Annotated in this window: 48 protein-coding genes (2 of these 48 cut by a window edge); 31 read left to right on the top strand and 17 right to left on the bottom strand. The window is 58.1% G+C overall.

Annotated features, from left to right (window positions below; all coding sequences use genetic code 11):
- Positions 1 to 118, top strand: the final stretch of a protein-coding gene (gene livJ / locus KK102_RS19900) for a branched chain amino acid ABC transporter substrate-binding protein LivJ (RefSeq protein WP_139157911.1). It extends 983 nt beyond the left edge of the window; the window shows 118 of its 1,101 coding nt (coding positions 984-1,101); its start codon lies off the left edge, out of view; the stop codon is at positions 116 to 118.
- Positions 119 to 312: 194 nt separating this feature from the next.
- On the opposite strand, the gene panM is transcribed toward livJ, so the two are convergent.
- Positions 313 to 696 carry an aspartate 1-decarboxylase autocleavage activator PanM gene (gene panM, locus KK102_RS19895; RefSeq protein WP_126545874.1) on the bottom strand — a complete coding sequence of 128 codons (384 nt, stop codon included), beginning with the start codon at positions 694 to 696 and terminating at the stop codon, positions 313 to 315.
- 424 nt (positions 697 to 1,120) lie between these two features.
- Here panM and livK point away from each other — a divergent pair, with 424 nt between their 5' ends.
- The 10 genes from livK to ugpQ all read left to right on the top strand — a co-directional run bounded on the left by livK (position 1,121) and on the right by ugpQ (position 11,223).
- The gene (gene livK, locus KK102_RS19890) at positions 1,121 to 2,230 is read left to right on the top strand and encodes a high-affinity branched-chain amino acid ABC transporter substrate-binding protein LivK (protein WP_216358282.1); all 1,110 of its coding nucleotides are present in this window, start codon (positions 1,121 to 1,123) and stop codon (positions 2,228 to 2,230) included.
- A 46-nt stretch (positions 2,231 to 2,276) separates the two neighbouring features.
- A complete protein-coding gene (livH, locus tag KK102_RS19885; RefSeq protein WP_028015147.1) occupies positions 2,277 to 3,203 on the top strand; it encodes a high-affinity branched-chain amino acid ABC transporter permease LivH in 927 nt (308 codons plus the stop codon).
- Complete coding sequence (gene livM / locus KK102_RS19880; protein WP_126545872.1) at positions 3,200 to 4,477, top strand: branched chain amino acid ABC transporter permease LivM; 1,278 nt, start codon at positions 3,200 to 3,202, stop codon at positions 4,475 to 4,477. Before livH ends, livM begins: the two co-directional genes overlap by 4 nt.
- Positions 4,474 to 5,241, top strand: coding sequence for a high-affinity branched-chain amino acid ABC transporter ATP-binding protein LivG (gene livG / locus KK102_RS19875; RefSeq protein ID WP_008500101.1), 768 nt, complete (start codon positions 4,474 to 4,476; stop codon positions 5,239 to 5,241). The genes livM and livG overlap by 4 nt, the downstream gene beginning before the upstream one ends.
- A 1-nt stretch (position 5,242) precedes the next feature.
- On the top strand, positions 5,243 to 5,956 hold the full coding sequence (livF, locus tag KK102_RS19870) for a high-affinity branched-chain amino acid ABC transporter ATP-binding protein LivF (RefSeq protein ID WP_006812273.1): 714 nt from the start codon (positions 5,243 to 5,245) through the stop codon (positions 5,954 to 5,956).
- Between the two features lie 247 nt (positions 5,957 to 6,203).
- Positions 6,204 to 7,520 carry a sn-glycerol-3-phosphate ABC transporter substrate-binding protein UgpB gene (ugpB, locus tag KK102_RS19865; protein WP_216358281.1) on the top strand — a complete coding sequence of 439 codons (1,317 nt, stop codon included), beginning with the start codon at positions 6,204 to 6,206 and terminating at the stop codon, positions 7,518 to 7,520.
- A 158-nt stretch (positions 7,521 to 7,678) separates the two neighbouring features.
- A complete protein-coding gene (gene ugpA / locus KK102_RS19860) occupies positions 7,679 to 8,566 on the top strand; it encodes a sn-glycerol-3-phosphate ABC transporter permease UgpA (protein WP_032650577.1) in 888 nt (295 codons plus the stop codon).
- Positions 8,563 to 9,408, top strand: a complete 846-nt coding sequence (gene ugpE, locus KK102_RS19855; RefSeq protein ID WP_013099125.1) for a sn-glycerol-3-phosphate ABC transporter permease UgpE — start codon at positions 8,563 to 8,565, stop codon at positions 9,406 to 9,408. Before ugpA ends, ugpE begins: the two co-directional genes overlap by 4 nt.
- Position 9,409: 1 nt before the next feature.
- A complete protein-coding gene (locus KK102_RS19850) occupies positions 9,410 to 10,480 on the top strand; it encodes a sn-glycerol-3-phosphate import ATP-binding protein UgpC (protein WP_216358280.1) in 1,071 nt (356 codons plus the stop codon).
- On the top strand, positions 10,477 to 11,223 hold the full coding sequence (gene ugpQ / locus KK102_RS19845; RefSeq protein WP_216358279.1) for a glycerophosphodiester phosphodiesterase: 747 nt from the start codon (positions 10,477 to 10,479) through the stop codon (positions 11,221 to 11,223). The genes KK102_RS19850 and ugpQ overlap by 4 nt, the downstream gene beginning before the upstream one ends.
- Here ugpQ and KK102_RS19840 read toward each other — a convergent pair.
- Positions 11,207 to 11,584: a DUF2756 family protein gene (locus tag KK102_RS19840; RefSeq protein ID WP_126545867.1), complete on the bottom strand. Its 378-nt coding sequence runs from the start codon at positions 11,582 to 11,584 to the stop codon at positions 11,207 to 11,209. The genes ugpQ and KK102_RS19840 overlap by 17 nt on opposite strands.
- A 123-nt stretch (positions 11,585 to 11,707) precedes the next feature.
- Between KK102_RS19840 and ggt the strand changes: the two genes are divergently transcribed.
- Positions 11,708 to 13,453, top strand: a complete 1,746-nt coding sequence (ggt, locus tag KK102_RS19835; protein ID WP_216358278.1) for a gamma-glutamyltransferase — start codon at positions 11,708 to 11,710, stop codon at positions 13,451 to 13,453.
- A gap of 86 nt (positions 13,454 to 13,539) precedes the next feature.
- Here the strand turns inward: ggt and yhhY are convergent, their stop codons facing one another.
- Together yhhY and KK102_RS19825 are read right to left on the bottom strand one after the other, a co-directional pair.
- On the bottom strand, positions 13,540 to 14,028 hold the full coding sequence (gene yhhY, locus KK102_RS19830) for an N-acetyltransferase (protein WP_216358277.1): 489 nt from the start codon (positions 14,026 to 14,028) through the stop codon (positions 13,540 to 13,542).
- A 220-nt stretch (positions 14,029 to 14,248) separates the two neighbouring features.
- Entirely contained in the window at positions 14,249 to 14,893 is a 645-nt protein-coding gene (locus KK102_RS19825) for a bactofilin family protein (protein ID WP_126545946.1), read from the bottom strand.
- A 157-nt stretch (positions 14,894 to 15,050) separates the two neighbouring features.
- Between KK102_RS19825 and KK102_RS19820 the strand changes: the two genes are divergently transcribed.
- From KK102_RS19820 to gntU, 5 genes are all read left to right on the top strand, one after another.
- Complete coding sequence (locus KK102_RS19820; RefSeq protein ID WP_216358276.1) at positions 15,051 to 16,088, top strand: oxidoreductase; 1,038 nt, start codon at positions 15,051 to 15,053, stop codon at positions 16,086 to 16,088.
- Positions 16,089 to 16,211: 123 nt separating this feature from the next.
- The gene (locus KK102_RS19815) at positions 16,212 to 16,907 is read left to right on the top strand and encodes a pirin family protein (protein ID WP_126545865.1); all 696 of its coding nucleotides are present in this window, start codon (positions 16,212 to 16,214) and stop codon (positions 16,905 to 16,907) included.
- 91 nt (positions 16,908 to 16,998) lie between these two features.
- Entirely contained in the window at positions 16,999 to 17,994 is a 996-nt protein-coding gene (gntR, locus tag KK102_RS19810) for a gluconate operon transcriptional repressor GntR (RefSeq protein WP_021242747.1), read from the top strand.
- Positions 17,995 to 18,120: 126 nt separating this feature from the next.
- Positions 18,121 to 18,648, top strand: coding sequence for a gluconokinase (gntK, locus tag KK102_RS19805; RefSeq protein ID WP_010436461.1), 528 nt, complete (start codon positions 18,121 to 18,123; stop codon positions 18,646 to 18,648).
- Positions 18,649 to 18,651: 3 nt separating this feature from the next.
- The gene (gene gntU, locus KK102_RS19800) at positions 18,652 to 19,992 is read left to right on the top strand and encodes a gluconate transporter (protein WP_010436459.1); all 1,341 of its coding nucleotides are present in this window, start codon (positions 18,652 to 18,654) and stop codon (positions 19,990 to 19,992) included.
- Between the two features lie 98 nt (positions 19,993 to 20,090).
- Here gntU and KK102_RS19795 read toward each other — a convergent pair whose 3' ends face one another.
- Together KK102_RS19795 and yhgN are read right to left on the bottom strand one after the other, a co-directional pair.
- Positions 20,091 to 20,537 carry a hypothetical protein gene (locus KK102_RS19795; protein WP_216358275.1) on the bottom strand — a complete coding sequence of 149 codons (447 nt, stop codon included), beginning with the start codon at positions 20,535 to 20,537 and terminating at the stop codon, positions 20,091 to 20,093.
- A gap of 397 nt (positions 20,538 to 20,934) precedes the next feature.
- Positions 20,935 to 21,528 carry an NAAT family transporter YhgN gene (yhgN, locus tag KK102_RS19790; RefSeq protein ID WP_003861574.1) on the bottom strand — a complete coding sequence of 198 codons (594 nt, stop codon included), beginning with the start codon at positions 21,526 to 21,528 and terminating at the stop codon, positions 20,935 to 20,937.
- A 177-nt stretch (positions 21,529 to 21,705) separates the two neighbouring features.
- Between yhgN and asd the strand changes: the two genes are divergently transcribed.
- From asd to glgP, 6 genes are all read left to right on the top strand, one after another.
- Positions 21,706 to 22,809, top strand: coding sequence for an aspartate-semialdehyde dehydrogenase (asd, locus tag KK102_RS19785; RefSeq protein WP_033146834.1), 1,104 nt, complete (start codon positions 21,706 to 21,708; stop codon positions 22,807 to 22,809).
- A gap of 249 nt (positions 22,810 to 23,058) precedes the next feature.
- A complete protein-coding gene (gene glgB, locus KK102_RS19780; RefSeq protein WP_216358274.1) occupies positions 23,059 to 25,245 on the top strand; it encodes a 1,4-alpha-glucan branching enzyme in 2,187 nt (728 codons plus the stop codon).
- A complete protein-coding gene (glgX, locus tag KK102_RS19775; protein ID WP_216358273.1) occupies positions 25,242 to 27,215 on the top strand; it encodes a glycogen debranching protein GlgX in 1,974 nt (657 codons plus the stop codon). Before glgB ends, glgX begins: the two co-directional genes overlap by 4 nt.
- A gap of 17 nt (positions 27,216 to 27,232) precedes the next feature.
- Positions 27,233 to 28,528, top strand: a complete 1,296-nt coding sequence (gene glgC, locus KK102_RS19770) for a glucose-1-phosphate adenylyltransferase (RefSeq protein ID WP_063144256.1) — start codon at positions 27,233 to 27,235, stop codon at positions 28,526 to 28,528.
- Complete coding sequence (glgA, locus tag KK102_RS19765) at positions 28,528 to 29,961, top strand: glycogen synthase GlgA (protein WP_089598546.1); 1,434 nt, start codon at positions 28,528 to 28,530, stop codon at positions 29,959 to 29,961. The genes glgC and glgA overlap by 1 nt, the downstream gene beginning before the upstream one ends.
- A gap of 18 nt (positions 29,962 to 29,979) precedes the next feature.
- Entirely contained in the window at positions 29,980 to 32,427 is a 2,448-nt protein-coding gene (gene glgP / locus KK102_RS19760; RefSeq protein ID WP_126545860.1) for a glycogen phosphorylase, read from the top strand.
- Positions 32,428 to 32,515: 88 nt separating this feature from the next.
- On the opposite strand, the gene glpD is transcribed toward glgP, so the two are convergent.
- Positions 32,516 to 34,024 carry a glycerol-3-phosphate dehydrogenase gene (gene glpD, locus KK102_RS19755; RefSeq protein WP_126545859.1) on the bottom strand — a complete coding sequence of 503 codons (1,509 nt, stop codon included), beginning with the start codon at positions 34,022 to 34,024 and terminating at the stop codon, positions 32,516 to 32,518.
- A gap of 307 nt (positions 34,025 to 34,331) precedes the next feature.
- On the opposite strand from glpD, the gene glpE reads away from it, so the two are divergent.
- Genes glpE through KK102_RS19740 form a run of 3 tightly spaced genes read left to right on the top strand, consistent with a single transcriptional unit; the run spans position 34,332 to position 36,317 of the window.
- The gene (gene glpE, locus KK102_RS19750; protein WP_008503062.1) at positions 34,332 to 34,664 is read left to right on the top strand and encodes a thiosulfate sulfurtransferase GlpE; all 333 of its coding nucleotides are present in this window, start codon (positions 34,332 to 34,334) and stop codon (positions 34,662 to 34,664) included.
- A gap of 47 nt (positions 34,665 to 34,711) precedes the next feature.
- Positions 34,712 to 35,542, top strand: coding sequence for a rhomboid family intramembrane serine protease GlpG (gene glpG / locus KK102_RS19745; protein WP_126545858.1), 831 nt, complete (start codon positions 34,712 to 34,714; stop codon positions 35,540 to 35,542).
- Between the two features lie 16 nt (positions 35,543 to 35,558).
- Entirely contained in the window at positions 35,559 to 36,317 is a 759-nt protein-coding gene (locus KK102_RS19740) for a DeoR/GlpR family transcriptional regulator (RefSeq protein WP_008503060.1), read from the top strand.
- A gap of 81 nt (positions 36,318 to 36,398) precedes the next feature.
- On the opposite strand, the gene malT is transcribed toward KK102_RS19740, so the two are convergent.
- Positions 36,399 to 39,104: an HTH-type transcriptional regulator MalT gene (gene malT / locus KK102_RS19735; protein WP_126545857.1), complete on the bottom strand. Its 2,706-nt coding sequence runs from the start codon at positions 39,102 to 39,104 to the stop codon at positions 36,399 to 36,401.
- A 574-nt stretch (positions 39,105 to 39,678) separates the two neighbouring features.
- On the opposite strand from malT, the gene malP reads away from it, so the two are divergent.
- Positions 39,679 to 42,072: a maltodextrin phosphorylase gene (malP, locus tag KK102_RS19730; RefSeq protein WP_216358272.1), complete on the top strand. Its 2,394-nt coding sequence runs from the start codon at positions 39,679 to 39,681 to the stop codon at positions 42,070 to 42,072.
- Positions 42,073 to 42,081: 9 nt separating this feature from the next.
- Entirely contained in the window at positions 42,082 to 44,163 is a 2,082-nt protein-coding gene (gene malQ, locus KK102_RS19725) for a 4-alpha-glucanotransferase (protein WP_216358271.1), read from the top strand.
- A gap of 86 nt (positions 44,164 to 44,249) precedes the next feature.
- Here the strand turns inward: malQ and gntT are convergent, their stop codons facing one another.
- From gntT to gntX, 3 genes are all read right to left on the bottom strand, one after another.
- Positions 44,250 to 45,566, bottom strand: coding sequence for a gluconate transporter (gene gntT, locus KK102_RS19720; RefSeq protein ID WP_216358270.1), 1,317 nt, complete (start codon positions 45,564 to 45,566; stop codon positions 44,250 to 44,252).
- A gap of 303 nt (positions 45,567 to 45,869) precedes the next feature.
- Complete coding sequence (gene nfuA, locus KK102_RS19715; RefSeq protein ID WP_010436427.1) at positions 45,870 to 46,445, bottom strand: Fe-S biogenesis protein NfuA; 576 nt, start codon at positions 46,443 to 46,445, stop codon at positions 45,870 to 45,872.
- Between the two features lie 61 nt (positions 46,446 to 46,506).
- Positions 46,507 to 47,190, bottom strand: a complete 684-nt coding sequence (gene gntX, locus KK102_RS19710; RefSeq protein ID WP_216358269.1) for a DNA utilization protein GntX — start codon at positions 47,188 to 47,190, stop codon at positions 46,507 to 46,509.
- Between the two features lie 36 nt (positions 47,191 to 47,226).
- Here gntX and bioH point away from each other — a divergent pair, with 36 nt between their 5' ends.
- Complete coding sequence (gene bioH, locus KK102_RS19705; protein WP_126545853.1) at positions 47,227 to 48,009, top strand: pimeloyl-ACP methyl ester esterase BioH; 783 nt, start codon at positions 47,227 to 47,229, stop codon at positions 48,007 to 48,009.
- On the opposite strand, the gene feoC is transcribed toward bioH, so the two are convergent.
- From feoC to greB, 5 genes are all read right to left on the bottom strand, one after another.
- The gene (gene feoC, locus KK102_RS19700; protein WP_108417712.1) at positions 47,981 to 48,220 is read right to left on the bottom strand and encodes a [Fe-S]-dependent transcriptional repressor FeoC; all 240 of its coding nucleotides are present in this window, start codon (positions 48,218 to 48,220) and stop codon (positions 47,981 to 47,983) included. The two genes, bioH and feoC, sit on opposite strands and share 29 nt — an antisense overlap.
- Before the next feature lie 11 nt (positions 48,221 to 48,231).
- Positions 48,232 to 50,550, bottom strand: coding sequence for a Fe(2+) transporter permease subunit FeoB (feoB, locus tag KK102_RS19695; RefSeq protein ID WP_216358268.1), 2,319 nt, complete (start codon positions 50,548 to 50,550; stop codon positions 48,232 to 48,234).
- A gap of 29 nt (positions 50,551 to 50,579) precedes the next feature.
- On the bottom strand, positions 50,580 to 50,807 hold the full coding sequence (feoA, locus tag KK102_RS19690) for a ferrous iron transporter A (RefSeq protein ID WP_010436417.1): 228 nt from the start codon (positions 50,805 to 50,807) through the stop codon (positions 50,580 to 50,582).
- A gap of 353 nt (positions 50,808 to 51,160) precedes the next feature.
- Complete coding sequence (locus KK102_RS19685) at positions 51,161 to 53,491, bottom strand: Tex family protein (RefSeq protein ID WP_216358267.1); 2,331 nt, start codon at positions 53,489 to 53,491, stop codon at positions 51,161 to 51,163.
- 86 nt (positions 53,492 to 53,577) lie between these two features.
- Positions 53,578 to 54,051 carry a transcription elongation factor GreB gene (gene greB / locus KK102_RS19680; RefSeq protein ID WP_010436410.1) on the bottom strand — a complete coding sequence of 158 codons (474 nt, stop codon included), beginning with the start codon at positions 54,049 to 54,051 and terminating at the stop codon, positions 53,578 to 53,580.
- A gap of 228 nt (positions 54,052 to 54,279) precedes the next feature.
- Between greB and ompR the strand changes: the two genes are divergently transcribed.
- Together ompR and envZ are read left to right on the top strand one after the other, a co-directional pair.
- Positions 54,280 to 54,999, top strand: a complete 720-nt coding sequence (ompR, locus tag KK102_RS19675) for an osmolarity response regulator transcription factor OmpR (protein ID WP_001157751.1) — start codon at positions 54,280 to 54,282, stop codon at positions 54,997 to 54,999.
- Complete coding sequence (envZ, locus tag KK102_RS19670; RefSeq protein ID WP_023309494.1) at positions 54,996 to 56,342, top strand: two-component system sensor histidine kinase EnvZ; 1,347 nt, start codon at positions 54,996 to 54,998, stop codon at positions 56,340 to 56,342. Before ompR ends, envZ begins: the two co-directional genes overlap by 4 nt.
- A 158-nt stretch (positions 56,343 to 56,500) precedes the next feature.
- Here the strand turns inward: envZ and pckA are convergent, their stop codons facing one another.
- Positions 56,501 to 57,671: the 3' portion of a phosphoenolpyruvate carboxykinase (ATP) gene (gene pckA / locus KK102_RS19665; protein ID WP_216358266.1), read on the bottom strand. Its footprint extends 446 nt past the window's final position; 1,171 of the gene's 1,617 nt are visible here — the last part of the coding sequence; its start codon lies off the right edge, out of view; it ends in the stop codon at positions 56,501 to 56,503.

The raw sequence follows: 57,671 nt of genomic DNA, 5'->3' as shown, positions 1-57,671 counted from the left end.
GAACTCCGTGGAAACCGTCATGGGGCCGCTGTCATGGGATGAGAAGGGCGATCTGAAGGGCTTCGAGTTCGGCGTGTTTGACTGGCATGCTAACGGGACTGCTACTGACGCAAAATAAACGCAAATGGCAACCGTAAGGTTGCCATTTTAGTGTTTGCACCCTCTCCCCGTGGGAGAGGGCCGGGGTGAGGGTATCAGACCGCACAAATCAGGCCGCACTGCCCCCTCTTTTGCCCGGTGGCGCTTCGCTTACCGGGCCTACAATGAGCACCTCGTAGGCCGGGTAAGGCGCAGCCGCCACCCGGCTTTCTTTTAGCGCTTCTCCCACCCGTTAGCCTGCGCCGTAAACCCTAATGCCTGCATAAACGCCGCCATCACGCCGCGGTCTTCCACGCCTACGTCGGCCATCCACCAGGAGGTCACGCTCGGGTTTTCACGAATGACTTCTTCAATTAAATACTGTCCGACCCCGCGACGGCGGGTGACGTCGCGCACGCGCAGGGAATCCAGCGCCCCTTCTGTGCCGCTCAGCGTCACGCGAACGGCGGCCAGCAGACGCTCGTTAAAGCGCGCGGCATAAATACGGTGATTGTCGTCGACGGCCAGCGACGAAGGGGAATATTCCGGCCAGATCTTGCCCAGGTCGATATGATCCTGGTCGCTAAAGGTCACCAGACGCACGATAGTCAGTTTCATTAGCTACTTGTCCAAATCAGATTGAGTAGGGCCAGTGTACTCAATTTATTTGCTCAGGTGCTTTCTCTTTTTATTCCCAATTACCAGGCGATTAGTTTTTTGGCAACGCATTGCGCAGTTCGAAAACATATGGATCGAAAATTAAGCAGAATTTTAACCTGAAAGGCAGTGATTTATTCGGCGCTTTGTGCCGTTATTTTATGCTGCAAACTGCACTTTTATTTGTTTATCTCTGCCTGATTTCAGAATATTATCTTTGCTTAATCGCCTGAAAAATAGAGATATTAGTCTGGTTTTTGACAAAAAACCGCGCTAAACCATTAAAGGCACTGGTAAAAATAGCGTTGTTCATTAAAAGTACAGAATGCTTTTTAACCATAATAAAACAAAATATATACACGACATCACGAATGGGGATTCAGAGATGAAAAGGAACGCGAAAGCAATAATCGCGGGAATGGTCGCACTGGCAATTTCGCAGGCGGCTATGGCGGACGACATAAAAGTGGCTGTGGTCGGCGCGATGTCCGGTCCTGTTGCCCAGTGGGGTGATATGGAGTTCAACGGCGCACGTCAGGCCATCAAAGACATCAACGCCAAAGGCGGCATCAAGGGCGACAAGCTGGTGGGCGTGGAATATGACGACGCCTGCGATCCAAAACAGGCCGTCGCGGTCGCCAACAAAATCGTCAACGACGGTATCCAGTACGTCATCGGCCACCTGTGCTCATCGTCCACGCAGCCCGCGTCTGATATTTATGAAGACGAAGGCATCCTGATGATTACCCCGGGCGCAACTAACCCGGAGCTGACCCAGCGCGGCTACCAGCACATTATGCGTACCGCCGGTCTGGACTCCTCTCAGGGGCCCACCGCCGCCAAATACATCCTCGACACCGTCAAGCCACAGCGCATTGCCATTATTCATGACAAGCAGCAGTACGGTGAAGGCCTGGCGCGCTCCGTGCAGGACGGCCTGAAAAAAGGCGGCGCGAACATCGTCTTCTTCGACGGCATTACCGCCGGTGAGAAAGATTTCTCTGCGCTGATCGCCCGTCTGCAAAAAGAGAATATCGACTTCGTTTACTTCGGCGGCTACTACCCGGAAATGGGCCAGATGCTGCGCCAGGCGCGCGCCACCGGCCTGAAAACCCAGTTTATGGGGCCAGAGGGCGTGGGCAACGCCTCCCTGTCGAACATCGCGGGCGATTCTGCTGAAGGCATGCTGGTCACGATGCCAAAACGCTATGACCAGGATCCGGCTAACAAGGCTATCGTGGATGCGCTCAAGGCGCAGAAGAAAGATCCGAGCGGTCCGTACGTCTGGATCACCTACGCGGCCGTGCAGTCTCTGGCCACCGCGCTGGAGCGTACCGGCAGCAAAGAGCCGCTGGATCTGGTGAAGGATTTAAAAGCACACGGGGCGAACACCGTGATTGGGCCGCTGAACTGGGACGAGAAAGGCGATCTGAAGGGATTTGAATTTGGTGTCTTTAAGTGGCACGCCGACGGTTCGTCCTCGGCCGCCAAATAACTATCCCACCGCCCGGACCGCCGGGCGGGTATAAAAAGGTTTGCATATGTCCGAGCAGTTTCTCTATTTCCTGCAGCAGATGTTTAACGGCGTCACGCTGGGAAGCACCTACGCGCTGATCGCCATCGGCTACACGATGGTTTACGGTATTATCGGCATGATCAACTTCGCGCACGGCGAGGTCTACATGATCGGTAGCTACGTCTCCTTTATGATCATTGCCGCCCTGATGATGATGGGCATCGACAGCAGCTGGCTGCTGGTCGCCGCCGGGTTTGTCGGCGCGATTGTGATTGCCAGCGCCTACGGCTGGAGCATCGAACGCGTGGCCTACCGGCCGGTGCGCAGCTCCAAGCGCCTGATTGCGCTGATCTCCGCCATCGGGATGTCGATCTTCCTGCAAAACTACGTCAGCCTGACCGAAGGCTCGCGCGACGTGGCGCTGCCGAGCCTGTTTAACGGCCAGTGGATAGTGGGGGCCAGCGAGAACTTCTCTGCCTCTATCACCACCATGCAGCTGGTTATCTGGGTCGTGACCTTTGTTGCGATGTTGGCCCTGACGCTGTTCATCCGCTACTCGCGTATGGGACGCGCCTGCCGCGCGTGCGCAGAAGACCTGAAGATGGCGAGCCTGCTCGGCATCAACACCGACCGCGTGATTGCCCTGACCTTCGTGATCGGCGCAGCGATGGCGGCGGTTGCAGGGGTCCTGCTCGGCCAGTTCTACGGCGTAATCAACCCGTACATCGGCTTTATGGCCGGGATGAAAGCCTTCACCGCGGCGGTACTGGGCGGTATCGGCAGCATTCCGGGCGCGATGATCGGCGGCCTGATCCTGGGCGTGGCGGAAGCGCTCTCCTCGGCGTACCTGAGTACGGAATATAAAGACGTGGTGTCGTTCGCCCTGCTGATTCTGGTTCTGCTGGTGATGCCTACCGGTATTCTGGGTCGTCCGGAGGTAGAGAAAGTATGAAACCGATGCATTTTGCAATGGCGCTGCTCTCTGCCGCCATGTTCTTCGTGCTGGCGGGCGTCTTCATGGGCGTCCAGTTAGAGCTGGACGGCACTAAGCTGGTGGTGGACACCGCCGCTGATATTCGCTGGCAGTGGGTGTTTATCGGCACCGCCGTGGTGTTCCTGTTCCAGCTGCTGCGCCCGCTGTTCCAGAAGTCGCTGAAAAACGTCTCCGGGCCGAAATTCGTGCTGCCCGCTATCGACGGTTCTACCGTGAAGCAGAAGCTGTTCCTCGTGGCGCTGCTGGTCGCCGCCGTGGCGTGGCCGTTTGTGGTGTCGCGCGGGACCGTGGATATCGCTACCCTGACCATGATCTACGTAATTCTGGGTCTCGGTCTGAACGTGGTGGTGGGGCTCTCCGGCCTGCTGGTACTGGGCTACGGCGGCTTCTACGCCATCGGCGCCTACACCTTCGCGCTGCTGAACCACTATTACGGCCTCGGCTTCTGGACCTGCCTGCCGCTGGCGGGGCTGGTCTCTGCCGCCGCGGGCTTCCTGCTCGGCTTCCCGGTGCTGCGCCTGCGCGGCGACTACCTGGCGATTGTGACCCTGGGCTTCGGCGAAATCGTCCGTATCCTGCTGCTCAACAACACCGAAGTGACCGGCGGCCCGAACGGCATCAGCCAGATCCCGAAACCGACCTTCTTCGGCCTGGAGTTCAGCCGTACCGCCCGCGAAGGCGGCTGGGACACCTTCAGCAACTTCTTCGGCGTGAAGTATGACCCGTCCGACCGCGTAATCTGGCTCTATCTGGTGGCGCTGCTGCTGGTGGTGATTACCCTGTTCGTGATCAACCGTCTGCTGCGCATGCCGTTGGGCCGCGCGTGGGAAGCGCTGCGTGAAGATGAAATCGCCTGCCGCTCGCTGGGCCTGAACCCGACCCGCATCAAGCTGACCGCGTTCACCATCAGCGCCGCGTTTGCCGGTTTCGCCGGAACGTTGTTTGCCGCGCGTCAGGGCTTCGTTAGCCCGGAATCCTTCACCTTTGCCGAATCGGCCTTCGTGCTGGCGATTGTGGTGCTCGGCGGGATGGGCTCGCAGTTCGCCGTTATCCTCGCGGCCATCCTGCTGGTGGTCTCGCGCGAGCTGATGCGCGACTTTAACGAATACAGCATGCTGATGCTGGGTGGTTTGATGGTGCTGATGATGATCTGGCGTCCGCAGGGTCTGCTGCCGATGACCCGTCCACAGCTGAAGCTGAAGAACGGGCAAGCGAAAGGAGAGCAGGCATGAGCCAGCCATTATTATCCGTTAACGGTCTGATGATGCGTTTTGGCGGCCTGCTGGCGGTCAACAACGTGAATCTGGATCTGCACAAGAAAGAGATTGTCTCCCTGATTGGCCCGAACGGCGCGGGGAAAACCACGGTCTTCAACTGCCTGACCGGCTTCTACAAGCCGACGGGCGGCACCATCATGCTGCGCGACCAGCACCTGGAAGGGCTGCCGGGCCAGCAGATTGCCCGCATGGGCGTGGTGCGTACCTTCCAGCACGTGCGTCTGTTCCGCGAGATGACGGTGATTGAGAACCTGCTGGTGGCACAGCATCAGCAGCTGAAAACCGGGCTGTTCTCCGGCCTGCTGAAAACCCCGGCCTTCCGCCGCGCGCAGGATGAAGCGCTTGACCGCGCCGCCACCTGGCTCGACCGAATTGGCCTGCTGCAGCACGCCAACCGTCAGGCGAGCAACCTGGCCTACGGCGACCAGCGTCGTCTGGAGATTGTGCGCTGCATGGTGACCCAGCCGGAGATCCTGATGCTCGACGAACCGGCGGCAGGGCTCAACCCGAAAGAGACCAAAGAGCTGGACGAGCTGATTGCCGAACTGCGCGATCACCACGACACCACCATTCTGCTGATTGAGCATGACATGAAGCTGGTGATGGGCATTTCGGACCGTATCTACGTGGTAAACCAGGGCACGCCGCTGGCAAACGGCACGCCGGAAGAGATCCGCAACAACCCGGACGTGATCCGCGCATACCTGGGTGAGGCATAAGATGGAAAAAGCGATGTTAACGTTCGACAAGGTCAACGCGCACTACGGCAAGATACAGGCGCTGCACGACGTCAGCCTGCATATCAATCAGGGTGAAATCGTCACCCTGATTGGCGCCAACGGGGCGGGTAAAACCACGCTGCTCGGCACCCTGTGCGGCGACCCGCGCGCCACCAGCGGGCGGATTGTGTTCGATGGCAAAGACATTACCGACTGGCAGACCGCCAAAATCATGCGTGAAGCGGTGGCGATCGTTCCGGAAGGGCGTCGCGTGTTTTCCCGCATGACGGTGGAAGAGAACCTGGCGATGGGCGGCTTCTTTGCTCACCGCGATGAATACCAGACCCGCATCAAGTGGGTCTATGAGCTCTTCCCGCGCCTGTGGGAGCGCCGCATCCAGCGTGCGGGCACCATGTCCGGCGGCGAGCAGCAGATGCTGGCGATTGGCCGCGCGCTGATGAGCCAGCCGCGCCTGCTGCTGCTGGACGAGCCGTCGCTCGGTCTTGCGCCGATCATCATCCAGCAGATTTTCGACACCATCGAGCAGCTGCGTAAAGAGGGGATGACGATCTTCCTCGTTGAGCAGAACGCCAACCAGGCGCTGAAGCTGGCTGACCGTGGCTACGTGCTGGAGAACGGCCGCGTAGTGCTGGAAGACACCGGCGACGCGCTGCTGGCGAACGAAGCGGTGCGGAGCGCTTACCTGGGCGGCTAAGCCGTCTGTATTGCCCGGTGGCGCTTACGCTTACCGGGCCTACGGTATCGAGTAGGCCGGGTAAGGCGTAGCCGCCACCCGGCTTTTTTAACCACTACACCCCTTCACACAACCATCATCCCCCTGACGCCTGGCTGTCACTTATCTGTAAACAAACAGTTATTTTTCTGTAATTCGAGCATGTCATGTTACCTCGCGAGCATAAAACGCGTGATATCGCGCATCCGGCACAATAAGAGAGATGACAATGACATCGTTACGACACACAGCTTTGGGTCTGGCACTGGGTCTGGCTTTTGCGACGAACGCACTGGCTGTGACGACCATTCCGTTCTGGCATTCCATGGAAGGGGAGTTGGGTAAAGAAGTTGACTCCCTGGCGCAGCGTTTCAACGACACCCACCCGGATTACAAAATTGTGCCGGTGTACAAAGGTAACTACGAGCAGAGCCTGAGCGCGGGCATCGCCGCCTTCCGTACCGGCAACGCGCCAGCCCTGTTACAGGTTTATGAAGTGGGTACCGCCACCATGATGGCCTCCAAAGCCATCAAGCCGGTCTATGAAGTGTTCAAAGAAGCGGGCATCAACTTCGACGAATCCCAGTTCGTGCCGACCGTAGCGGGTTACTACACCGATTCCAAAACCGGCCACCTGCTGTCCCAGCCGTTTAACAGCTCCACGCCGGTGCTCTACTACAACAAAGACGCCTTCAAAAAAGCCGGTTTAGACCCGGAGCAGCCACCAAAAACCTGGCAGGACCTGGCGGAGTACACCGCGAAGCTGAAAGCGGCGGGGATGAAGTGCGGCTACGCCAGCGGCTGGCAGGGTTGGATCCAGATTGAAAACTTCAGCGCCTGGCACGGCCTGCCGGTGGCGACCAAAAACAACGGCTTCGACGGCACCGATGCGGTGCTGGAGTTCAACAAGCCGGAGCAGGTGAAGCACATTGCGCTGCTGGAAGAACTCAACAAGAAGGGCGACTTCAGCTACTTCGGGCGTAAAGACGAATCCACCGAGAAGTTCTACAGCGGCGACTGCGCCATTACCACCGCATCGTCCGGCTCGCTGGCGGATATCCGTCACTACGCCAAATTTAACTACGGCGTGGGCATGATGCCGTACGACGCCGACGTGAAGGGCGCGCCGCAGAATGCCATCATCGGCGGAGCGAGCCTGTGGGTCATGCAGGGCAAAGACAACGGCACCTACAAAGGCGTAGCCGAATTCCTCGACTTCCTGGCGAAGCCGGAAAACGCAGCCGAATGGCACCAGAAGACCGGCTACCTGCCGATCACCAAAGCCGCGTACGACCTGACCCGCGAGCAGGGCTTCTACAGCAAGAACCCAGGGGCGGACATCGCGACGCGCCAGATGCTGAACAAGCCGCCGTTGCCGTTCACCAAAGGTCTTCGTCTGGGCAACATGCCGCAGATCCGCACCATCGTGGATGAGGAGCTGGAAAGCGTGTGGACCGGGAAGAAAACGCCACAGCAGGCGCTGGATTCAGCGGTAGAGCGCGGGAATCAGCTGCTGCGCCGCTTTGAGCAGTCGACGAAATCGTAATCTGTGATTCGCCCGGTGGCGCTTCGCTTACCGGGCCTACGGGGGATCGTGCGGGCTGATGCCCTCACCCCAACCCTCTCCCACGGGGAGAGGGAGAAATATTTGTAGGCCGGGTAAGGCGTAGCCGCCACCCGGCATTGTTCAGGAACCCAATCTCCATGTCATCATCCCGTCCGGTGTTTCGCTCCCGCTGGCTGCCGTACCTGTTGGTCGCGCCTCAGCTGGTCATCACCGTTATCTTCTTTATCTGGCCTGCGGGCGAAGCGCTGTGGTACTCGGTACAAAGCGTCGATCCGTTCGGGCTTTCCAGCCAGTTTGTCGGTCTGGACAACTTCACCGCGCTGTTCCATGACAGCTACTACCTGGACGCCTTCTGGACGACGATGAAGTTCAGCGCGCTGGTGACCGTGAGCGGTCTTGTTGCCTCGCTGTTCTTCGCCGCGCTGGTGGACTACGTGGTGCGCGGCAGCCGTATTTATCAGACCCTGATGCTGCTGCCTTATGCCGTGGCGCCCGCCGTCGCCGCCGTGCTGTGGATTTTCCTGTTTAACCCGGGCCGGGGGTTGATTACCCATTTCCTGGCAGAGTTCGGCTACGACTGGAACCACGCCCAGAATAGCGGTCAGGCGATGTTCCTGGTGGTGTTCGCCTCGGTGTGGAAGCAGATCAGCTACAACTTCCTGTTCTTCTTTGCCGCACTGCAGTCCATTCCCCGTTCGCTGGTGGAAGCCGCCGCGATTGACGGCGCAGGGCCGATTCGTCGCTTCTTCAGGCTGTCGCTGCCGCTGATCGCCCCGGTGAGCTTCTTCCTGCTGGTGGTTAACCTCGTGTACGCCTTCTTCGACACCTTCCCGGTGATCGATGCGGCCACCGCAGGCGGCCCGGTGCAGGCGACGACCACGCTTATCTACAAGATCTACCGCGAAGGCTTCGCGGGGCTGGATCTCTCCGCTTCTGCCGCGCAGTCGGTGGTGCTGATGTTCCTCGTCATCATCCTCACGGTGGTGCAGTTCCGCTATGTCGAAAGTAAGGTGCGCTACCAATGATTGAGAACCGTCGCGGGCTGACGATTTTCAGCCACACCATGCTGATTCTGGGGATTATCGTCATCCTGTTTCCGCTGTACGTGGCCTTTGTCGCCGCCACGCTGGACACCAAAGCGGTGTTCGACACGCCGATGACGCTGATCCCAGGCACGCATCTTTTCGAGAACATGAAGACCATCTGGACCCAGGGCGTGGGTGCCAACAGCGCGCCGTTCTGGCTGATGATGCTCAACAGCTTCATCATGGCGTTCGGCATTACGGTCGGCAAAATTACGGTGTCGATGCTGTCGGCCTTCGCCATCGTCTGGTTCCGCTTTCCGCTGCGCAACCTGTTTTTCTGGATGATTTTTATCACCCTGATGCTGCCGGTGGAAGTGCGTATCTTCCCGACGGTGGAGGTGATTGCCAACCTGAAGATGCTCGACAGCTACGCGGGCTTGACCCTGCCGCTGATGGCCTCGGCGACCGCCACCTTCCTGTTCCGCCAGTTCTTTATGACCCTGCCGGACGAGCTGATTGAAGCGGCGCGCATCGACGGCGCGTCGCCGATGCGCTTCTTCCGCGATATCGTGCTGCCGCTGTCGAAAACTAACCTTGCGGCGCTTTTTGTGATCACCTTTATCTACGGCTGGAACCAGTACCTGTGGCCGCTGCTGATTATTCAGGACGTCAACCTCGGCACCGCCGTGGCGGGCATCAAAGGCATGATCGCCACCGGCGAAGGCACCACCCTCTGGAACCAGGTGATGGCGGCGATGCTGCTGACCCTTATCCCACCCGTAGTCATTGTTTTAGCCATGCAGCGTGCGTTTGTCCGTGGCCTGGTCGATAGCGAGAAATAAGATGGCAGGTTTAAAACTTCAGGCAGTAACCAAAAGCTGGGACGGTAAAACCCAGGTGATTCAGCCGCTGACGCTCGACGTGGCGGATGGGGAATTTATCGTGATGGTCGGCCCGTCCGGCTGCGGAAAATCCACGCTGCTGCGCATGGTGGCGGGGCTGGAGCGCGTGACGTCCGGGGATATCTGGATTGACCGCCAGCGCGTCACCGAGATGGAGCCGAAAGACAGAGGCATCGCGATGGTCTTCCAGAACTACGCTCTCTATCCGCACATGAGCGTGGAAGAGAACATGGCCTGGGGGCTGAAAATCCGCGGCATGGGCAAAGGCCATATCGAGGAGCGCGTGAAAGAAGCCGCCCGTATTCTGGAGCTGGACGGCCTGCTCAAGCGCCGCCCGCGCGAACTCTCCGGCGGCCAACGCCAGCGCGTGGCGATGGGGCGCGCCATCGTGCGCGATCCGGCGGTATTCCTCTTCGACGAGCCGCTCTCTAACCTCGACGCCAAGCTGCGCGTGCAGATGCGTCTTGAGCTGCAGCAGCTGCACCGTCGTCTGAAAACCACGTCACTGTACGTTACCCACGATCAGGTTGAGGCCATGACCCTCGCTCAGCGCGTGATGGTGATGAACAAAGGCGTTGCCGAGCAGATTGGCACCCCGGTGGAGGTGTATGAGAAACCGGCTACCCGCTTTGTGGCGAGCTTTATCGGCAGCCCGGCAATGAACCTGCTGGAAGGACGGATCAGCAGTGCGGGCACCCACTTTGAACTGGAAAGCGGGATGGCATTGCCGATCAACTGGTACTATCGTGGCTACGCCGGGCGTAAGATGACGCTCGGTATCCGCCCGGAGCATATCGGTTTAACCTCTCAGGCGGACGGCGGCGTGCCGCTGGTGATGGACACGCTGGAGATGTTGGGTGCAGATAACCTGGCGCACGGACGCTGGGGTGAGCAAAAAATAGTGGTGCGTTTAGCGCATCAGGAACGCCCGAAAGCAGGCAGTACGCTGTGGCTGCACCTGCCGGAAAATCACCTGCACTTCTTTGACGGTGAAACAGGACAACGAGTATGAGCAACTGGCCTTATCCCCACGTCGTCGCCCACCGCGGCGGCGGTAAGCTGGCGCCGGAAAATACCCTGGCGGCGATTGACGTTGGCGCGCGCTACGGCCACACGATGATCGAGTTCGACGCCAAGCTGTCGAAAGACGGCGAAATTTTCCTGCTGCATGACGATAACCTCGAACGCACCAGCAACGGCTGGGGCGTGGCGGGTGAACTGCCGTGGCGCGATCTGCTGAAGGTAGATGCCGGAAGCTGGTACAGCGGCGAATTCAAAGGCGAACCGCTGCCGCTGCTGGCGGAAGTGGCGGATCGCTGTCGCCAGCACGGCATGATGGCCAATATCGAAATCAAACCGACCACCGGCACCGGGCCGCTGACGGGCAAAGTCATCGCGCTGGCCGCGCGTGAGCTGTGGGAAGGGATGACGGCACCGTTGCTGTCGTCGTTTGAGATCGACGCGCTGGAAGCGGCACAGGCGGCCGTGCCGGAGCTGCCGCGTGGGCTGCTGCTGGACGAGTGGCGCGAGGACTGGCACGAGCTGACGACACGCTTAGCGTGCGTTTCAATTCATCTCAATCACAAGCTGCTGGATGAGGCGCGGGTGAAGATGTTGAAAGCGGCGGGTCTGCATATTCTGGTGTATACCGTTAACAAACCCCAGCGTGCAGCCGAAATGCTGCGCTGGGGCGTTGACAGCATTTGTACCGATGCGATTGACCGCATCGGCCCGAACTTTAGTTCTGCGGATTAAGCATACTGCCGTTCGACTGCGGCGGCAGCATATGCTGCTGGCCGCTGTTCAGGGTTGAACCCCCGCCTAACATCCCGCCGTTTTTATTCGGCAGCGGCTGCTCGCGCACCTGACCCTGCTGGACGCGCTGGGTGTTGGCGTTCATCTGGTTTTGCAGGCTCTGCTGCTGCATCTGGGTTTGCGTTTTCAACTGTTGATTAAGCATCCCTTTCTGCTGCTGTTGCTGGCTCATCATCTCCGTTTGCATCCGCTGCTGGCTGGGAATGACGTAACCCTGCTGGTTAGGGTTGTTCATCGTATTAAGTGGCTGTGCGAGCGCGGCAAAGGGAAGCAGTGCCGTAAGAATCATCAAGCGTTTCATTGTCATCTCCTCCTTTTGAGGTTTCTCTTAAGTTTACCCCGATTTCACCATGACGATGATTTTTTAGGAGTTGTGAACCAGGCTTAAGCGGGGAGTATGGACCCTATCACCTGGAGAACAATAATGATGAAACCAACGTTTTTGCGCTGGGTAGCGATCGCCGCGCTGATGGCAGGCGGCACATTTAGCGTGGCGGCCAACCCGCCCGCGGCGCCTCCCGTCTCCTACGGCGTGGAGGAAGACGTTTTCCATCCCGTGCGGGCGACGCATGGCATGGTGGCCTCGGTTGACGCGCTGGCAACCCAGGTGGGCGTCGATATTCTCAAGCAGGGCGGTAACGCGGTGGATGCGGCGGTTGCGGTCGGGTACGCGCTGGCGGTCACGCATCCGCAGGCGGGTAACCTCGGCGGCGGCGGGTTTATGATGCTGCGTACCAAAGACGGGAAAACCACCGCCATCGACTTCCGTGAGATGGCACCGAATCAGGCCTCCCGCGACATGTTCCTTGACGAGCAGGGCAACCCGGACAGCAAGAAATCCCTGACCTCGCACCTCGCGTCCGGCACGCCGGGTACCGTTGCGGGCTTCTCGCTGGCGCTGGAAAAATACGGCACGATGCCGCTGAATAAGGTGGTACAGCCTGCTATCAAGCTGGCGCGGGAGGGCTTTGTGGTGAATGACGCGCTGGCAGACGACCTCAAAACCTACGGCAGCGAAGTGATTCCGAATCACGAAAACAGTAAGGCCATCTTCTGGAAAGACGGCGAGCCGCTGAAGAAGGGCGATAAGCTGGTGCAGAAGAACCTGGCGACCAGCCTGGAGCGGATTGCGGAACACGGCCCGGATGCCTTCTATAAAGGCGCGATTGCTGACCAGATTGCCGATGAAATGCAAAAGAACGGGGGCTTAATCACCAAGGCGGATCTGGCGGAATACAAGGCGGTGGAGCGCGAGCCGATTAGCGGCACCTATCGCGGCTACGAGGTCTTCTCCATGCCGCCGCCGTCGTCCGGGGGCATTCACATCGTGCAGATCCTCAACATTCTTGAAAACTTCGATATGCACAAGTTTGGCTTCGGCAGCGCGGACGCCATGCAGGTGATGGCGGAAGCGGAAAAACGCGCCTACGCCGACCGCTCGGAGTACCTCGGCGATCCGGACTTCGTGAAGGTGCCGTGGCAGGCGCTGACCAACAAAGCCTATGCCAAATCCCTGGCCGACCAGATCGACATCAACAAGGCGAAGCCGTCGAGCGAGATCCGCCCCGGCAAGCTGGCGCCGTATGAAAGCAATCAGACCACCCACTTCTCGGTGGTGGATAAAGACGGTAACGCTGTGGCGGTGACCTATACGCTCAACACCACCTTCGGCACCGGGATTGTGGCGGGCAACAGCGGCATTCTGCTGAACAACGAGATGGATGACTTCTCCGCCAAGCCGGGCGTGCCGAACGTTTACGGGCTGGTAGGCGGTGATGCAAACGCCGTCGGGCCGAAGAAGCGCCCGCTGTCGTCCATGTCGCCCACCATCGTGGTGAAAGACGGTAAGACCTGGCTGGTAACCGGCAGCCCGGGCGGGAGTCGAATTATTACCACCGTGCTGCAGATGGTGGTGAACAGCATCGACTTTGGGATGAACGTCGCCGAAGCGACCAACGCCCCGCGTTTCCACCACCAGTGGCTGCCGGACGAGCTGCGCGTCGAGAAGGGCTTTAGCCCGGACACCATTAAGCTGCTTGAACAGCGCGGTCAAAAGGTCGCGGTCAAAGAGGCGATGGGCAGCACCCAGAGCATTATGGTCGGACCGGACGGGGCGCTGTTTGGCGCGTCAGACCCGCGTTCGGTGGATGATTTGACGGCGGGGTATTGATATATTGCCCGGTGGCGCTGCGCTTACCGGGCCTACAACTGCACGAACGTAGGCCGGGTAAGGCGAAGCCGCCACCCGGCAAATAACTACTTCATTCTCGCCATATAATACGCATCCACATACTCGCCGTTGCGCAGGGCAAATTTCCTGCCGGTGCCTTCGATTTCAAAACCAAACTTCCGGTACAGCGCCAGTGCAGCGGGGTTATCGGCAAACACCGTTAATTCAATCCGTTCGATGCGCATCCAGTTATCGCACAGGTTGATCATCTCGCGCATGAGCGCGCTCCCCACGCCGCGCCCCTGTGCATGCGCCGCAACGCTGATACCAAAGGTTGCCACGTGGCTGCGTCGCGGGCTGGCTTCTGCCTGCAGCGCCAGGTCACCGACGATGTTTTCATCGATACAGGCGACCAGACGTTTTTGGCCAGGTTTAGGACTCAGGCGTTCCTGCCACATCTCAAGGGAAGGATGAGGTAGCTGTAGCGTGTCGTGATACACCCCGGGATGCATATAGTTCTGGCGTAAGGCTTCGGCATCTTTCAGTTCTGCGTGGCGTATCACTATCTCACTCATTCCTTGTTCCTCAGTCAGTTAACTCTCCCTTCCAACATCAATGACTTTAAAATTTGAGTCAACCGCTATTTTTTGCAAAAAGGAGTGGACAAGTGCGAATGAGAATGATTATTATTGCTCTGCATTCAGGAAGACCGCTACGGGAACCTGAAAGCACGACATTGCTCACATTGCTTCCAGTATTACTTTAGCCAGCGTTTCGCTGGCTTTTTTTTGCTTATTATTTGGCAAGCTCGCACGCTTCAGGAGCGTCAGCGGTGCTGTCCTTGATCAGGCCAACGACGTTATTCTTTTCGATTGCGGCAGGCAGCATCTCCGCAATACCGGAAAACATCCCCCCTTTTTTGACGGCCAGCGCCCGGTAGGAAAGCGTTCCCGTTACCTCACCGTTTTCGCAGATTTCAATGGCATCGCTGTGGCATTCGCCAATCACGGCCCCGTCAATAATCAGCTCGCGGCAGGTGATATTTCCCTCAACCCGTCCCCCGCGCATGATTTTGATCAGACTCTGTTCAGAGGCAATATTGCCGATGAGCTCACCGTGCACATAGACGTGACCCGTCGAAACGATATTGCCTTCAACGCGGACGTCGTTGGCAATCACCGTGGTGCCGTGCTTCTCGGTGGCGGTAGGTTCTTTTTCCATCACAGGAGCCGGGGGAAGGGCAGTTGGAACCTTGATTTCATTAATTTTATTCTTTTTAAACATAACATTACCCAGGTTGATAAGCAGGGGAAGAGTGAAAGCCAATAAAGAGAATGCTGCGAAGAGCCATGCGAGTTGACGGGCGGCGAAACACCAGGCGGCAAGCGAAAGCAACCAGAAGAGAAGCGCACTGTTTAAGGCGAGATATTTCCTTTCCATAGAAATGGGCGCGACTCCATTCGCGAGCATAGATTTGACCTTCACCTTATCGTGGTTTTTAGCGGCAGGGTCAAGGCAAGTGCCGCCATTTTAGGATTCTTTTGGGCAAGTTTATCGCTATAGTGAAAACAGAAACCTGATCAAAAAGGACGGAACCATGACCCTGAACTGTGCGTTTATCGGCTTTGGTAAAAGCACCACCCGCTATCACCTACCCTATGTTCTCAACCGTAAAGACAGCTGGCACGTCGCCCATATCTACCGCCGCCGCGCGAAGCCGGAAGAGCAGTCCCCGCAGTATTCCCACATCCACTTCACCAGCGATCTCGATGAGGTGCTTCACGATCCGCAGGTGAATCTGATCATTGTCTGCACCCACGCCGACAGCCACTTCGACTACGCGAAGCGCGCGCTGGAAGCGGGCAAAAACGTGCTGGTGGAAAAGCCCTTCACCCCGACCATCGCCGAAGCGAAGGAGCTGTTCGCGCTGGCGAAGAGCAAAGGACTGACCGTTACGCCGTATCAGAACCGTCGCTTCGACAGCTGCTTCCTGACGGCGAAAAAGGCGATTGAGAGCGGAAAGCTCGGCGACATCGTGGAAATTGAAAGCCACTTCGACTACTACCGTCCGGTCGCGGAAACCCAGCCCGGCCTGCCGCAGGACGGCTCGTTCTATGGCCTGGGCGTGCATACCATGGACCAGATCATCTCCCTGTTTGGGCGGCCGGACCACGTGGCGTACGACATCCGCAGCCTGCGCAACAAAGCCAATCCGGATGACACCTTCGAAGCGCAGCTGTTCTACGGCGACCTGAAAGCCATCGTCAAAACCAGCCATCTGGTGAAAATCGACTATCCCAGGTTTATCGTTCACGGCACCAAAGGCTCGTTTATCAAGTACGGCATCGACCAGCAGGAGACCAGCCTGAAGGCCAACATCATGCCGGGCGAACCGGGCTTTGCGGCGGATGATTCCGTGGGCGTGCTGGAGTATGTGAAGGCAGATGGCACAACAGTAAAAGAAGAACTCAAGCCGGAACCAGGCGACTATGGCCGCGTCTACGATGCGCTGTATGAAACGCTCACCACGGGTACGCCGAATTACGTCAAGGAATCTGACGTTCTGAACAACCTGGAAATCCTTGAACGGGCCTTTGAGCAGGCTTCTCCTGCCACGGTAACCCTCGCAAAATAAGCAAAAATGGCTCCTCTGCGCTTGTTCATAATTTTTGAACAGAGGAGTCAATTTTCACCCTCTATGATCCCAGGCGGTTTGCGTCCACACTTACTCCATCGAAACGAACTGAGGGTGAAAACAATGATCTACTTACGCAAAGCAAACGAACGTGGTCACGCGAATCATGGCTGGCTGGACTCATGGCATTCATTCTCGTTTGCCGACTACTACGACCCGAACTTCATGGGCTTCTCCGCACTGCGCGTGATTAACGACGACGTGATTGATGCAGGCCAGGGCTTCGGCACCCACCCGCACAAAGACATGGAAATCCTGACCTATGTGCTTGAAGGTGCCGTGGCGCACAAAGACAGCATGGGTAACGAAGAGCAGGTTCCGGCGGGCGAGTTCCAGATTATGAGCGCGGGTACCGGGGTGCGTCACTCCGAGTACAACCCGAGCAAAACGGACAAACTGCACCTGTATCAAATCTGGATCATTCCGGAAGAGACCGGCATCGCGCCGCGCTACGAGCAGCGCCGCTTCGACGCCAAACAGGGTAAACAGCTGGTGCTGTCCCCGGATGCGCGTGAAGGTTCCCTGAAAGTGCATCAGGATATGGAGCTGTACCGCTGGGCGCTGGCAAAAGACGAACAGTCCGTGCATCAGATTGCCGCCAACCGCCGCGTCTGGATCCAGGTGGTGAAAGGTGACGTGTCCATCAACGGCACCAAAGCCACAACCGCCGATGGTCTGGCCATCTGGGACGAGCAGGCGCTCTCCGTGCATGCCGACAGCGAAAGTGAAATCCTGCTGTTTGACCTGCCGCCGGTATAAATAATTACTCAACCTTCCCTTTAAACGGGGAAGGTTGAGCTTTGTCCGTGATAAACTGAGAAAATCTCTCACTTCAAGATTTCTCAGGACGATGAAAAAGAAACGCCCCGTACTTCAGGATGTCGCCGATCGCGTCGGTGTGACCAAAATGACGGTCAGCCGTTTTTTACGTAACCCGGAGCAGGTTTCCGTGGCGTTGCGTGGCAAGATTGCCGCTGCCCTTGATGAACTGGGTTACATCCCCAACCGCGCGCCCGATATTCTCTCCAATGCGACCAGCCGTGCGGTGGGCGTCCTGCTTCCTTCCCTGACCAACCAGGTTTTCGCCGAAGTATTACGTGGTATCGAAAGCGTGACCGATGCCTTTGGCTATCAGACCATGCTCGCGCACTACGGGTACAAGCCGGAACTGGAAGAGGAACGTCTTGAATCGATGCTTTCCTGGAACATCGACGGCCTGATTTTAACGGAACGTACCCACACCGCCCGCACGCTCAAAATGATCGAAGTGGCCGGTATCCCGGTGGTGGAGCTGATGGACAGCCAGTCGCCGTGCCTCGACATCGCCGTGGGGTTTGATAACTTCGAAGCGGCGCGTCAGATGACGGCGGCCATCATCGCCCGCGGGCATCGCCACATCGCCTATCTGGGGGCGCGTCTTGATGAACGTACTATCATCAAACAGAAGGGATACGAGCAGGCGATGCTCGACGCGAACTTAACACCGTACAGCGTGATGGTGGAGCAGTCCTCTTCCTATACGTCGGGGATTGAGCTGATGCGTCAGGCGCGACGCGAGTATCCGCAACTGGACGGTATTTTCTGTACCAACGATGACCTTGCGGTCGGCGCGGCGTTTGAGTGTCAGCGTCTGGGGCTGAAGATCCCTGATGATATGGCGATCGCCGGTTTCCACGGCCACGATATTGGCCAGGTGATGGAGCCGCGTCTGGCGAGCGTCCTGACCCCGCGTGAACGTATGGGCCGTATTGGCGCAGAACGCCTGCTGGCGCGCATTCGTGGCGAGACGGTGACCCCGAAAATGTTAGATTTAGGTTTCACCTTGTCACCGGGTGGATCTATTTGAACTGACAAATTTGAAGTAGCTCACACTTATTCACTTCGCGCACGTTTGGATATTGCTTCTCTTTTGCCCCGGCAGGACAATGTTACCGATAACTGTTACCCGTAACAATTGACTGAGGGACACCCTTTGAGCACGACTAATCACGATCACCACGTCTACGTCCTGATGGGCGTTTCCGGTAGCGGGAAATCAGCCGTAGCCAGCGAAGTGGCGCATCAACTCCAGGCTGCGTTCCTTGATGGCGACTTCCTCCATCCGCGCAGCAACATCATGAAAATGGCCTCCGGCGAGCCGCTGAACGACGACGACCGCAAACCGTGGCTGCAGGCGCTGAACGACGCCGCATTCGCGATGCAGCGCACCAATAAAGTCTCCCTGATCGTCTGCTCCGCGCTGAAAAAAACCTACCGCGATCTGCTGCGCGACGGCAACCCGAACCTCTCCTTCATCTACCTGAAAGGGGATTTCGAGGTGATTGAAAGCCGTCTGAAGGCGCGTAAAGGTCACTTCTTCAAAACCCAGATGCTGGTCACGCAGTTCGAAGCGCTGCAGGAGCCGGGTGCGGATGAGCAGGACGTCTTAGTGGTTGATATCGATCAGTCACTGGAAGGTGTTGTCGCCAGCACCATCGAGGTCATTAATAAAAGGCAGTAAGTTTTGAGTACATTAACGCTAGTTTTGACAGCAGTGGGTTCCGTTTTGCTGCTGCTGTTTTTAGTGATGAAGGCGCGTATGCATGCCTTCGTTGCTTTGATGGTGGTTTCTATTGGTGCAGGTCTCTTTTCCGGTATGCCGCTCGACAAGATCGCCGCGACGATGGAAAAAGGGATGGGCGGTACGCTGGGCTTCCTGGCGATTGTGGTGGCCCTTGGCGCGATGTTTGGCAAGATTTTGCACGAGACGGGCGCGGTCGACCAGATTGCCGTCAAGATGCTGAAATCCTTCGGCCACAGCCGCGCGCACTACGCGATTGGCCTGGCCGGTCTGATTTGCGCGCTGCCGCTGTTCTTCGAAGTGGCCGTTGTGCTGCTGATAAGCGTCGCATTCTCGATGGCGCGCCATACCGGTACGAACCTCGTGAAGCTGGTCATTCCGCTGTTTGCGGGCGTGGCGGCGGCCGCGGCGTTTCTGCTGCCGGGGCCTGCGCCGATGCTGCTGGCGTCTCAGATGCACGCTGACTTTGGCTGGATGATCCTGATTGGCCTGTGCGCGGCAATCCCGGGGATGATTATCGCCGGACCACTGTGGGGCAACTTCATCAGCCGCTACGTTGAGCTGCATATCCCGGATGACATCACCGAGCCGCACCTGGGCGAGGGCAAAATGCCGTCCTTCGGCTTCAGCCTGTCGCTGATCCTGCTCCCGCTGGTTCTCGTGGGTCTGAAAACCATCGCTGCGCGCTTTGTGCCGGTGGGGTCCAGCGCCTATGAATGGTTTGAGTTCATCGGTCACCCGTTCACGGCGATCCTGGTGGCCTGCCTGGTGGCGATTTACGGTCTGGCGATGCGTCAGGGAATGCCAAAAGACCGCGTGATGGAGATTTGCGGTGCCGCGCTGCAGCCTGCGGGTATCATCCTGCTGGTGATCGGTGCCGGTGGCGTATTCAAGCAGGTGCTGGTGGATTCCGGCGTGGGCCCGGCTCTGGGCGAAGCGCTGACCGGGATGGGCCTGCCGATTGCGGTCACCTGCTTTGTGCTGGCCGCGGCGGTGCGTATCATTCAGGGCTCCGCGACGGTTGCGTGTTTAACCGCCGTGGGCCTGGTGATGCCGGTGATTGAACAGCTGAACTACTCCGGTGCGCAGATGGCGGCGCTGTCTATCTGTATCGCGGGCGGTTCGATTGTGGTATCCCACGTGAACGACGCGGGCTTCTGGCTGTTCGGTAAGTTTACCGGTGCCACCGAAGCGCAAACCCTGAAAACCTGGACGCTGATGGAAACCATCCTCGGCACGACGGGTGCGATTGTCGGGATGATTGCGTTTACGCTGCTGAGCTAATCCCGGTTTTCTCCCTCTCCCCGTGGGAGAGGGCTGGGGTGAGGGCATCAGGCCGCAGAGGCCGTAGGCCGGGTAAGCGCAATCGCCACCCGGCTTTTTTACAGCAGCACAGTGCCTTCCGTTGTGCGCAGCCAGCGCGGCGCTTTCAGCGTATTACTGTAAAACCCCACTAAATCCTGCAACAAATCTCCTGCGACCCTTTCATCGCTTTCTGACAGCGAATGCGCTAACAGCATTTGCGTTAACAGCTGGCAGTATCGCCCCAGTTGATCCACTTCCGGCTCGAAGACCGGAACGTCCAGCGGCAGGTCATCCACCGTCAGGCTGGCTTTTAAATATTCTGGTACAGGTTCAAGCAGCGTGGGCTGAAGCAGGGCGAGGTAGGCTGAAAGCCGTCCACACAGCGCCATCTTCTGGGTTGGATCGTCGCATTCAATCAGTACGTCAACGAAACGCGCGCAGTTGTCCGCCAGCTCGGTGAAGTCGGTGGTGTGATCGAACGGTGTAGTGAATAAGGAGTGAGAAAAGCTAGGGGTAGTAGTCATAAGACCGCCTCTGATGCGTAAAATGGACCGCCACAGGAGGGACCAACCTCACTGGTGGCGGACTGAACGGAGTTGGTCCTACCGGCCTCATCAGCTACCGGCGCGCCTTGCGGCGCCACCGTCCAGCCCACCATTAAGGTGTAACTGACTACGCGATAAAAGAAATTTTATCACGGATGAGGATAACAGAGGACCAACCCTGACGCCTGATTTCGCAGGCGCGGCAAGAAGATACTGCGTGGGGGGCGGGGTGACAAGAGAGGCTCTGGAAGGCGGCTCGCAAAACGAAATATTATTTTTGAGGAGTGCGGCCTGATGCCCTCACCCCAACCCTCTCCCACGGGGAGAGGGAGCAAACACTAAAAACGGCAATCAAGGATTGCCGTTTTGCTTTTACCTATCCTTTCATCCACGCCCGGATCCCGTCCAGGAACATCTGCGTCGCCATCATCACCAGAATCAGCCCCATCAGGCGCTCCAGCGCGTTCACCCCTTTCTCACCCAGCAGGCGCAGGAACAGCGACGACTGCAGCAGGATGATAAACGTCCCGCCCCAGGCGATCAGCAGGGCAATCACCAGATGGCTCATCTGGTTCGGATACTGGTGCGACAGCAGCATCAGCGTCGCCAGAATCGTTGGCCCGGCAACCAGCGGGATCGCCAGCGGCACAATAAATGGCTCTTCACCCGCAGGCAGGCCGCTGCTGCTGCCTTCCGCGCTCGGGAAAATCATCTTAATGGCAATCAGGAACAGAATAATCCCGCCGGAAATGGAAACCGTTTCGGCGCGCAGGTTCAGGAACGCGAGAATTTTTTCCCCGGCAAACAGGAAGATAAACATCACCAGCAGGGCGATGAGCAGCTCGCGGATCATGATCGCCCGACGGCGCTTAGGCTCGGTGTGCTTTAACACCGACATGAAGATCGGCAGGTTACCCAGTGGATCCATTATCAGAATCAATAAAACCGCCGCGGAAATGATTTCACTCATGTAAATTATCCCTGAAACTCTCTATGGTTATTATGATAATTAGCTGTATTTCTGATTGCCGGGCAATCATCGATTAATTTCGCTTGCGACTTTGGCAGCATTTTGTAATGTGAAGCATATCCCAGTTCAATACTGGCTTGCACAATCAGCACACACCCTCAGCAGGAAAAAAATGCTATGAAAAACGTTGGTTTTATCGGCTGGCGCGGTATGGTCGGCTCTGTACTCATGCAACGCATGGTTGAAGAGCGCGATTTCGACGCTATCCGCCCGGTCTTCTTCTCCACTTCCCAGCTCGGCCAGGCTGCTCCGTCCTTTGGTGGTACCACAGGCACGTTGCAGGATGCTTACGATCTGGAAGCGCTGAAGGCGCTCGACATTATTGTGACGTGCCAGGGCGGCGATTATACCAACGAAATCTATCCAAAGCTGCGTGAAAGCGGCTGGCAGGGCTACTGGATTGACGCGGCCTCGTCGCTGCGCATGAAGGACGATGCCATTATTATTCTCGACCCGGTGAACCAGGGCGTCATCACCGACGGCCTCAACAACGGCGTAAAAACCTTTGTCGGCGGTAACTGTACCGTCAGCCTGATGCTGATGTCCCTCGGCGGCCTGTTCGCGCAGGATCTGGTTGAATGGGTTTCCGTGGCGACCTACCAGGCGGCGTCCGGCGGCGGCGCGCGTCACATGCGCGAGCTGCTGACCCAGATGGGCCAGCTGCACCAGAGCGTCGCGACCGAGCTGGCAAACCCGGCATCCGCTATTCTGGATATCGAGCGTAAGGTCACCCAGCTGACCCGCAGCGGCGAGCTGCCGGTGGATAACTTCGGCGTACCGCTGGCCGGTGGCCTGATCCCGTGGATCGACAAACAGCTGGATAACGGCCAGACCCGCGAAGAGTGGAAGGGCCAGGCTGAGACCAACAAAATCCTCGCGACTGCGAACACCATTCCGGTTGACGGTCTGTGCGTGCGTATCGGCGCGCTGCGCTGCCACAGCCAGGCTTTCACCATTAAACTGAAAAAAGATGTGTCTATTCCGACCGTGGAAGAGCTGCTGGCCGCGCACAACCCGTGGGCGAAAGTGGTGCCAAACGATCGCGATATCACCATGCGTGAACTGACCCCGGCAGCCGTGACCGGCACGCTGACCACGCCGGTTGGCCGTCTGCGCAAGCTGAACATGGGACCGGAGTACCTCTCCGCGTTCACCGTCGGCGATCAGCTTCTGTGGGGTGCCGCCGAACCGCTGCGCCGCATGCTGCGCCAGCTGGCGTAATAATTTGTTAAATACCGGGGGTGATTTTCACCCCCTTTTTTTGCGTACTACATGGAGTAACACGCGGATGTCTTATTTTTTATCAGGAGTCATTTAGAGCGTTGGCTATGCTTTAAGGAAGAGTCATTTCTTACCTGAGGTTCGAACGGAGCAGAAAGGATGCACATATTTGTGCTGTCCCGTTCAGGTCACATTAAAAGTCGTCCCGGAGCGCGTAAAAAGGACGACATAAAAAACAGGATGAATACCATGTCCGATCGTGTGGATAGAGACGTGATTAATGCGCTTATTGCGGGTCATTTTGCTGACCCCTTTTCTGTGCTTGGGATGCACCGAACGGAGGCTGGACTGGAAGTTCGGGCGCTGTTGCCGGATGCCACAGAAGTTTGGGTGATTGAGCCCAAAACCGGCCGCAAGGTCGGCAATCTGGAATGCCTCGATTCCCGTGGCTTCTTCTCGGGCGTGATGCCCCGTCGTAAAAACCCTTTTCGCTATCAGCTTGCCGTCATCTGGCACGGCCAGCAGAACCTGATCGACGACCCTTACAGCTTCGGCCCGCTCCTGAAAGAGATGGATGCCTGGCTGTTGTCCGAAGGGACTCACCTGCGGCCCTATGAAACGCTGGGCGCGCATGCCGATACCATGGACGGTATCACCGGCACGCGCTTTTCCGTTTGGGCGCCGAACGCCCGGCGGGTTTCCGTTGTCGGGCAGTTCAACTACTGGGATGGTCGCCGTCATCCGATGCGCCTGCGCCGTGAAACCGGCATCTGGGAGCTGTTTATCCCCGGCGCACAAAACGGCCAGCTCTATAAGTTCGAGATGATCGATGCCAACGGCAAGCTGCGCATTAAAGCTGACCCGTATGCCTTCGAAGCGCAGATGCGCCCGGATACCGCGTCGCTGATTTGTGGGCTGCCGGAGAAGGTCGTCCAGACGGAAGAACGCAAGCAGGCCAACCGCTTCGACGCGCCAATCTCCGTCTATGAGGTGCATCTCGGGTCGTGGCGTCGCCATACCGATAACAACTTCTGGCTGAGCTATCGTGAATTGGCCGATCAGCTGGTGCCGTACGCCAAATGGATGGGCTTTACTCACCTTGAGCTGCTGCCGGTTAACGAACACCCGTTTGACGGCAGCTGGGGCTACCAGCCTACCGGGCTGTATGCGCCAACGCGCCGCTTCGGCACGCGCGATGATTTTCGCTATTTCATCAATGCCGCGCATGCCGCCGGGCTGAATGTGATCCTCGACTGGGTGCCCGGCCACTTCCCGTCTGATGATTTCAGTTTGTCGGAATTTGACGGCACGAAGCTGTACGAGCATAGCGACCCGCGCGAAGGCTATCACCAGGACTGGAACACGCTGATCTACAACTACGGCCGCCGTGAAGTGACGAACTACCTGGTGGGCAACGCGCTGTACTGGATCGAGCGCTTCGGTATTGATGCCCTGCGCGTCGATGCGGTGGCGTCGATGATCTACCGCGACTACAGCCGTAAAGAGGGGGAGTGGATCCCGAACGAGTATGGCGGCCGTGAAAATCTGGAAGCCATTGAATTCCTGCGCAACACCAACCGCATTCTCGGCGAACAGGTGGAAGGCGCGGTGACGATGGCGGAAGAGTCCACCGACTTCCCCGGCGTCTCTCGCCCTCCGTCAATGGGTGGCCTGGGCTTCTGGTACAAGTGGAACCTGGGCTGGATGCACGACACGCTCGACTACATGAAGCTCGACCCGGTTTACCGTCAGTATCACCACGACAAGCTCACCTTCGGGCTGCTCTACAACTACACCGAAAACTTCATGCTGCCGCTGTCGCACGATGAAGTGGTGCACGGCAAAAAATCCATTCTTGACCGCATGCCGGGCGACGCGTGGCAGAAGTTTGCCAACCTGCGCGCCTACTACGGCTGGATGTTCGCCTTCCCGGGCAAGAAACTGCTGTTTATGGGCAATGAATTCGCGCAGGGCCGCGAGTGGAACCACGATTCCAGCCTCGACTGGCACCTGCTGGAAGGCGGTGACAACTGGCACCACGGCGTACAGCGTCTGGTGCGTGACCTGAACCTGACCTATCGCCACCACAAAGCGCTGCACGAGCTGGATTTCGAACCATACGGCTTCGAGTGGCTGGTGGTGGACGATCGTGAACGGTCGGTGTTTGTCTTTGTGCGCCGCGATAAAGCGGGCAATGAAATTATCGTTGCCAGCAACTTCACGCCGGTGCCGCGCGAACATTACCGCTTCGGCATTAACCAGGCGGGGAAATGGCGCGAAATACTGAACACCGATTCCATGCATTATCACGGCAGCAACGCGGGTAACGGCGGTCTGGTGCAGAGCGAGGCATTCGAAAGCCACGGGCGTCCTCATTCCCTGAGCCTGACGCTGCCGCCGCTTAGCACCATCTGGCTGGTGCGGGAGGGGGAATGACGCAGCTTACGGCAGGTAATCCCGAACCGCTCGGGGCGCGCTTTGACGGGAAGGGGGTGAACTTCACGCTCTTTTCTGCGCACGCGGAGCGGGTAGAACTCTGTGTGTTTGACGGGGAAGGTAACGAGCACCGTTACGATTTACCGTCCCGCACGGGGGATATCTGGCACGGTTACCTGTCCGGCGGGCGTCCGGGAATGCACTACGGTTTTCGCGTTCACGGCGCATGGGAGCCTTCACAGGGACACTGGTTTAACCCGGCGAAGCTGTTGATTGACCCGTGTGCGCGCCGTGTGGACGGCGAGTTTAAAGACGACCCGATATTCCACGTCGGCTACGGTGAACCCGACCACCGCGACAGTGCGCCGCTCGCGCCAAAAAGCGTGGTGGTGAACGACCTCTACGACTGGGAAGACGATGCTCCGCCGCGCACGCCGTGGGGCAATACCGTCATTTACGAAGCGCATGTGAAAGGGCTGACGTACCTGCATCCGTCGATCCCCAAAGAGATGCGCGGGACCTATAAGGCGCTCGGGCATCCCACCATGATCGCCTACCTGAAACACCTCGGCATCACCGCCCTGGAACTGCTCCCCGTCGCCCATTTTGCCAGCGAGCCGCGGTTACAGCGCCTTGGTCTGAGCAACTACTGGGGTTACAACCCGCTGGCGATGTTCGCGCTCGAACCGCGCTATGCCGCCCATTCTGAAAAAGCCCGGGACGAGTTCCGCGATGCGGTGAAGGCACTCCACGCGGCGGGCATTGAGGTCATTCTGGACGTGGTGCTGAACCACAGTGCCGAAAGCGATCTCGATGGCCCGACGCTCTCGCAGCGCGGAATTGATAACCGTAGCTATTATTGGATCAGGGAAGATGGCGATTACGCCAACTGGACCGGCTGCGGTAACACGCTCAACCTCAGCCATCCGGCGGTGACGCATTATGCGTATGAGTGCCTGAAATATTGGGTGGACACCTTCCATGTCGACGGTTTTCGTTTCGACCTGGCCCCCGTCATGGGGCGCACGCCGGCGTTCAGCCAGCAGGCTCCGCTGTTTGAGGCAATCAAAAATTGCCCGGTGTTGTCGCAGGTGAAGCTGATTGCCGAGCCGTGGGACATCGGTGAGGGCGGCTACCAGGTGGGAAATTTCCCGCCGCTGTTTGCCGAGTGGAACGATCACTACCGCGATGCCATCCGCCGCTTCTGGCTGGCGCGCGATCTGTCGCTGGGGGAATTCGCAGGACGTTTTGCCGGTTCCAGCGATCTCTTTAAGCGCGACGGCAAACGTCCGTCTGCCACCATCAACCTGGTGACGGCGCACGACGGTTTCACCCTTCGCGACTGCGTTTGTTTCAATCAGAAACACAATGAGGCAAACGGTGAGGAGAATCGCGATGGGACTAACAATAACCATAGCTTTAACCATGGTATAGAAGGGTTAGGCGGAAGTCTGGACGTGATCGAGCGGCGACGCGCCAGCGTTCACGCGCTGCTGACGACGCTTTTGCTGTCGCAGGGCACGCCGATGCTGCTGGCGGGCGACGAGCACGGCCATAGCCAGCACGGCAACAACAACGCTTATTGCCAGGATAACACCTTAACCTGGCTCGACTGGGGAGAAGCAAACAGCGGGTTGACCCATTTCACCGCGGCGCTGATCCACCTTCGCCAGCAAATCCCGGCGCTTACCGCCGACAGCTGGTGGGAAGAGGGCGACGGCAACGTTCGCTGGCTGAATAAAGACGCGCAACCGCTGAGCGCGCAAGAGTGGCAACACGGCATAACCTGTCTACAAATCCTGCTGTCGGATAAGTGGCTGGTCACGCTGAACGCGACGGATGACGTCGCAGAGATTGTTTTACCTGACGGGGAGTGGCGAGCCGTTCCCCCCTTTGCCGGAGCGGATAATCCGGTTGTTATGGCTGTCTGGCACGGGCCTGCGCACGGAGTGTGCGTATTCCAAAGATGATAAAAAAGGAGTTAGTCATGGTTAGATTAGAGAAGAACGATCCCTTAATGTTGGCGCGCCAGCTACCATTAAAAACTGTTGCCCTGATACTCGCGGGCGGGCGTGGAACCCGTCTGAAAGATTTGACCATCAAGCGCGCCAAACCGGCCGTTCACTTTGGTGGTAAGTTCCGCATTATCGACTTTGCGCTTTCGAACTGCCTGAACTCAGGCATTCGCCGCATTGGCGTCATTACGCAGTATCAGTCGCACACGCTGGTGCAGCATATTCAGCGCGGCTGGTCGTTCTTCAGCGAAGAGATGAACGAGTTTGTCGATCTGCTCCCGGCGCAGCAGCGCGTTCACGGGGAAAACTGGTATCGCGGCACGGCGGATGCGGTGACCCAGAACCTCGACATCATTCGCCGCTACAGCGCGGAATACATTGTCATCCTCGCGGGTGACCACATCTACAAGCAAGACTACTCCCACATGCTCATCGACCACGTCGAAAAAGGGGCGCGCTGCACCGTGGCGTGTCTGCCGGTGCCCGTTGCTGAGGCGACGGCGTTTGGCGTGATGCACGTGGATGCCGACGACAAGATTATCGACTTTGTTGAAAAACCGGCGAACCCGCCGACCATGCCGGGCGATGACACCAAATCGCTCGCCAGCATGGGGATCTATATCTTTGATGCAGAATACCTTTATGAGCTGCTGGAAGAAGACGACAAAGACGAAAACTCCAGCCACGACTTCGGTAAAGACATCATCCCGAAAATCACCAAAGCTGGCATGGCGTATGCACATCCTTTCCCGCTGTCCTGCGTGCAGTCGGACCCGAATGCGGAACCTTATTGGCGCGATGTCGGTACGCTGGAAGCCTACTGGAAAGCGAACCTCGACCTGGCGTCCGTGACGCCTGAACTGGATATGTACGACCAGAACTGGCCGATTCGCACCCATATGGAATCGCTGCCGCCCGCGAAGTTCGTGCAGGACCGCTCCGGCAGCCACGGCATGACGCTGAACTCGCTGGTTTCCGGCGGGTGCATTATCTCCGGCTCCGTGGTGGTGCAGTCCGTGCTGTTCCCCCGCGTGCGGATAAATTCATTCTGTAATATCGACTCGGCAGTCCTGCTGCCGGATGTCTGGGTAGGGCGCTCGTGTCGTCTTCGCCGCTGTGTGATCGACCGTGCCTGCGTCATCCCTGAAGGGATGGTGATTGGTGAAAACGCGGAAGAAGATGCACGTCGCTTCTACCGTTCTGAAGAGGGGATCGTGTTAGTCACACGGGAAATGTTGCGGAAGCTGCAAATCAAACAGGAGCGATGATGCAGGTTTTACACGTATGTTCTGAGATGTTCCCGTTGTTGAAGACGGGCGGGCTGGCGGACGTTCTTGGCGCATTACCGGCGGCGCAGATCGCCGGTGGGGTCGATACCCGAGTCCTGTTGCCCGCCTTCCCGGATATCCGGCGTGGTATTCCTGATGCAAAGGTCGTTACCCGCCGTGAAACCTTCGCCGGACGCATCACCCTGCTGTTTGGACATTACAATGGCGTAGGGATTTACCTGATCGACGCGCCGCACCTGTACGACCGACCGGGCAGCCCGTATCACGATACGAACCTGTTCGCCTATACCGACAACGTGCTGCGCTTTGCGCTGCTCGGCTGGGTGGGGGCGGAGATGGCCGTCGGGCTGGATCCGTTCTGGCGACCGGATGTGGTACACGCGCATGACTGGCATGCGGGCCTGGCGCCTGCGTATCTGGCGGCGAAAGGCCACCCGGCGAAATCGGTCTTTACCGTACACAACCTGGCGTACCAGGGCATGTACTATGCCCATCATATGAATGACATCGATCTGCCATGGTCGTTCTATAACATGCACGGTCTGGAGTTTAACGGGCAGATCTCGTTCCTGAAGGCGGGGCTGTACTACGCCGATCACATTACGGCGGTGAGTCCAACCTACGCGCGTGAAATCACCCAGCCAGAGTTTGGCTACGGTCTGGAAGGGCTGCTGCAACAGCGCCACCGTGAAGGCCGCCTGTCGGGCATTCTGAACGGCGTCGATGAAAAGATCTGGAGTCCGGATACCGATCTCCTTTTGGCTGCGCGCTATGGCCGCGACTCGGTGGAAGACAAAGCCGAAAACAAACGCCAGCTGCAGATTGCGATGGGGCTGAAGGTGAACGACAAGGTGCCTCTGTTCGCCGTGGTCAGCCGCCTGACCAGCCAGAAAGGGCTGGATTTGGTGCTCGAAGCGCTGCCGGGGTTACTGGAGCAGGGCGGCCAGCTGGCGCTGCTCGGCGCGGGCGACCCGGTGCTGCAGGAAGGTTTTCTTGCCGCCGCCGCAGAACATCCGGGGCAGGTGGGCGTGCAGATTGGCTATCATGAAGCGTTCTCGCACCGCATCATGGGCGGGGCTGACGTCATTCTGGTGCCGAGCCGCTTTGAACCCTGCGGCCTGACGCAGCTCTACGGCCTGAAATACGGCACGCTGCCGCTGGTACGCCGCACGGGCGGGCTAGCGGATACGGTGTCCGACAGCTCTCTGGAGAACCTGGCGGACGGTATCGCCAGCGGCTTTGTTTTTGAGGACAGTAATGCCTGGTCGCTGCTTCGCGCGATTCGGCGTGCGTTCGTCTTGTGGTCCCGTCCATCGCTGTGGCGTTACGTACAACGTCAGGCGATGTCCATGGACTTTAGCTGGCACGTTGCGGCGCAGTCCTACCGCGACCTTTATCAACGCTTGATGTAACGAGGCGAAGTTACTGATATGAACGCTCCATTTAGCTATTCTTCACCCACGCTCAGCGTTGAGGCGTTAAAGCACTCCATCGCCTACAAGCTGATGTTCACCATCGGGAAAGATCCGGTTATCGCCAACAAGCACGAGTGGCTGAACGCCACCCTGTTTGCGGTGCGTGACCGCTTAGTCGAACGCTGGCTGCGCTCCAACCGTGCCCAGCTCTCACAGGAAACGCGTCAGGTTTACTACCTGTCGATGGAATTTTTGATTGGCCGCACCCTCTCCAACGCGCTGCTGTCGCTCGGTATTTATGACGACGTCAAAACCGCGCTGGAGGAGATGGGGCTGGATTTAGAAGAGCTGATTGACGAAGAGAACGACCCCGGCCTCGGAAACGGTGGTCTGGGCCGTCTTGCCGCCTGCTTCCTCGACTCGCTGGCGACGCTGGCGCTGCCGGGCCGCGGGTACGGCATTCGCTATGATTACGGCATGTTCAAGCAGAACATCGTTGATGGCCGCCAGAAAGAGTCCCCGGATTACTGGCTGGAATACGGCAACCCGTGGGAGTTCAAGCGTCACAACACGCGCTATAAAGTGCGCTTTGGCGGGCGTATTCAGCAGGAAGGCAAAAAATCCCGCTGGGTCGAAACCGAAGAGATCCTCGCCGTGGCCTATGACCAGATCATCCCCGGCTATGACACCGACGCCACCAACACGCTGCGCCTGTGGAATGCCCAGGCCAGTAGCGAGATCAACCTCGGTAAATTTAACCAGGGTGACTACTTTGCGGCAGTGGAAGATAAAAACCACTCCGAGAACGTGTCCCGCGTACTGTATCCGGACGACTCGACCTACTCCGGCCGCGAGCTGCGCCTGCGTCAGGAGTATTTCCTCGTTTCGGCGACCATTCAGGACATCCTTAGCCGTCATCACCAGCTGCACAAAACCTACGCCAATCTGGCGGAGAAAACGGCGATTCACCTCAACGACACGCATCCGGTGCTCTCCATTCCGGAACTGATGCGCCTGCTGATCGACGAGCATAAGTTCAGCTGGGATGACGCCTTTGAAGTAACCTGCCAGGTGTTTTCGTACACCAACCACACGCTGATGAGCGAAGCGCTGGAAACCTGGCCGGTGGATATGCTCGGCAAAATTCTGCCGCGCCATCTGCAGATTATCTTTGAGATCAACGACTACTTCCTCAAGACCCTGCAGGAGCAGTACCCGAACGATACCGGCCTGCTGAGCCGTGCGTCGATCATCGATGAATCCAATGGTCGCCGCGTGCGCATGGCCTGGCTGGCAGTTGTCATTAGCCATAAGGTCAACGGGGTGTCCGAGCTGCACTCGAACCTGATGGTGCAGTCCCTGTTTGCGGACTTCGCGAAGATCTTCCCAACGCGTTTCTGCAACGTGACCAACGGCGTCACCCCGCGCCGCTGGCTGGCGCTGGCCAACCAGCCGCTCTCTGAGGTGCTGGACGAGAATATCGGCCGTACCTGGCGCACCGATTTGAGCCAGCTGAGCGAGCTGGAACAGCACATTGATTTCCCGACGGTGAATAAAGCCGTGCGTGAAGCCAAGCTCCTCAACAAGAAGCGTCTGGCGGTCTGGCTGGCGATGCATCTGAACGTGGTGGCGAACCCGAAAGCGCTGTTCGACGTGCAGATCAAACGTATTCACGAGTACAAACGCCAGCTGATGAACGTGCTGCATGTGATCACGCACTACAACCGCATCAAGGCCGACCCAACGGCTGACTGGGTGCCGCGCGTGAAGATCTTTGCCGGTAAGGCGGCTTCCGCCTATTACATGGCGAAGCACATCATTCACCTGATTAACGACGTGGCGAAGGTGGTGAACACCGATCCGGACATCGGCGACAAGCTGAAGGTGGTCTTCATCCCTAACTACAGCGTGAGCCTGGCGCAGCTGATCATCCCGGCGGCGGATCTCTCAGAGCAGATTTCCACGGCGGGGACGGAAGCGTCCGGCACCAGTAACATGAAGTTTGCCCTGAACGGCGCGCTGACCATCGGCACGCTGGACGGCGCGAACGTCGAGATGCTGGAGCATGTGGGGGAAGAGAATATCTTTATTTTCGGTAATACCACGGAGGAGGTGGAGGAACTGCGCAGGCAGGGCTACAAACCGCGTGAGTATTATGAAGAGGATGAAGAGCTGCGTCAGGTGCTGACCCAGATCGCGACCGGGTTGTTTAATCCAGAAGAGCCGGGACGCTACCGTGACCTGGTGGATTCGCTGATTAACTTTGGCGATCACTACCAGGTGCTGGCGGATTATCGCAGCTACGTGGATTGTCAGGACCGGGTGGACGAGCTGTACCGTCAGCAGGAGAAGTGGACCATCACCGCGATGCATAACATCGCCAATATGGGGTATTTCTCGTCTGACAGGACCATCAAGGAGTATGCCGAGACGATCTGGCATATTGATCCGGTGAGGTTGTAAAAACAAAGCCGGGTGGCGGCTTCGCCTTACCCGGCCTACTTGATCCCGTAGGCCCGGTAAGCGTAGCGCCACCGGGCGTTTTTTCACATCAGGACGCGAGCGACAATTCACGCTTTCCCGCATGCTGCTGCAGCCACTGCGCCACGCGAGACTGCTGCTCGGCGTTGAGCCACATCCCTTCTTTGGTACGACGCCAGATAGCATCATCCAGGCGGCGAACCCACTCGTGCTCCACCAGGTAACGCAGCTCGGCTTCGTACAGCTCGTGACCGAAATGCTCGCCCAGATCGGCCAGCGCTTTCGCGTCACCCAGGAACCGCTCGGTGTTGCTGCCGTAGGTGCGGGCATAGTGGCGCGCCATACCTTCGGTGATGAACGGGAAGCGACGGCGCAGCTTCGCGGCGTAATCATCGCGGTTGTCGCCGATATCACCGCCGGGCAGGACCGCGCCTTTGGTCCATGCCGGGCCAATGCCTTTATAGTACGGCGCCAGTTTTTCCAGCGCGTGCTCGGCCAGCTTGCGGTAGGTGGTCAGCTTGCCGCCAAACACGGACAGCAGCGGCGCCTGGCCGTCTACGTCGTGAATATCGAGCGTATAGTCGCGGGTGATGGCCTGCGGTGAGTCAGACTCGTCATCGCACAGCGGACGCACGCCGGAGTAGGTCCAGACCACGTCATCGCGTGACAGCTGTTTCTTAAAGTGCGCGTTATACACTTTGAGCAGGTAGTTCACTTCGCTCTCGTCGATCTCGACGTTCTTCGGATCGCCTTTGTACTCCACGTCGGTGGTACCGATGATCGAGAACTCGTCCATCCACGGGATCACAAACACGATGCGCTTGTCTTCGTTCTGCAGAATGTAGGCCTGCTTCTGGGTATGCACGCGCGGCACCACAATATGGCTGCCTTTGATCAGGCGAATGCCGTACGGAGAAGGCAGGTGCATGCCGTCATCGAAGAACTGCTTCACCCACGGGCCGGTGGCGTTCACCAGGCCGCGCGCTTTCCAGCTGAACTTCTCGCCGGTATCCACGTCTTCCGCTTCCACAATCCACAGGCCGTTTTCACGACGCGCGGCGGTGGCGCGGGTACGGGTTTTCACCTCGCCGCCTTTCTTCTCAACCATCTGCGCGTTCGCCAGCACCAGGCGGGCATCGTCCACCCAGCAGTCGGAATATTCGAAACCGCGCACGATTTCAGGCTTAAGGACCGATTCTGAGCCAAAACGCAAACCGTTCGAACCCGGCAGGCTGGTGCGCTTACCCAGATGATCGTACATAAAAAGACCAATTCGGATCATCCACGCCGGACGCAGATGCGGGCGATGGGGCAGGCGGAAGCGCATCGGAATCGCCAGATGCGGGGCCATTTTCAGCAGCACTTCGCGTTCGGCCAGCGCTTCACTGACCAGGCGGAATTCGTAGTGTTCCAGGTAGCGCAGGCCACCGTGAATCAGTTTGGAGCTGGCGGACGAGGTCGCGCAGGCGAGATCGTTAGCTTCCAGCATCAGTACGGATAAACCGCGTCCTGCGGCATCGACCGCAATACCGGCACCGTTGATGCCACCGCCTATCACAATCAGATCTTTGGTTTCCATAACACCCTCACGCACTTTCGTTAAAGCTCAGAAATGTTCGATATCGCTCATAATAGCAAAGGAACGCGCTTTTGGTAACATCAAAAAAACAATTTAGAGTGATATGGATAACATAATGGCGTTTACCCGCCGCCAGGACGTACACTACGGGGTAAAATAGTGCGGTCTGATGCCCTTTCCCCTCCCCTCACCCTAACCCTCTCCCCGGAGGGGCGAGGGAATGGTTTGCTCCCTCTCCCTTATAGGGAGAGGGCTGGGGTGAGGGTCAGCAAGCCGCATAAAATCTGAATAATCGAAAGAGAACACCATGGATCAGTTTGAATGTATTAACGTAGAAGAAGCCCACCAGAAGATGCACCAGGGAAAAGCGGTGCTGGTGGACATCCGCGATCCGCAGAGTTTTGCGATGGGCCACACGCCGGGCGCGTTCCATCTCACCAACGACACGCTGGGCGCGTTTATGCGCGATAACGACTTCGACACGCCGGTGATGGTCATGTGCTACCACGGCAACAGCAGCAAAGGCGCGGCGCAGTATCTGCTTCAGCAGGGTTACGACGCGGTGTACAGCGTCGACGGCGGCTTCGATGCCTGGCATCGTCATTTCCCGGCAGAAGTGGAATACGCTTTTGAGCGCTGATCCCGCTATACTGTCCCCTTTTGTGTGGAAATAAGCGACCGTCGCCCATGTTGATGATTACTTCCTTTACCAACCCGCGCGTCGCCCAGGCGTTTGTCGACTATATGGCGACGCAGGGCGTTATCCTGACCATTCAGCAACATAACCAGACCGACGTTTGGCTGGCCGACGAGAGCCAGGCCGCGAGGGTCAATGAAGAACTGGCGCGTTTCCTTGAGAACCCTGGCGATCCGCGCTATCTGGCGGCAAGCTGGCAATCCGGCCACACCGGTAGCGGGTTGCACTACAGCCGCTTTCCCTTCCTTGCCACCATCCGCGAACGCGCAGGACCGTTTACGCTGCTGCTGATGGCGGCCTGCATTATCGTCTTCATCATTATGAACGTGGCGGGCGACCAGAGCGTAATGATTGCCCTGGCGTGGCCGTACGATCCGTCGCTGCAGTTTGACGTCTGGCGCTACTTTACCCACGCGCTGATGCACTTCTCGGTGATGCACATCCTCTTTAACCTGCTCTGGTGGTGGTATCTCGGCGGTGCCGTTGAAAAACGTCTGGGCAGCGGCAAGCTGATCGTTATCACCATTATTAGCGCCCTGCTGAGCGGCTATGTGCAGCACAAGTTCAGCGGCCCGTGGTTCGGCGGATTGTCGGGCGTGGTATACGCCCTGATGGGCTACGTCTGGCTCCGGGGCGAACGCGACCCTGAAAGCGGCATCTATCTGCAACGCGGTTTGATAACCTTTGCGTTAATATGGCTAATTGCCGGATGGTTTGATCTGTTTGGTATGTCTATCGCCAACGGTGCGCACGTCACCGGGCTGGCCGTGGGGCTGGCGATGGCCTTCGCCGACACGCTTCATGCGCGAAAACGAACATAATTCTCAGGGATAATTGATGAAACAAACACAACGTCATGACGCCATTATCGAACTGGTTAAAAAACAGGGATACGTCAGCACCGAAGAGCTGGTAGAGCAGTTTGCCGTCAGCCCACAAACCATCCGTCGTGACCTGAACGACCTGGCCGATCAGAACCGCATTCTTCGCCACCACGGCGGCGCGGCGCTGCCGTCCAGCTCGGTCAACACCTCCTGGCATGACCGTAAAGCCACGCAGACGGCAGAGAAAGAGCGCATTGCCCGCAAGGTCGCCAGCCAGATCCCAAACGGGGCAACGCTGTTTATTGATATCGGCACCACGCCGGAAGCGGTGGCCCATGCGCTGCTGGATCACGAGAACCTGCGCGTGGTCACCAACAACCTGAACGTGGCCAACACGCTGATGCAGAAAGACGATTTCCGCATCATCCTCGCGGGCGGCGAGTTGCGAAGCCGCGACGGCGGGATTATCGGCGAAGCGACCCTCGATTTTATCTCTCAGTTCCGCCTCGACTTCGGCATTCTGGGGATCAGCGGCATCGACAGCGACGGCTCGCTGCTGGAGTTTGATTACCACGAGGTGCGCACTAAGCGTGCGATCATTGAAAACTCACGCCACGTGATGCTGGTGGTAGACCATTCTAAGTTTGGTCGTAACGCGATGGTGAACATGGGCAGCATCAGCATGGTGGATGCGGTCTACACCGACGTGATGCCGCCGGCGGGCGTGATGCAGGTGATTAAGGATAATAATCTGCAGCTGGAATTGTGCTAACGGTTGTGTCGGGTGGCGCTGCGCTTACCCGACCTACAAAACCCGTAGGCCCGTGCAAGCGTAGCGCCGCCGGGCAATGAATTACACTCCGTATCCCATCATCTTCAACAGCTGCTGCGCATGCTGCACCGCATCCTGTCGATGCGCCACGCCCAGCTTCTGATACAAATTGCGGATATGCGTTTTGATGGTGGTCGCCGCTACCGCCAGCTCGCCGGCAATCTGCTCGTTGCTGTAGCCTGAATAGATCAGCCCGAGAACCTGCCATTCGCGCTGGGTGAGCGGGCTGGTTCGGATAAGCTCCGGCACTTCCGGGTGGTTCAGCAGACGTTCAACGAAGTTCTCATCGAAGTGCGCGAACTTGTGCCGATGGTGCTGGTTAATCTCGCGCAGAATACGCTGAGCGCGATGCTGATCCAGTTCCGGCAGCGTATTGAGCTGAATAAGCTGGCGCAGCTGCTGCGCCATGACTTCGCCTTCAATGACAAAGTGGCTGACAAACCCGGTGCGGTTAGCCAGCTGTAGGGCTTCCAGCAGCACGCGCTGGGCATCATTTTTACGCCCTGCCTGCCAGTAAAGCTGATTCAGCAGCAGCAGGTTGCGGTTCAGGTCGCTCATCAGCCGCAGGCTGCGCGCGTTCTCGTTTAGCTCTTCCAGCACGATCTCAGCCGGTTCAAACTCACCCAGCAGGATCTGCGCGCGGGCAATGTTGCGCCACTGGCTCTGCAGGAAGTGGTTGTTGGCAAATTCCGGTTTCGGCGTCTGACGCAGCCAGTTGGCGGCGGACTTTTTATCGCCGGTCATCTGCCAGTAAATCACCCGAACCTTATCGGCGTTTGACACCCAGTCGCTGTGATACTGACCGTTGCCAAGCAGGTTCTCCAGGCGGTTAAGGTGGTTGCGGGCGTTATCGAGATCGCCGCGCGCCAGCGAGCACTGGACCAGCAGCGCCAGACACTGCAGCTGCTGCTGCGGCTGGAAGCTGGAGAGTACGTCTACACCCTGACGGGCGCAGCTTTCGGCCTCGTCCAGACGCGACCACGCCCACAGCAGCTGAGCGCGAATACGCAACAGGAACTCGTGCATCGGCAGCTGTTCCAGGTGCTGTTCACGAATTAGCTGGAACGCTTTTTCCTGATTTTCCCAGGCGGCCTGCAGGAACCCCTGCGCAAATAAAATCTCGCTCTGTTGGATCAGGCTCCACAGCGCGTAGTGCCAGACATCGTGCCGACGCGCCATCTGTTCGGTTTGCTGCATCAGTGAAAGTGAGCGGGTGAGGTCGCCCTTGCAGTGCAGCACTTCGCCGTGCACCGAGGTCGCCACGATGCGGCTGTAGAAGTTTGCCAGCGGCAGTTCATCCAGCGCGACCATCGCCAGGCGTTCTGCCTCTTCCGGGTCACCGTCGTTAATGGCCACCTGAGCGCGCAGGGCGTTGAACTCGCCGTGCAGGGTGGTATCCATCTCGCTTTCCATCTCCTGCTCGGCGCGCGCCAGCAGGGTGTTAACTTCGCTGTAGCGGTGCTGGCTCTGCATCAGCCAGGCCTGCAGCAGCACCAGACGCGGGTTCTCCAGCAGGCTTTCCCACGGCAGCGCTTTTAACGACTCTTCGAGCAGCGTCAGCTCGCTGTGGTTGAACAGGCCCCATGCATGGTTGAGGAGGATATCGCGCAGCATGCTGGCATCACCGGCGGCCAGCGCGTGGTGGATGGCCTCGCTCGGGAAGCCCTGTGCCATCCAGCTTTCGGCAGCGGCGCGGTGGATCTCCGGCAGTTCAACCGCCAGTTCCCACTGACAGCGCTGGCGCAGGAAGCTGCCAAACAGCGGGTGATAGCTAAACCACTCGCCGGGGTCGTCCATGCGCGTCAGAAACAGCCCCTGACGTTCAATCTCTTCAAGCTGCAGCTGGCCGTTCTCACAGCCGGTGACGCGCACGATCAGCGCATCGTTCATGGAACGCAGCAGGGAACTTTTCAGCAGGAAATTGCGGGTGGAGGGATCGACGCTGTCCAGCACCTCATCCACCAGATAATCCGAAAGGTGGCTGGCGTTGATACCCGCCAGACGCCGCGCGGACTGATGCGCCGGACTGTTGTTTTGCCGGGCAGAAAGCGCGATAAGCTGCAGCGCCGTGGCCCAGCCCGCGACATCATCACACAGGCGGCTGCTTTCGGCGGCCTCAATCGGCGAGGTCAGGCGGCAGTCAAAGAACTGTTTCGCTTCCTGGTGGGTGAAGGCCAGCTGCTGGCTGCCCACTTCGAGAAGCTGATCGCGCACGCGCAGGTTGGCGATACCCAGCTGCGGCAGGTTACGCGACAGGACAACTAAGGTCAGGTTTTCCGGCTGATGGCGCAGGAAGAAGCGCATCGACTCGTGGATCACCGGGTTTGTGATCAGATGATAGTCATCAATTACCACGTAAAGCGGACGATGCCATTCCGCCAGTTCGATAAACAGCTGTGAGAAAAGGGAAGACAGGCTGGCGTACTGGCGCTTTTGCACCATCACCTCGCTGGCGACACAATGCCCATTGGTGGCCTGTTGGATCGCAGCAATCAAATAGCTGGCAAAACGCTCTTGCTGGTTATCACCCTCGTCGAGGGAGTACCAGCCAAGATCGCTTTTACCTGCGGCCCATTGCGAAATGAGCGTTGTTTTTCCATAACCTGCAGGGCTCGTAACCAGCGCCAGTCGGAAATTATGCGCGCCGGAAAGTTTAGCCAGCAGACGCTCGCGGACCACTGTATGGTCAAGACGAACCGGGCGACTTAATTTAGACGGAATCAACATAGGTTTCACTTCACTGTGGGGAACGAGAGATTTTATTTTTTTTGCGCTTCGTAATTAATGGATATAAGGTCGGCCAATAAGTTAACTATTGCAAGTTATGTCTGGATTTGGTGGCTGTGAATTTGCACTCTGTCACAAAACATTCAGGCAGAAGATGGAACTTTCTGGAAAGGTCTTTGATGCCCCGTCAATGCTGGCTTGTATGGCTGTGCTGCGGCTACGCTGAAACTGGTTTCAGAAAGGGATAGTGACGTTAAATTTAATATACGCCTGGTAAAGTTAAGGGAGATAAATAATCTCCTTAGTTATTACCCGATTGCAGAAATATTATTGTACGTAAGTAATCATTTCCGCGTGGAATAATTTCTTACGAAACTGCATTTCATTTTTTTGACACTCTTCCAGGATATCTTTTCTTCCGCCGTGCACACTTACAGAGTGGCCTCGATCACACTTTTATGCTCATCCCCGCTACTCCTCCCTGTCTAATCCCCCTCGGGAGGAGGAAGAGGGGAAATGAGCCAGGCACACTAGCGCCAACATGTGTTTTCTTTCTACAGGATGCCAATTCCCTATGTCACAGCCTACCTTCAACAAAGCTCAATTCCAGGCTGCCCTGACGCGTCAGTGGCAGCGTTTTGGCCTTCGTGCTGCAAACGAGATGACGCCTCACCAGTGGTGGCAGGCGGTGAGCGGTGCGCTCGCAGAGCAGCTGGATGCTCAACCGGTGGCGAAGCCTGTTAAAGGCCAGCGCCACGTGAACTATATCTCGATGGAATTCCTGATCGGCCGCCTGACCGGCAACAACCTGCTGAACCTCGGCTGGTATCAGGAGGTGGGGGACGTGCTGAAAGAACACGACATTAACCTGACCGACCTGCTGGAAGAAGAGACCGACCCGGCGCTGGGGAATGGTGGTCTGGGGCGCCTGGCAGCCTGCTTCCTTGACTCTATGGCAACCGTTGGTCAGTCCGCGATTGGCTATGGTCTGAACTATCAGTATGGCCTGTTCCGTCAGTCGTTTGCCGACGGGCATCAGATGGAAGCACCGGACGACTGGCATCGCAACACCTATCCGTGGTTCCGCCACAACGCGCAGCTCGATGTGCAGGTCAGCATTGGCGGGAAAGTCACTAAGCAGGGACTCTGGGAACCGGCGTTCACCCTTACCGGTGAAGCCTGGGATCTGCCGGTGCTCGGCTACCGTAACGGCGTGGCGCAGCCGCTGCGCCTGTGGCAGGCGAAGCATGCGCATCCGTTTAACCTGACCAAATTCAACGACGGCGATTTCCTGCGCGCCGAGCAGCAGGGTATCGACGCCGAGAAGCTCACGAAAGTGCTCTACCCGAACGACAACCACCTGGCGGGTAAAAAGCTGCGCCTGATGCAGCAGTACTTCCAGTGCGCCTGCTCCGTGGCGGATATTCTGCGTCGCCATCACCTGGCGGGCCGCAAGCTGGCGCAGCTGCCGGACTTCGAAGTGATTCAGCTCAACGACACGCACCCGACGATTGCGATCCCGGAACTGCTGCGCGTGCTGCTCGACGAGCATCAGCTGAGCTGGGACGACGCCTGGGCCATCACCAGCCGTACCTTTGCCTACACCAACCACACCCTGATGCCGGAAGCGCTGGAGTGCTGGGATGAGAAGCTGGTGAAAACGCTGCTGCCGCGTCATATGCAGATCATCAACAAGATTAACGACCAGTTTAAAACCCTGGTGGATAAAACCTGGCCGGGCAACAAAGCGGTCTGGGCGAAGCTGGCGGTGGTGCACGACAAACAGGTGCGCATGGCGAACATGTGCGTTGTCAGCGGCTTTGCCGTTAACGGCGTGGCCGCGCTGCACTCGGACCTGGTGGTGAAAGATCTGTTCCCGGAATACCACCAGCTGTGGCCGACCAAATTCCACAACGTGACCAACGGCATCACGCCGCGCCGCTGGATCAAGCAGTGCAACCCGCTGCTGGCCGGCCTGCTGGACAAGACCCTGAAGAAAGAGTGGGCCAACGATCTGGACCAGCTCATCAACCTGGAAAAACAGGCTGACGACGCGACATTCCGCGAGCAGTACCGCGCGATCAAGCTGGAGAACAAGGTTCGCCTGGCGGAGTTTGTGAAAGTGCGTACCGGGATTGAGATCAACCCGAATGCCATTTTCGATATCCAGATCAAACGTCTGCACGAGTACAAACGCCAGCACCTGAACCTGCTGCACATTCTGGCGCTGTACAAAGAGATCCGCGAGAACCCGCAGGCTGACCGCGTGCCGCGCGTGTTCCTGTTCGGTGCGAAAGCGGCGCCGGGCTACTACCTGGCGAAAAATATTATCCTCGCCATCAACAAAGTGGCGGCGGCGATCAACAGCGATCCGAAAGTGGGCGACAAGCTGAAGGTGGTGTTCCTGCCGGATTACTGCGTCTCGGCGGCTGAAATGCTGATCCCGGCGGCGGATATCTCCGAGCAGATCTCTACCGCAGGGAAAGAAGCGTCCGGTACCGGCAACATGAAGCTGGCGCTGAACGGCGCGCTGACCGTCGGTACGCTCGACGGAGCAAACGTCGAAATCGCCGAGAAGGTGGGTGAAGAGAATATCTTCATCTTCGGCCATACCGTGGAAGAGGTGAAAGCCATCAAGGCCAAAGGCTACGACCCGGTGAAGTGGCGTAAGAAAGACAAAGTGCTGGACGCGGTGCTGAAGGAGCTGGAAAGCGGCAAATACAGCGACGGCGACAAGCACGCGTTTGACCAGATGCTGCACAGCATGGACAAACACGGCGGTGACCCGTATCTGGTGATGGCTGACTTCACGGCCTACGTTGAAGCGCAAAAACAGGTCGACGTGCTGTATCGCGACCAGGAAGCGTGGACCCGCGCGTGCATCCTGAACACCGCCCGCTGCGGCATGTTCAGCTCTGACCGCTCAATCCGTGATTATCAGGCCCGTATCTGGCAGGCAAAACGCTAAGGAAGCGCGATGGAGAGTAAACGTCTGGACAGTGCCGCGCAGGCGGCGGGGATCAGCCTCAGTTACATCAATGCGCACGGCAAACCGCAGTCTATTGGCGCCGACACCAAAAGACGTTTGCTGGACGCCATGCACAAAGCCGACGCGAAAGCGTCGGCTGCGCCGGTGCCGAACGTGAAGGTATTCACCGCAGGCAAAAAGATGCCGCTGGCGGTGGAGGGGCGCGGCGAGTTTAGCTGGCTGCTCACCACCGAAGAGGGGCATCAGCACAAAGGCCACGCCACCGGCGGCAAAACGCTTAACCTTCCGGCGAAGCTGCCGGAGGGCTATCACACCTTAACGCTCACCCAGGATGACCTGCGTTTTCACTGCCGGGTGATCGTCGCGCCAAAACGCTGCTACGAGCCGCAGGCGCTGCTCGAAGGCAAAAAGCTGTGGGGCGCCTGCGTGCAGCTCTACACCCTGCGTTCCGACAGCAACTGGGGTATCGGTGATTTTGGCGACCTGAAAAAGATGCTGGTGGATGTGGGCGAGCGCGGCGGCGCGTTCATAGGCCTCAACCCGATCCACGCGCTTTATCCGGCGAACCCGGAGAGCGCCAGCCCGTACAGCCCGTCGTCCCGTCGCTGGCTGAACGTGATTTACATCGACGTTAACGCGTTAGATGACTTCAAAAACAGCCAGGAGGCGCAGGCGTGGTGGAACCTCAGTACCACGCAGCACGCGCTGAAGCAGGCGCGTGACGCCGACTGGGTGGACTACGCCACCGTCACCGCGTTGAAAATGGCGGCACTGCGTCTGGCATGGAAAGGTTTTGCGAAGCGCGATGACGAGCAGATGACGGCCTTCCGTCAGTTTGTCACCCAGGAGGGCGAGAGCCTGTACTGGCAGGCGGCGTTTGATGCGCTGCACGCGTATCAGGTGAAAGAGGACGAAATGCGCTGGGGCTGGCCGGTCTGGCCGGAAGCGTATCAGACCGTCGACACGCCTGAAGTGAAAGCCTTCTGCAAAAAATACGCTGACGAGGTGGACTTCTACCTGTGGCTGCAGTGGCTGGCGTACAGCCAGTTTGCCGCCTGCTGGCAGGTGAGCCAGGGCTACAAGATGCCGATTGGCCTGTATCGTGACCTGGCCGTCGGCGTGGCGGAAGGCGGCGCGGAAACCTGGTGTGACCGCGAGCTTTACTGTCTGAAAGCCTCCGTCGGCGCGCCGCCGGATATCCTTGGCCCGCTCGGCCAGAACTGGGGCTTGCCGCCGATGGATCCGCACGTGATGGCGGCGCGCGCCTACGAGCCGTTTATCGACCTGCTGCGCGCGAACATGCAGAACTGCGGGGCGCTGCGTATCGACCACGTGATGTCCGTGCTGCGCCTGTGGTGGATCCCGTACGGTGAAACGGCCGACCACGGGGCGTACGTGCAGTACCCGGTTGACGATCTGCTGTCGATCCTGGCGCTGGAAAGCAAGCGTCACCAGTGCATGGTGATCGGTGAAGATCTCGGTACCGTGCCGGTGGAAATTGTCAGTAAGCTCCGCGACAGCGGCGTCTACTCCTACAAAGTGCTCTATTTTGAAAACGACCATGAGAAAACCTTCCGCGCGCCGAAAGCGTACCCTGAACAGTCAATGGCAGTCGCGACGACGCATGACCTTCCTACGCTTCGTGGCTATTGGGAAAGCGGCGACCTGACGCTCGGCAAAACGTTAGGTCTCTACCCGGATGAAGAGGTGCTGCGCGGGCTATATCAGGATCGCGAGCTGGCGAAGCAGGGGCTGCTGGACGCGCTGCATAAGCATGGCTGTCTGCCGAAGCGCGCCGGGCATAAGGCGTCGCTGATGTCGATGACGCCAACGCTTAATCGTGGCTTACAGCGCTATATTGCAGACAGCAACAGCGCATTGCTCGGTCTGCAACCGGAAGACTGGATTGATATGGCGGAGCCGGTAAACATCCCCGGCACCAGCTATCAATACAAAAACTGGCGACGCAAACTGTCCACAACGCTTGAAGCGATGTTCGCCGATGACGGGGTGAACAGGTTGATTAAGGATTTGGACAAGCGCAGAAGAGCGGTGGGTAATAAGCGGTAGTTTCACCCTCACCCTAACCCTCTCCCAGAGGGAGAGGGAATAGAATGTAGGCCGGGTAAGCGTCAGCGCTACCCGGCTTTTTTACATCAAACCACCATATTCAACAGCAGCACCCCGACCAGACCGCACACCGAAATAATGGTTTCCAGCGCGGACCAGGACTTGATGGTTTCACCGATGGTCAGGTTGAAGTACTCCTTGAACAGCCAGAAGCCCGGATCGTTCACGTGGGAGAAAATCACGCTGCCCGAACCGACCGCGATAACCATCAGCTCAGGGCTTGCGCCCGTCGTGGCAATCAGCGGCGCAACGATACCACCCGCGGTAATCGCCGCAACGGTTGCAGAGCCCAGCGCGATACGCAGCACCGCGGCAATAGACCATGCCATCAGGAGCGGCGATACGTTGGTTTCATGCATCATGGCAGCAATGTATTTATCCACGCCACTGTCGACCAGCACCTGCTTAAACGCGCCGCCACCGCCGATGATCAGCAGCATCATGGCAATGATTTTGATGGAAGAGGTCAGCGTGTCGTTGATCTGATCCATAGAACGACCACGGTTAAGACCGAAGGTGAACATGGCGATCAGGACCGCAATCAGCGTTGCCATCACCGGGTCGCCCAGGAACTCCGCAACGGACAGGAACGCGTGACCTTTCGGCAGAACCATCTCTGCTATGGCACGCATCGCCATCAGAATGACCGGCACCAGAGAAGTCCAGACGCTGACGCCAAAGCCAGGCATCTCTTCTTCGGTAAAGGTTTTGGCGCTGTACAGACCTTCAGGAATCGGCTTATCGATGCCTTTCAGGAAGCGCGCATAAACCGGGCCTGCCAGAATCACGGTTGGGATTGCCAGAATCGTACCGAACAGCAGGGTTTTACCCATATCCGCGTGGAAGATGGTGGCGATAGCGGTTGGACCCGGGTGCGGCGGCAGGAAGCCGTGGGTCACGGACAGCGCCGCGGCCATAGGCACACCGACATACAGCAGCGGGATATTTGCCGCAGCCGCGATGGTGAACACCAGCGGCAGCATCAGCACGAAGCCCACTTCATAGAACAGCGCGAAACCGACGGTAAAGCCGGTTAACACCACCGCCCACTGAATGTTCTTCTTACCAAATTTGGCGATCAGCGTGGTGGCGATACGCTGCGCGCCACCGCAGTCCGCCAGCATTTTGCCGAGCATGGCGCCGAAGCCCATGATCAACGCCAGGCTACCGAGCGTGCCGCCGACACCGGCTTTAATCGAGCTGATGACTTTCACCAGCGGCATCCCTTGCATCAGACCGACTGCAAGTGCCACCAGAACCAAAGCGATAAATCCGTTCATTTTGAAACGGATCATCAAGAGCAGTAATAACACAACACCGATAGCGACGATGACTAATGGCATGATTTACCTGGCCTTTGAATTGTTATGGGTAACGTCATTGTTTCAACGACAAATTCCGATTGTCCCAACTGGGAACAGAGCGTTAACGGCACTCATACTGATACCTGCGAAACCATTAAGTTTAGTCGGCTGTTATAAGGGTGCTGAGTGCCCACGAGAATGATACGGGTAACATGATGTGATTGAGAATCACCCAGGCTGGTAAAATTTAAATTATGAGATGCAGGTCAACATATAGAGGGGGGCAAGGGAAGGTAGGCCCGGTAAGCGAAGCGCCACCGGGCAAGTCAGACGGGTACTGAATTAGTAGTAAGAGTGCTCGCCGCGCTGGTGCTCAGTCAGATCGCGCACGCCTTTCAGTTCCGGGAATTCGTTCAGCAGCTGCTTCTCGATCCCTTCCTTCAGGGTCACGTCGACCATAGAACAGCCGTTACAGCCGCCGCCGAACTGCAGGATCGCCAGACCGTCTTCCGTGATTTCCATCAGGGTTACACGGCCGCCGTGTCCTGCCAGCTGTGGGTTGATCTGCGATTGCAGCAGATACTCAACGCGCTCCATCAGCGGGGCATCATCAGACACTTTACGCATTTTCGCGTTCGGCGCTTTCAGGGTCAGCTGCGAACCCAGCTGGTCTGTGACAAAGTCAATTTCCGCATCGTCAAGATACGGCGCGCTCAGTTCATCGACGTAAGCGGTGAGCTGTTCAAATTTAAGGGCAGTGTCGGTGGCTTCCACAGCGTCCGGAGGACAATAAGAAACACCACATTCTGCATTCGGAGTGCCTGGATTGATCACAAACACGCGGATCTGCGTCCCTTCTTCCTGATTTGCCAGCAGTTTGGCAAAGTGCGCTTGTGCAGAATCGGAAATACGGATCATAGCTTTGGCCTAATAGTTGACTAAATTACCTGGGTATAATCATACGCCCATTGAAGAAGGGCTACAAGGTACGGCACAGACACCATACCTGAACCGACGCGGCGCCGCTTTGCAAAAGCAGTCGGGAAAGTTCAGCAACGGTACTGCCCGTGGTGACGACATCATCCACAAGCGCGATATGGAGGCCGTGAACCGGCAATTCAAGGCGGAAGGCATTTTTCAGGTTTCTTTTGCGAAGCCGCGCGCTGAGCTGGTGCTGTATTGCGGTTGCCTGCACGCGCCTGAGCGCTGAGGCAGCGTAACGGCATCCGAGCCAGCGGGCGAGCGGACGACAGAGCAGGTCGCTTTGGTTATAGCCGCGCCGCCAGTGGCGACGGTGGTGCAGGGGGACATTCATCAGCATGTCGACCCGCGGTAGCGCGCGCGTTCGTCGTGCCTGCAACACGGCGAGAAGCAGCAGGCGGGCAAGGGGCGTCGCCAGTACGCTTTGGTGGGAAAACTTCAGCGCGTGGATAAGCGAACTGAGCGGCGGAACATAATTATCCACCGCCACAAGCGCTTGCCACGGCGGCGCTTTTTTCAGGCAGCGACCGCAGGGGATCGCCAGGCTGACCGCCGGTAACCCACACTGCGGACATCCGGCGATGCGTCCTTCCAGCGCACGAGTACAGACGGAACATATCCCCCAGGCGCTGAGCGCAAGCGGCATTCGGCATAGCCAGCACAAGCCGGGCACTGTTAGCATAGGCAACCTCCATGTAAAAAAAGAGAACGATAGCTGATGAAGACGCTGTGGTGGCAGACCGTCGGGACGGGAAATTGTCATCTTGTGCTGCTGCACGGATGGGGACTGAATGCGGAAGTGTGGCGTTGCGTAAGTGAGGAACTCGCCTCGCAATTTACGCTGCATCTGGTGGATTTGCCGGGCTATGGCCGCAGCCGCGGCTTTGGCGCGATGTCGCTTGAAGAGATGGCGCAGCAGGTTTTGGATGCCGCGCCGCAAAACGCCGTCTGGCTGGGCTGGAGCCTGGGTGGGCTGGTGGCAAGCAAAATCGCGCTGGAAAACCCCAATCGCGTGAGCGCGCTGGTTACCGTGGCCTCGTCACCGTGCTTTAGCGCGCAGGACGCGTGGCCGGGGATCAAGCCTGAAGTACTGGCCGGCTTCCAGCAGCAGCTAAGCGAAGACTTCCAGCGGACGGTGGAGCGTTTTCTCGCGCTGCAGACGATGGGAACAGAAACCGCGCGTCAGGACGCGCGCACGCTGAAACAGACCGTGCTCTCGCTGCCGATGCCTGACGTTGAGGTGCTTAACGGGGGGCTTGAGATCCTGAAAACGGTCGATCTGCGTGAACCGCTGGCGTCGCTGGCGGTCCCGCATCTGCGTATTTATGGTTATCTGGACGGGCTGGTGCCGCGCAAGGTGGTTCCGCTGCTGGATGACCTGTGGCCGGATAGCCAATCGCTGGTGGTCGCTAAAGCGGCACACGCGCCGTTTATCTCGCACCCTGGCGAATTTTGTTCGGCGCTGTCCGGCTTTATTCGCGCAGTGCCCACCACTCCCTGAGGCAGGCCTTCCCTTCCGGGCAACGTTTACAGCTGCCGGACAAACAACCGTCCGGCTCTTCCTGAATGCGCACGGCTTTTCCCATCGCTTCGAGTCTTTCCAGCATGGCATCGATCATCGGCTGGGGCGTATGCAGGCTGAGGCTCAGCTGCGTTGCCTCCATGCGCCCCTGTAACGCCAGTAAATCACGAACCTGAATCAACGATGCCATCGGTTTGCCCCTCAGTGACAGTCGCCGGTCGGGCTGTTGCAGCAGGAGGTCGGCGTTTTACGCGTCGCCAGCAGGTTGATATCAACGCGGCTCCGCGCCCGGCGCAGCAGACCAATTACCATCACGTTAAACAGGATCACCGCCAGGATGCAGACCAGGCTGTAACGCGGGTGCTGGCTGAAGTTAACGGTCTGATAGAACACCGTCGCCAGGGAGTAAGCGATATTCAACCCCCACAGAATGGAGAAGCCCATCCAGCCGCGGCTGGACTCGCGGGCAATCGCCCCCATCACCGAGATGCACGGAATGTACAGCAACACGAAGATGAGGTAGCTGTAGGCCGCTGACGCACTGCCGAATTTCTCGCTCATCACGCCCATGGCGCCGGTCGCCATTTCGCCGTCGCCTTTGCTGGCCTCAATCGGGTTCGCCAGCACGCTCAGGCTGAAGGTGTCTTTCAGGCTCTGCCAGGTTTCCTCAACGGCACCCAGCAGTTCGTCGCCGAGGTGAAACTCTGCCGGATTGAACTCTTGTTCCTGAATGTTCTCTGCGGTGTAGAGCGTGTTCAGCGTCCCGACAACCACCTCTTTCGCCATTGCGCCGGTGAACAGGCCAACGGTCGCCTGCCAGTTATCCTCCTGCACGCCAATCGGTTTGAAGACCGGCGTGATGACGCGGCTGACGGAGGCGAGGGCAGAGTCGTTGATGTTATCTGCCGCCTGGCCGCTCAACGTGAAGCTGTTCAGCGCGCTCAGGAAGATGCTGACGATGACAATCACCTTACCGGCGCGCAGCACGAAGCCTTTCAGACGCTGCCAGGTCTGGATCGCCAGGCTCTTCAGATGCGGTACGTGGTAAACCGGCAGCTCCATCACGAACGGTGACGCTTCACCGCGCATAATGGTGTGCTTCAGCATCAGACCGGTCAGGATCGCCATGACGATGCCGAGCACGTACAGCGAGAAGACCGCCAGCGCGCCCTGCTGGCCAAAGAAAGCGGCGGCAAAGACCGCAAAGATGGCCAGACGTGCGCCGCAGGACATAAACGGCGCCATCATGATGGTCATCAGACGTTCTCGCGGTGCATCGAGCGTACGTGCACCCATTACCGACGGCACGTTGCAGCCGAAGCCAACGATCAGCGGCACGAAGGATTTACCCGGCAGCCCCAGCGCCTGCATCAGGCGATCCATCACGAACGCCGCGCGAGCCATATAGCCGGAGTCTTCGAGGAAGGAGAGGAACAGGTACATCATGCCGATTTGCGGCACCAGCGGCAGCACGGTGTTGATACCGCCGCCAATCCCCTGGGCGAGGAAGATGGTCAGCCATTCCGGGAAGTGGAGGGTGTAGCCCAGCCACTGGATACCGTGCACGAATATCGCCACGGAACCGGCATCAAAGACAGGCTGGAGCGCGCCGCCGATGTTAATGGCAAGCAGGAACATCAGGTACATCACCAGCAGAAAGATGGGCAAACCGAGGAAGCGGTTGAGCACAATCTTATCTACGGCGGCGGTAAAGCGGCTGGGTTCCGCCGTCAGGGCGTTGCTGACCACGTCGCAAATCGCGGCGATGGCCTGATAGCGCGCGTCCGCGATGTGCAGTGCCGGGTCATCCAGCTCGTCGCTCAGGCGTGCCAGCGCTACGTCGAGTTTATCTGCTGCGTCACCGGCATAGGCGCGGCTGTAGATATCGCCTTCCAGCATCTGCAGGCCGAGCCACTGGCGCTGTCTGGCAGGCATGGCGGTGTCCATCTCCTGCGCCAGCTTGCTGGCTTCGCGAAGCAGCGGCTGCGCGTAGTGCACCAGTTCAACGTCGGCGTTGCCTGCGTGGCGGTCAACGGCCAGCTTCAGGGCGTCAATGCCGCGCGCGCGGGTAGAGACCAGCGGAACCACCGGGCAGCCCAGGCGGGCGGAGAGAGCATCGACGTCGATGCGCAATTTCTGCTTCTCTGCGATATCAAGCATGTTGAGCGCCACGATGCAGGGGATCCCCAGCTCAAGCAGCTGCAGCGTCAGATAGAGATTGCGCTCAAGGTTGGACGCATCCACCACGTTGATGAGCAGATCCGCATCGCCGCTCAGAATATAGTGGCAGGCGATCTGCTCATCGAGCGAGGTCTGGGATGAAATCGTGGTGAGCGAATAGGTGCCAGGCAGGTCAACCAGCGTGACCTGATTGTCTGTCGTCGTAAACTGGCCTTCTTTGCGTTCAACCGTCACGCCTGCCCAGTTCCCCACGCGCTGGCGCGCACCGGTTAACTGATTAAATAAGGTTGTCTTGCCGGAATTAGGATTGCCAATTAAGCCAATAGTTAATTTTTTCATTGTAATAGACTCACTGAACCGCTGGCTTGTTATTGAGATAACGCTTCGACTTCAATTAAGGCGAGGTCTTTCTTACGCAGTACCAGATTGACGCGTCGGGTTTCGATATGAACAGGGTCGCCCAGCGGGGCCACGCGTACTACCTGGAATGACGAGCCGGGTAGCATGCCGAGTGACAAGAGCTTTTGCCGATAGGCGGGGCTAATTTCACGAGTAAAACCGGTAATTTTCCATGCACTGTCTGGAGTGAATTGCATAGCGCCTGATTCCACGAGAGGTTAAATAATCTACACAATGATGATAATGAGAATAGTTTTTATCAGCAATATTAAAACTGTGACGGAATGTTGTTAATCGTATTAATTTGCGGTCTGATTGACCTTGCTCAATATTTGCAGAATTACCCGGGAAGGAATAAAAAGCTTATTTGTTAATGGAGTGATAAATAGTGGTTTAAATATGGATGTGCAATCGGTTTCATATATTTCGATATGATTTTATTCCCCTCACCCCGGCCCTCTCCCCAAAGGGGAGAGGGAGAAAAGACCGCACCGTGCGATCCCCTCTCCCCTTTGGGGAGAGGGTTAGGGTGAGGGGAATTTTTGTTACCTTAGCGTTTCTTACCCATCGCCGCTGCCAGCGCATCCATCATCGCGCTGTTGCCCGCAGGCTGCGCGTCACGTCCGCGCGGTTTTGCTGCTTTCGCGGCCGGACGCTGCTGCTCGCGGCCACCGCCGTTGCCGCCGCGGCGCGCGTTGGTTTCGCCCGGCTGCTCGTCCAGACGCATGGTCAGGGCGATACGCTTGCGCTGCAGATCCACTTCCAGCACTTTCACCTTCACGATGTCGCCCGCTTTGACCACGGTGTGCGGGTCTTCAACGAACTTGTCGGCGAGGGAAGAAATGTGGACCAGACCGTCCTGATGCACGCCGATATCCACAAACGCGCCAAAGTTGGTGACGTTGGTGACCGCACCTTCCAGCACCATGCCGGGCAGCAGGTCGTTCATGGTCTCGATACCGTCAGCAAAGGTCGCCGTTTTGAACTCAGGACGCGGATCGCGGCCCGGTTTTTCCAGCTCTTTGATGATGTCGCTAACCGTCGGCACGCCAAACTGCTCGTCGGTGAAATCCGATGCTTTCAGGTTACGCAGCGCGCTGCTGTCGCCCATCAGGTCTTTCAGCGCCTGCTGGGTCGCGGCCAGAATGCGCTCCACCACAGGGTAGGCTTCCGGGTGAACGGTAGAGGCATCAAGCGGGTTATCGCCGTGGTTGATACGCAGGAAGCCCGCGCACTGCTCAAAGGCTTTCGGCCCCAGACGGCTCACCTTCAGCAGCTGCTGACGGTTCTGGAACTGGCCGTTCTCATCACGCCAGGCGACGATGTTCTGCGCCATCATGCGGGTTAAGCCCGCCACGCGGGTCAGCAGAGGAACGGATGCGGTGTTCAGGTCAACGCCGACGGCGTTTACGCAGTCTTCCACGACAGCATCCAGCTTGCGCGCCAGCTGCGTCTGGCTCACGTCGTGCTGATACTGGCCCACGCCGATGGATTTCGGGTCGATCTTCACGAGTTCCGCCAGCGGGTCCTGCAGGCGGCGAGCGATAGAGACCGCACCGCGCAGGGAAACGTCCAGGTCCGGGAACTCCTGTGCCGCCAGCTCGGATGCGGAATAGACGGATGCCCCCGCTTCGCTGACGATCACTTTCTGCGCCGTCACTTTCGGGAACTGCTTCTGCACGTCGAGGTAGAACCGCTCGGTCTCACGTGAGGCCGTACCGTTGCCGATGGCGACCAGCTCGACGTTGTATTTTTCGCACAGCGCCGCCACCACCACGGCCGCTTTCGCTGCCTGACCGGTGTGCGGATAAATGGTATCGGTGGCCACCAGCTTGCCGGTGCCGTCAACCACAGCGACTTTTACACCGGTGCGCAGACCCGGATCGAGACCCATGGTCGCGCGCAGGCCAGCAGGGGCGGCCATCAGCAGGTCGTGCAGGTTACGGGCGAAGACGTTAATCGCTTCATCTTCGGCGCGCTCGCGCACGGTGCCCATCAGCTCGGTTTCGAGGTGCATCAGCACCTTGATACGCCAGGTCCAGCTCACCACGCCTTTGCGCCAGCTGTCCGCCGGGGCGTTGTTCAGGCGTAGGCCAAGATGGTCGATGATGATCTGCTCGCAGTGGCTCTCTTTCGGCGGCTCGTCAAACTGCGGGTCGGCGTTCAGGGAGAGCTGCAGCACGCCTTCGTTACGGCCGCGGAACATCGCCAGCGCGCGGTGGGAAGGGGCGGTAGAGATCGGTTCGTGGTGATCGAAGTAGTCGCGGAATTTCGCGCCTTCTTCCTCTTTACCCGTGACGACGGTAGAGACGATGTGGGCATTCTTCCACAGGTAATCACGCACTTTAGCGAGCAGGGCGGCGTCTTCGGCGAAGCGCTCCATCAGAATATAGCGCGCGCCGTCGAGGGCGGCTTTGGTGTCCGCCACGCCTTTGTCGGCGTCGATGAATTTCGCCGCTTCGGTATCCGGATCGTGGGACGGCTCGTTCCACAGCAGGTCGGCCAGCGGCTCAAGGCCCGCTTCAATCGCAATCTGCCCGCGCGTGCGGCGCTTCGGTTTATACGGCAGATAGAGATCTTCGAGTTCGGTTTTGCTCAGGGTGCCGTTGATGGCGTTTTCCAGCTCGTTGGTCAGCTTGCCCTGTTCGCCAATGGATTTGAGGATCGCCTGACGACGTTCTTCCAGCTCGCGCAGATAACCGAGACGGGTTTCCAGGTTACGCAGCTGCGTGTCATCCAGACCGCCGGTGACTTCCTTACGATAGCGTGCAATAAACGGCACGGTGTTCCCTTCATCAAGCAGGCGAACGGCAGCTTCTACCTGTTCGGCTCTGGCCTGAATATCACCCGCAATAATGCGGCAGAGCGAATCTTTCATCATGGCTTTATCATCTTGTGGGTCAAAAATCAGGGGATAGTTATACGGGCTGACACGGCAAAATGCCAGCCGTGGAGGGCGCTCTCGGACTATTTAACGTACTCGATTTCGTTCACGTACCAGCTGGCTTCGCCAGAAGGGGTTTGAACGACGGCCAAATCACCCACTTCCTTTTTCAGCAGCGCGCGCGCCATCGGCGAGTCGATGGAGATGTAATCCTTACGACCAAAAATTTCATCGTAGCCAACGATGCGAAAACGCAGGGTGTTGCCGTCGTCGTTTTCAATCTCCACCCACGCGCCGAAGAACACTTTGCCCTCCTGCTGCGGGGAGTAATCAACAATTTTCAGATTCTCAAGGCACTTCGTCAGGTAGCGAACCCGGCGGTCGATCTCACGCAGTCGCTTTTTGTTGTACTGATAATCCGCATTTTCGCTGCGATCCCCCAGGCTTGCCGCCCAGGTCACCTTTTTGGTCACCTCAGGACGCTCTTCGCGCCACAGGTAATCCATCTCTTTTTTGAGTTTCTCGTACCCTTCGCGGGTGATCAGGGGCGTTTTCATGGTGAAGCCTTTGCTGCCGGTTTGCTGTCTTGCGCACAATACGTACCACACAGTGTAACAGACAGGATTAATAATGATTTATGTGATGAAATGAGCAGATAAGCTGCTGTTAAATATGCTTTGTAACAATTTCGACTAGAATTTATACCAGAATTAGCTGGTCGAATACGTGCACTTTTTTAGAATACGCTGTTACAAAGACTATCCGAACCTTTGGGAGTACACACAATGCAAGAAAACTACAAAATTCTGGTCGTGGATGACGACATGCGCCTGCGCGCGCTGCTTGAGCGTTATCTGACCGAGCAGGGCTTCCAGGTTCGTAGCGTCGCGAACGCTGAGCAGATGGACCGTCTGTTGACCCGTGAATCTTTCCATCTGATGGTCCTTGACCTGATGCTGCCTGGCGAAGACGGGCTCTCCATCTGCCGCCGTCTGCGCAGCCAGAGCAACCCGATGCCGATCATCATGGTGACGGCGAAGGGCGAAGAGGTTGACCGTATCGTGGGCCTCGAAATTGGCGCAGACGACTACATTCCAAAACCGTTTAACCCGCGCGAGCTGCTGGCGCGTATTCGCGCCGTGCTGCGCCGTCAGGCGAACGAACTGCCGGGCGCTCCTTCCCAGGAAGAAGCGGTGATTGCCTTCGGTAAGTTCAAGCTGAACCTCGGCACCCGTGAGATGTTCCGTGAAGACGAGCCAATGCCGCTCACCAGCGGCGAGTTTGCGGTACTGAAAGCGCTGGTCAGCCACCCGCGCGAGCCGCTTTCCCGTGACAAGCTGATGAACCTGGCGCGCGGTCGCGAATACTCCGCAATGGAACGCTCCATCGACGTGCAGATCTCCCGCCTGCGCCGCATGGTGGAAGAAGATCCGGCGCACCCTCGTTATATTCAGACCGTGTGGGGTCTGGGCTACGTGTTTGTCCCGGACGGCTCTAAAGCATGAGGCGAATGCGCTTCTCGCCGCGAAGCTCGTTTGCCCGCACCCTGTTATTGATCGTCACTCTGCTGTTCGTCAGCCTGGTGACGACCTATCTGGTGGTGCTGAACTTTGCGATCCTGCCGAGCCTCCAGCAGTTTAATAAGGTCCTTGCCTACGAAGTCCGTATGCTGATGACCGATAAGCTGCAGCTGGAGGACGGCACGCAGCTCGTCGTTCCCCCGGCGTTTCGCCGTGAAATCTACCGCGAACTGGGCATTTCGCTCTACTCGAATGAAGCGGCGGAAGACGCGGGCCTGCGCTGGGCGCAGCACTATGAATTCCTCAGCCAGCAGATGGCGCAGCAGCTGGGCGGCCCGACGGAAGTGCGCGTTGAGGTCAACAAGAGCTCGCCCGTCGTCTGGCTGAAAACCTGGCTCTCACCCAATATCTGGGTGCGCGTCCCGCTGACCGAAATCCATCAGGGCGACTTCTCGCCGCTGTTCCGCTACACCCTGGCGATTATGCTGCTGGCGATAGGCGGCGCGTGGCTGTTTATCCGTATACAGAACCGACCGCTGGTCGACCTGGAGCACGCTGCGCTGCAGGTCGGTAAAGGGATTATTCCTCCTCCACTGCGCGAGTATGGCGCCTCGGAGGTCCGCTCGGTGACGCGTGCGTTTAACCATATGGCGGCAGGCGTGAAGCAGCTGGCGGATGACCGTACGCTGCTGATGGCGGGCGTCAGCCATGACCTGCGCACGCCGCTAACGCGTATCCGTCTGGCGACGGAGATGATGGGGGAAGAGGACGGTTACCTTGCCGAGTCCATCAACAAGGACATCGAAGAGTGTAACGCCATCATCGAGCAGTTCATCGACTACCTGCGCACCGGACAGGAGATGCCGATGGAAATGGCTGACCTGAACGCGGTGCTGGGCGAGGTGGTGGCGGCGGAAAGCGGCTACGAGCGTGAGATTGATACCGACCTGCAGGCGGGGGAGATCCAGGTGCGCATGCATCCGCTCTCCATCAAACGTGCAGTGGCGAACATGGTGGTCAACGCGGCTCGCTACGGCAATGGCTGGATTAAAGTCAGCAGCGGGTCTGAACTCAACCGCGCCTGGTTCCAGGTGGAAGACGACGGGCCGGGCATCAAGCCCGAGCAGCGTAAGCATCTGTTCCAGCCGTTTGTGCGCGGCGACAGCGCGCGCAGCACCAGCGGAACCGGTTTAGGCCTGGCGATTGTGCAGCGTATTATCGATAACCATAACGGACTGCTGGAGATTGGCACCAGCGAACGGGGTGGGCTGAGCATTCGCGCCTGGCTGCCGGTTCCGGTGACGCGGGGGCAGGTGAAAGAGAGTTAAAAAAGGGTGGCACGAGCCACCCTTTTTGTAGGTCGGGTAAGGCGAAGCCGTCACCCGACAATACGCAGACTGTGCGGTTTGGTGCCCTCACCCCGGCCCTCTCCCACGGGGAGAGGGAGAAAACATTAAAAAAGGCAACTTTCGTTGCCTTTTTGCTTTTACCTTGGTCCCGCGCTCACCAGCGCTTCGCCTGCAGGGGTATCGGTATACTTCTCGAAGTTCTCGATAAACAGCTTCGCCAGCGATTCCGCCTTCTCGCGCCACTGCTCCGGCGAACCGTACGTATTGCGCGGGTCGAGGATATGCGTATCCACACCCGGCAGCGACGTTGGGATCGCCAGGTCAAACATCGGCAGCGTGAAGGTTTCGGCGTCGTCCAGAGAACCATCCAGAATGGCGTCGATAATCGCGCGGGTATCTTTGATGGAAATACGCTTGCCGGTGCCGTTCCAGCCGGTGTTCACCAGGTAAGCCTGCGCGCCGGATGCCTGCATGCGTTTCACCAGCACTTCAGCATACTGCGTCGGGTGCAGCGACAGGAAGGCTGCGCCGAAGCAGGCGGAGAAGGTTGGGGTTGGCTCCGTCACGCCGCGCTCTGTGCCCGCCAGCTTGGCAGTGAAACCGGAAAGGAAGTGGTACTGCGTCTGGCTGGCTGTCAGGCGGGAAACCGGAGGCAGCACGCCGAACGCATCCGCCGTCAGGAAAATCACCTTCGTGGCATGACCCGCTTTTGACACCGGCTTCACGATATTGTCGATGTGGTAGATCGGGTAAGAGACGCGGGTGTTTTCCGTTTTCGACGCATCGTCGAAGTCGATGGAGCCGTCAGCGCGCACGGTGACGTTTTCCAGCAGCGCATCGCGACGGATCGCGTGGAAGATATCCGGCTCGGCCTCTTCAGACAGGCGAATGGTCTTCGCGTAGCAGCCGCCTTCAAAGTTGAATACGCCGTCGTCATCCCACCCGTGTTCGTCATCGCCAATCAGGCGGCGTTTCGGGTCGGTAGAGAGGGTTGTTTTCCCGGTGCCGGACAGGCCGAAGAAGACCGCCACGTCGCCTTTCTCGCCGACGTTCGCCGAGCAGTGCATGGAGGCGATACCGCGCAGCGGCAGCAGGTAGTTCATGACCGAGAACATCCCTTTCTTCATTTCGCCGCCGTACCAGGTACCGCCAATCAGCTGGATACGCTCGGTCAGGTTGAAGGCAACAAAGTTTTCGGAGTTCAGACCCTGCTCTTTCCACTGTGGATTCGTGCATTTCGCACCGTTCATCACGATGAAATCCGGGGTGAAGTCCTGCAGCTCTTCGTCGGTTGGACGAATAAACATG

The sequence above is a fragment of the Enterobacter quasimori genome, assembly GCF_018597345.1.
Classification (GTDB): Bacteria; Pseudomonadota; Gammaproteobacteria; order Enterobacterales; family Enterobacteriaceae; genus Enterobacter; species Enterobacter mori.
The sequence above is the reverse complement of the archived record's forward strand: the minus strand, read 5'-3'. Positions and strand labels throughout refer to the sequence as shown.

Excerpts from the sequence above, each read along its gene's own strand:
- KK102_RS19850 (WP_216358280.1), top strand. The coding sequence starts at position 9,410 with ATGGCAGGTTTAAAACTTCAGGCAGTAACCAAAAGCTGGGACGGTAAA.
- panM (WP_126545874.1), bottom strand. The coding sequence starts at position 696 with ATGAAACTGACTATCGTGCGTCTGGTGACCTTTAGCGACCAGGATCAT.
- KK102_RS19825 (WP_126545946.1), bottom strand. The coding sequence starts at position 14,893 with ATGGAAAGGAAATATCTCGCCTTAAACAGTGCGCTTCTCTTCTGGTTG.
- livH (WP_028015147.1), top strand. The coding sequence starts at position 2,277 with ATGTCCGAGCAGTTTCTCTATTTCCTGCAGCAGATGTTTAACGGCGTC.
- livK (WP_216358282.1), top strand. The coding sequence starts at position 1,121 with ATGAAAAGGAACGCGAAAGCAATAATCGCGGGAATGGTCGCACTGGCA.
- KK102_RS19740 (WP_008503060.1), top strand. The coding sequence starts at position 35,559 with ATGAAACAAACACAACGTCATGACGCCATTATCGAACTGGTTAAAAAA.
- glgP (WP_126545860.1), top strand. The coding sequence starts at position 29,980 with ATGAACGCTCCATTTAGCTATTCTTCACCCACGCTCAGCGTTGAGGCG.
- asd (WP_033146834.1), top strand. The coding sequence starts at position 21,706 with ATGAAAAACGTTGGTTTTATCGGCTGGCGCGGTATGGTCGGCTCTGTA.
- malP (WP_216358272.1), top strand. The coding sequence starts at position 39,679 with ATGTCACAGCCTACCTTCAACAAAGCTCAATTCCAGGCTGCCCTGACG.
- feoB (WP_216358268.1), bottom strand. The coding sequence starts at position 50,550 with ATGAAAAAATTAACTATTGGCTTAATTGGCAATCCTAATTCCGGCAAG.
- ugpQ (WP_216358279.1), top strand. The coding sequence starts at position 10,477 with ATGAGCAACTGGCCTTATCCCCACGTCGTCGCCCACCGCGGCGGCGGT.
- malT (WP_126545857.1), bottom strand. The coding sequence starts at position 39,104 with ATGTTGATTCCGTCTAAATTAAGTCGCCCGGTTCGTCTTGACCATACA.
- KK102_RS19795 (WP_216358275.1), bottom strand. The coding sequence starts at position 20,537 with ATGACTACTACCCCTAGCTTTTCTCACTCCTTATTCACTACACCGTTC.
- glpD (WP_126545859.1), bottom strand. The coding sequence starts at position 34,024 with ATGGAAACCAAAGATCTGATTGTGATAGGCGGTGGCATCAACGGTGCC.
- ompR (WP_001157751.1), top strand. The coding sequence starts at position 54,280 with ATGCAAGAAAACTACAAAATTCTGGTCGTGGATGACGACATGCGCCTG.
- livF (WP_006812273.1), top strand. The coding sequence starts at position 5,243 with ATGGAAAAAGCGATGTTAACGTTCGACAAGGTCAACGCGCACTACGGC.
- malQ (WP_216358271.1), top strand. The coding sequence starts at position 42,082 with ATGGAGAGTAAACGTCTGGACAGTGCCGCGCAGGCGGCGGGGATCAGC.
- glgA (WP_089598546.1), top strand. The coding sequence starts at position 28,528 with ATGCAGGTTTTACACGTATGTTCTGAGATGTTCCCGTTGTTGAAGACG.
- ugpA (WP_032650577.1), top strand. The coding sequence starts at position 7,679 with ATGTCATCATCCCGTCCGGTGTTTCGCTCCCGCTGGCTGCCGTACCTG.
- gntT (WP_216358270.1), bottom strand. The coding sequence starts at position 45,566 with ATGCCATTAGTCATCGTCGCTATCGGTGTTGTGTTATTACTGCTCTTG.
- livG (WP_008500101.1), top strand. The coding sequence starts at position 4,474 with ATGAGCCAGCCATTATTATCCGTTAACGGTCTGATGATGCGTTTTGGC.
- ugpE (WP_013099125.1), top strand. The coding sequence starts at position 8,563 with ATGATTGAGAACCGTCGCGGGCTGACGATTTTCAGCCACACCATGCTG.
- yhhY (WP_216358277.1), bottom strand. The coding sequence starts at position 14,028 with ATGAGTGAGATAGTGATACGCCACGCAGAACTGAAAGATGCCGAAGCC.
- glgX (WP_216358273.1), top strand. The coding sequence starts at position 25,242 with ATGACGCAGCTTACGGCAGGTAATCCCGAACCGCTCGGGGCGCGCTTT.
- glgC (WP_063144256.1), top strand. The coding sequence starts at position 27,233 with ATGGTTAGATTAGAGAAGAACGATCCCTTAATGTTGGCGCGCCAGCTA.
- bioH (WP_126545853.1), top strand. The coding sequence starts at position 47,227 with ATGAAGACGCTGTGGTGGCAGACCGTCGGGACGGGAAATTGTCATCTT.
- glpG (WP_126545858.1), top strand. The coding sequence starts at position 34,712 with ATGTTGATGATTACTTCCTTTACCAACCCGCGCGTCGCCCAGGCGTTT.
- greB (WP_010436410.1), bottom strand. The coding sequence starts at position 54,051 with ATGAAAACGCCCCTGATCACCCGCGAAGGGTACGAGAAACTCAAAAAA.
- KK102_RS19840 (WP_126545867.1), bottom strand. The coding sequence starts at position 11,584 with ATGAAACGCTTGATGATTCTTACGGCACTGCTTCCCTTTGCCGCGCTC.
- KK102_RS19685 (WP_216358267.1), bottom strand. The coding sequence starts at position 53,491 with ATGATGAAAGATTCGCTCTGCCGCATTATTGCGGGTGATATTCAGGCC.
- yhgN (WP_003861574.1), bottom strand. The coding sequence starts at position 21,528 with ATGAGTGAAATCATTTCCGCGGCGGTTTTATTGATTCTGATAATGGAT.
- KK102_RS19815 (WP_126545865.1), top strand. The coding sequence starts at position 16,212 with ATGATCTACTTACGCAAAGCAAACGAACGTGGTCACGCGAATCATGGC.
- gntR (WP_021242747.1), top strand. The coding sequence starts at position 16,999 with ATGAAAAAGAAACGCCCCGTACTTCAGGATGTCGCCGATCGCGTCGGT.
- KK102_RS19820 (WP_216358276.1), top strand. The coding sequence starts at position 15,051 with ATGACCCTGAACTGTGCGTTTATCGGCTTTGGTAAAAGCACCACCCGC.
- ugpB (WP_216358281.1), top strand. The coding sequence starts at position 6,204 with ATGACATCGTTACGACACACAGCTTTGGGTCTGGCACTGGGTCTGGCT.
- glgB (WP_216358274.1), top strand. The coding sequence starts at position 23,059 with ATGTCCGATCGTGTGGATAGAGACGTGATTAATGCGCTTATTGCGGGT.
- nfuA (WP_010436427.1), bottom strand. The coding sequence starts at position 46,445 with ATGATCCGTATTTCCGATTCTGCACAAGCGCACTTTGCCAAACTGCTG.
- gntX (WP_216358269.1), bottom strand. The coding sequence starts at position 47,190 with ATGCTAACAGTGCCCGGCTTGTGCTGGCTATGCCGAATGCCGCTTGCG.
- livM (WP_126545872.1), top strand. The coding sequence starts at position 3,200 with ATGAAACCGATGCATTTTGCAATGGCGCTGCTCTCTGCCGCCATGTTC.
- feoA (WP_010436417.1), bottom strand. The coding sequence starts at position 50,807 with ATGCAATTCACTCCAGACAGTGCATGGAAAATTACCGGTTTTACTCGT.
- feoC (WP_108417712.1), bottom strand. The coding sequence starts at position 48,220 with ATGGCATCGTTGATTCAGGTTCGTGATTTACTGGCGTTACAGGGGCGC.
- ggt (WP_216358278.1), top strand. The coding sequence starts at position 11,708 with ATGATGAAACCAACGTTTTTGCGCTGGGTAGCGATCGCCGCGCTGATG.
- envZ (WP_023309494.1), top strand. The coding sequence starts at position 54,996 with ATGAGGCGAATGCGCTTCTCGCCGCGAAGCTCGTTTGCCCGCACCCTG.
- glpE (WP_008503062.1), top strand. The coding sequence starts at position 34,332 with ATGGATCAGTTTGAATGTATTAACGTAGAAGAAGCCCACCAGAAGATG.